Source organism: Streptomyces sp. NPDC001513 (genome assembly GCF_042894695.1).
GTDB lineage: Bacteria > Actinomycetota > Actinomycetes > Streptomycetales > Streptomycetaceae > Streptomyces.
In genome coordinates this window covers 171,475-225,024 of the sequence record NZ_JBIAVU010000012.1, presented here as the reverse complement: position 1 = coordinate 225,024, position 53,550 = coordinate 171,475, and the positions used below count along the sequence as shown (strand labels likewise).

Sequence of the window (53,550 nt, the reverse complement as noted above, 5' to 3'; positions counted from 1 at the left end):
GGCGCGCGGCTCTCCGTCCGGCTGGCCCGGCCTCCGGCCCGGCAGGTGTGGTGTGGGAGGTCATCCCCCGGTCTCTCTTCCTGTTTACGCGCACTGCGACACGCCAGTGTATCGATACATTGGCGTATCGATACGCTGGTGTACCGATACGGTCGCGTTCCCGTACACTTCCGTAGTGGAACCGCCGCCGAGGAGCCCCCGAGGAGAGCCGCACCCCATGACGTCGACGCCGCCCCCCGCGCGCCGCTCCAAGATCACCCCGGAGCGGGAGCAGGAGTTCTACGACGCCGTCCTGGAGCAGCTGCGCGAGCACGGCTACGAGGCGCTGACCATGGAGGGCATCGCCGCCCGGGCGAGCTGCGGCAAGTCCACGCTCTACCGCCAGTGGAAGACCAAGCCCCAGCTCGTCGCCGCCGCCCTGCGCGCCGGCCGGCACGGCAGCCTCGTCGCGGTGGACACCGGGACCCTGGCGGGCGACCTGCGCGAGGCGGCCCGGATCGCGGCCGGCACCTCCGGGCGTGACACCCGGCTGACGCAGGCCCTCGGGCACGCCGTGCTCAGTGACGAGGAACTCCAGGCCGCCCTGCGCGAGGCGCTGGTCGAGCCCGAACTCGTTGCGTTCGACGCGATGGTGCGGCGGGCCGTGGGCCGCGGCGAGATCGCCGCCGACCACCCGGCCGTGGAGTTCCTGCCGGCCCAGCTGATGGGCGTGCTCCGGATCCGGCCGGTGCTGGAAGGACGGTACGCGGACGCCGACTACCTGGTCCGGTTCGTCGACGCGGTCATGCTCCCGTCCCTGGGCCTCGCACCCTCCCACCCCGTCAGGCCCCCGGCCGGACGGACCCCCTGAACCGGCGGGCCGCCGTCCCGATGACCTGACGGCGACCCGCCCGCGCTGCCTCGTGGGGACGGCGGCAGCGCGCCACCCGGACCGGGCGGCGGCCACTCACTCGACGAGTGGCGGCCGCCCGGTCTGTGCGGCACCGCGAGCGCCCCGGCGGCCGTGTTCAGCGGACACCGCCCATGACCCGGGCGAACTCCTCCGGGTCGGCGTCGAAACCGCGCAGCCGCACCTCGAACGACCAGGCGCCCGAGTCGTCGCGGGTGAACTCGGCGACGGTGGCCGCGGTGGCGGAGGGCACGGAAGCGAAATCGCTCTCGGCGAGGTCGGTGTGGCCCTCGCGGATCCGGAACCCCGTGCCGGCGATGTCGGCGAAGGTCTTCGCGCGGCCCCCGGCGCCCGTGTCCGCGCCCACGCTCTGGATGACCACGCCGACCACCACCCGGCGCAGCCCGGACCCCATCCGGTCCAGCTCCAAGGTCATCACCTCGTCGAAGCCGAAGCCCTGGCCGGTATGACTGTCCCGGTTCAGGCTGATGGTCCCGTCGGGCGAGCGGCTGCCGAAGTGGACCAGCTGGACCGGCGTGCCGTGGAGGTCCGCGGCCCCGTAGACCGCGGCGACGATGTCGAGATCGCTCGCGGGCGTGCCCGCAGGGCTGGGGTCCCACCGCAGCGCGAACTCCACCTTCGCCAGACCTTTGCGTACACCAGTCACCGAACTCCCCCTTCGTTCACCAGGACTTGCCCCCGCATGATCCCACGGGCCCCCGCCCCGGTCCGGAGGACCGTACGTTCCCGGCCGGTCACCAGTCGCCGTCCTGTACGGGTTTGCCCGGCCTCGGCGCGTCCCCGAGCGGTGTGACCTGGACCGGCGGCAGCCCGGTCCGTCGCAGCCGCGGGCGGTCCCGTCCTGCCCACAGGACGGGACGCACCGGGAGCCGGGAGCGGGCGGAGCCCCCTCGCCCGATCCGGGGAGCCGCAGGGTCCGAATGAACCTGATCTGTACCCCTTCGCCCAGCCCCCACGCCCGCCCCTTTCTCCCGCAGCGGCCCGGTTCAACCGCAGGATCCGCGGCTGAACCGGATCGTTATCCTCAAGTTTCGCTCAAATCTAGTGACGCTGCGCCTACGGGCTTCCTAGCTTCCTCGTACACGCGTCTCGACGTCACCGACGTCACCGACGTTCCCGCGGTTCCATTTGCCCCGGCGATCCCGGCGGCGCATTCCGCGTTACCCCAGGAAAGAGTGCAGCATGAAGGTTCCCCAGGCCGGTGCGGTCGCCGCAGTGATCGCGATCGCCCTGACCGCCTCCGGGTGTGTCTTCGGCGAGGACGAGGACCAGGGGACCCTCTCCATCGGCATCAAGTTCGACCAGCCGGGCATCGGCATGCGGGAGACCGGCGGCATCTACTCCGGCTTCGACGTGGACGTCGCGACCTACGTGGCCAAGGAGCTCGGCTACAAGGCGGACCGGATCGAGTTCAAGCAGGTCCTCAGCAACGACCGCGAGCTGCTCCTCCAGTACAACGAGGTGGAGTTCGTCGTCGCGAGCTACTCGATCAACGAGAAGCGCAAGGAGAAGGTCGACTTCGCCGGCCCGTACTTCGTCGCGCACCAGGACCTGATGACCCGTGCCGACGACACGTCCATCAACAAGGCCGAGGACCTCAACTCCAAGACGATGTGCTCGGTGACCGGCTCCACCTCGGCCGAGAACCTCAAGAAGAACCTCGCCCCCAAGGCGGCCCTGCTGGAGCTCGGTGCCTACTCGGACTGCGTCGTCGCCCTCCAGGAGAGCCGGGTCGACGCCATGACCACGGACAACGCCATCCTGGCCGGGTACGCCGCCCGCAAGGAGAACCAGGGCAAGTTCAAGCTGACGGGCCAGAGCCTCAGCAACGAGAACTACGGCATCGGCGTCAAGAAGGGCGACAAGGAGCTCCAGCGCAAGATCAACGACGCGCTGAAGAAGATGGTCCAGGACGGTTCCTGGGAGACGGCCGTGAAGAAGAACTTCGGGCCGAACTACAAGTACGAGCCGGCGCCGGCGATCACCCAGGTCGGCTGACGCTCCCGGGGCAGGGGGCCGCTCCCCCCGCCCCGGCCCGGCCCGGGCCCCGGTGGTCAGACCACCGGGGCCTTGCTGCGCAGTACGGTCAGGAACTCCCTCATCCAGCGCGAGTGGTCCGGCCAGGCCCGGGCCGAGACCAGGGTGCCGTCGACCACGGTCTCGGAGTCCTCGAACTCGGCTCCGGCCGCCTTCATGTCGAGCTCCAGCGCCGGATACGCGGTCACGCGGCGGCCGGTCAGGCCCCCGGCCGCGGCGGTGATGAGCGGCCCGTGGCAGATCTGCGCGATCGGCTTGTCGGACTCGGCGAAGGCCGCCAGGATGCGCCGCACCTCGGGATCGTTGCGCAGGTACTCCGGCGCCCGGCCGCCCGGGACCACCAGGGCCGCGTAGTCCTCCGTGACCACGTCCACGAAGGCCAGATCGGCCGGCCAGGTGTAGCCGGGCTTCTCGGTGTAGGTGTCGAAGCCCTCCTCGAAGTCGTGGACCACGAACCGCAGTTTCTTCACCTGCGGGGCCGCGATGTGGACCTCGTAGCCCTCCTCGCGCAGGCGCTGGTACGGATACAGGACCTCCAGTGATTCGGCCGCGTCGCCGGTCACGATGAGGATCTTCACTGCCATGGGCTGCTCCCGATGGTGCTGGTCGTGGTCGGTCCGGCCCCGCCCGGGGCCACCGCTACCCTGCCCGCGGCGGACAGCCGGCACACACGAAGATCCCCCATGGTCGACACATCGTTTTCACCTGTTGGGCACATGACAATGTGACCCTCGCTGTGCCACTGACACTCCGCCAATTCCCCGGGCGGGGACGGTGCGTATGGAGAGGTACCCCCCACCCGATGAGAATCTCGCGCCTGACCCCCTGGGCGGCCGCCCTCGCCGCCGCCGCCCTGTTCGCCGTACCGGCGGCCGCGTCCGCCGGCCAGCAGCGCACGGCCACTGCGGAGGAGCCGACGGCCGCCGCCGCGGCGGACCCGTACGCGGACTACTACGCGAGCGCCCAGGGCAAGACCGGGGCCGCGCTGAAGACCGCCCTGCACAACATCATCAAGAACCAGTCCAAGGTGAGCTACGACGGGGTGTGGAACGCCCTGAAGGTCACCGACCAGGACCCGGCCAACCCCAACAACGTCATCCTCGTCTACTCGGGCCGCTCCCAGTCCAAGTCGACGAACGGCGGCGGGGTCAACGACTGGAACCGCGAGCACGTCTGGGCCAAGAGCCACGGCGACTTCGGCACCGCCACCGGCCCGGGCACGGACCTGCACCACCTCCGCCCGGAGGACGTGACCGTCAACAGCACCCGGGGCAACAAGGACTTCGACAAGGGCGGCAGCCCGGTCGCCGAGGCTCCCGGCAGCCTGACCGACGCCGACTCCTTCGAGCCGCGCGACGCGGTCAAGGGCGACGTGGCCCGGATGCTGCTCTACATGGCCGTCCGCTACGACGGCGGTGACGGCTTCGCGGACCTGGAGCTGAACGACAAGGTCAACAACGGTTCCGCGCCGCTCTTCGGCCGGCTCAGCCTGCTGAAGCAGTGGAACCAGATGGACCCGCCGGACGCCTTCGAGCAGCGCCGCAACCAGGTCATATTCGACACCTACCAGCACAACCGCAACCCGTTCATCGACCACCCGGAGTGGGTCAACTCCATCTGGTAAACCGGTGCGGCCGCCGTCACGGCGGCCGCAACGATGGCCGAAACTCGTACGTCGCCGGCCCGGTGGCTCAGAGCCGGTCGGCGAGGGCCTGGAAGCCGGACCAGGGCAGCTGGGGTGCGCGGGAGTCCCAGACCTTCTGGGAGAGAGCGGCCAGCGGCAGCCGGATGCCGTCCGCCACCTGGGCCTGGGTCTGGGCGCCGGACAGGTCGGCCCAGACGGCGAGGCGCCCGCCCAGGATCTGGTTCGCGTACGAGGCCGGGACGGCGGTGCTGCCGCGCAGGACCAGCGGGGTCCACTCCTCGTAGATCCGCCGGCCGGTGGGGTAGGTGAACTGGTTCGGCTCGCCGAGCACGTAGTACAGGTACTCGTCGTTGAGGTTCACCAGCTTGCGGCCCTCGCGCAGGTACTCCAGCGGCGGCCGGGCGCCGATCTCCTTGCCTGTCCAGTACTCGACCTGGATGTCCTTGGCCGCGCTCGTCACTCCGCCCGCGAAGAAGCCGTCGTTCCACGCCTTGAGCGCCTTGCCGGACGGGCGGACCACGTCGGCGCGGTCGTTGAGCCAGCCCGTGGCCAGGTCCTGCACGCGCGCCGAGGGGCCGTACCGCTGCTGGGCCGCGCGGGCGAGCTGCGGGAAGGACGCCTGCGGGTCCCGGTAGACCAGCGCCTGGTACTCGTCGGCGCCCAGGTGCCAGGCTCCGCCGGGGAACAGCGGCTGGTACTCGCGCAGCAGCTCGTCGACGAGCTTCGCGGCCGCCGGGTTGGATATGTCCACCGCTCCCTTGACCGCCCTGCCCTGTACGTCGCGCAGTTGCAGGTCGGGGTGGGCGCGGAGCACCGCGCCGAGGTGTCCGGGCGAGTCGATCTCGGGGACGACCGTGATGTGCAGCCGGGAGGCGAGCGCCGTGATCTCGCGGACCTGCGCCTTGGTGAGGTGCGGATTCGAGACGATCTCGGGGTGGGTGTCGGACTGGATCCGGAAGGCCTGGTCGTCGGAGAAGTGCAGGCCGAGCTGGTTCAGTTTGAGGTCGGCCATCTCGCGCAGCCGGTCCTCTATCCAGTCGGGGGTGAAGTGCTTGCGCGCTATGTCGAGGTTGAGGCCGCGCTGGGGTTTGGCCGGGGCGTCGTTCACGGTGCCCTCGGGGGCCGAACCGGCGCTCTTCACCGCCTGCTTGAGGGTGCGGGTGCCGTAGAAGACCCCGGCCTCGTCGGGGCCCTTGATCCGGACCGTGCCGTCCTTGACGGTGAGGGTGTACGACTCGGGCTTGCCCGCCCCCTCCACGGAGAGCTCCACATCGCCCGCGCGCGGCGCCGTCGAGTCGCCGTACTTGAGGCCCAGTTCCCCGGCGAGCAGCTTCGCCTCGTCCGACAGGGCGGCGGCGTCGCCCTGCGCGACGACCACGCGGGCGTCGGGGGCGGGCTTCCAACCGGGGCCGCGGGCGGGTATGTGCTCGCTTACGGCGGGGATGGTGCGCGGGGCCGTGGACAGCGGGTAGGACTGCGTCGGGGTGGGGGTGGGCGGCGCCGGGGCGGCATCGGTCGGGGCGGCCGCCGACGTGGGAGAGCCCGGGGCGGCGGGGGCGCGCGCCTCGTCCGAGGCGGCCGTGCAGCCGGGTACGGCGAGGGTGACCAGCGCGGCGGCCGTTGCCGTCGCGATGGTCCGGACCCTCGTGTGAAGCCGCTGTTTCCGCATCATGCACCTGTGTCCCCCGTACCCAACCTGGCATGGGGGACACGGGCGCGCGACCCGGGAGTCTCAGATCGGAGCTCTCGGGCCGGGGCGTCTCAGGCCAGGGCGTCGAGCGCCGCGGCGGCGAAGGCGTGTTCCTGGTCGGGGGCCGCTCCGCCGACGCCCATGGCGCCCACGAGCCGGCCGTCGCGGTGGACGGGCAGCCCGCCCGCGATGAACAGCAGGGGACGGTCGAGGGCCGTGGGCAGCGTGTGGAGGGGACCTCCGGGGCGGACCGCTTCGACGAGGTCGGCGGTGGGCGCGTTCAGCTGGAGGGCCGTGTAGGCCTTGCGGGTGCTGGTCTCGCCCGAGATCAGTACGGCCCTGTCGTCGCGGCGGAAGGCGAGCAGGTGGCCGCCGGCGTCGAGGACGGTGACGCTGACCGTGGTCCCGGCCGCTTCGGCGGCGGTCTTGGCGACGCGGACGAGCAGCTCGGCATCCTCGGTGGTCAGGGCGGCGACGGCGGTGCGGGTGGGGGTGGACATGGCGGCTTCTCCTTGCGGGGGTCGTGTACGGGGATCAGGGGGTGGGTCAGTGGTGGGCGGGTGCGGCGGCGGTCGCCTCGCGGGCCGCGGCGGCGGCGATCACCCGGCGGGGGCCGGCGGCGGCGCGCGCGGCTGTACGGCGTTCCAGTGCGCCCGAGGCGAGGGCGAGCACCAGGGCGGAGGCGGCCAGCGCCGCGCCGACCCAGTTCGGGGCGGTCCAGCCGAGTCCGGCGGCGATCACGAGCCCGCCGAGCCAGGCGGCGAGCGCGTTGCCGAGGTTGAAGGCGCCGATGTTGACGGCGGAGGCCAGGGTGGGCGCCCCGGCGGCCTGGTCCAGGACGCGCTTCTGGAGCGGCGGCACGGTCGCGAAGCCGAGGGCGCCGATCAGCACGACGGTCACGGCCGCACCGGCCTTGGTGTGGGCGGTGAGGGTGAAGACGGCGAGGGTGACGGCGAGCGCACCGAGGGACACGTACAGCATCGGCATGAGCGCGCGGTCGGCGTACCGGCCGCCGATGAGGTTGCCGGCGACCATGCCCAGGCCGAACAGGACGAGGAGCCAGGTGACGGAGGAGTCGGCGAAGCCGGCGACGTTGGTCATCATCGGGGTGATGTAGGTGATCGCGGCGAAGACGCCGCCGAAGCCGAGGACGGTCATCGCCATCGCGAGGAGCACCTGGACGTTGCGGAAGGCGGCGAGCTCGCGGCGGATCCGTACGCCGCCCTCGGGCCGGGGCAGTTCGGGCACCAGCCGGGCGATGCCGAGCAGGCCGGCGACGCCGAGCGCGGCGACGATCAGGAAGGTGACGCGCCAGCCGAGGGTCTGCCCGACGAGGGTGCCGAGCGGGACGCCGATCACGTTGGCCACGGTCAGGCCGGTGAACATCATGGCGATGGCTCCGGCCTTCTTCTCGGGGGCGACGAGCTCGGCGGCGACGACCGCACCGATGCCGAAGAAGGCGCCGTGGGCGAGGGAGGCGACGACGCGGCCGGTGAGCATGACGCCGAAGGAGGGGGCGAGCGCGGAGAGCACGTTGCCGGCGATGAAGAGGCCCATGAGCAGCATCAGCATGCGCTTGCGGGGGATGCGGGTGCCGAGGACGGTCATGAGCGGGGCGCCGAGGACGACGCCGAGGGCGTAGCCGGTGACCAGGAAGCCCGCCGTGGGGATCGAGACACCGTAGGTGCCGGCGACCTCGGGGAGCAGGCCCATGATGACGAATTCGGTGGTGCCGATCCCGAAGGCCCCGACGGCGAGGGCGAGGAGTGCGAGAGGCATGGGGGGAGGTGCCCTTCAGGGAGGTGGTGGTGCGGGGTGCGGTCCGTCCGCCAGTACGGTTGCGGTCGCTGCTTACATGCGTCCACATTAATTGCAGACGCGGGATATTTGCAAGCGCGTGCTATTGCAGGCGTGGCCTATCCTGGGGGTCACACCGCTCGCACGGCACGCTTCGACGGAGGAAGCCCATGACGGCCACGGACAGCGCGCTCACCGCCCTCTCCCAGGGCTGGTGCGCCCTCTCCCTCCTGCACGGGCGGATCGAGTCGCACATCGAACGGGCCCTGCAGGCCGGGCACGGCCTGAGCGTGCGCGAGTACTCGCTCCTCGACGTCCTCAGCCGCCAGCACAACGGACCGGGCGGGCACCTGCGGATGCACCAGGTCGCCGACTCGGTGGTGCTCAGCCAGAGCGCGACGACCCGGCTGGTCAGCAGGCTGGAGGACCGCGGCCTGCTGAACCGCTATCTCTGCGACACCGACCGCCGGGGCATCTACACCGACGTGAGCGAGGCGGGCCTGGCCCTGCTGGCCGCGGCCCGGCCCACGAACGACACCGCGCTGCGCGAGGCCCTGGACGAGGCCGCGCGCAACCCGGAGCTCGCCCCGCTGGTGTCGGCCGTGGAGAACCTCCGCCGCTGAGCCCGGCGCGTACCGGCTTTCCTAGCGCGGCCCTCCGGCGGCCGGCGGGGAGGAGGTCGCCGCCCGGCCGGGCGGGGTGGACGGGACCGTCGACGGCGACACCGACCCCGAGCCCTTCGGCGCGGCAGGCCACGAGGCGCTGGGGCTCACCGACACGGCCGGGGGCGACGACGGGGACGGCTCCCCCGGGCTCGCCGACGGATCCGTGCCCGGGCTCGGCGCGGCCGGCCCGGCGGACCGCCGAGAGGGCGACGGCGAGGACTCCGGCGACGGGCGGGACGGGCCGGGGCCCGTGACCTTCGGCGGGGTGGCCGGCGGCGTCGGTCCGGGCGCCGGGTCCGGGGCGAGCAGCAGGTATCCGATCCCGGCGGCAGCGGCCGCGGCCAGGCCCGCCAGGGGCAGCGCGAACCGCCGCAGCCTTTCCACGGGCAGCCGCCGCACCTGCGGTCCCGGCGGATCCGCGGGGCGCAGCCTGCGGACGTCGATGCTGTCCGCGCGCGCGTCGAGGGCCTGCCGCAGCCGCCGCTCGACCGGGCGTTCGGCGAGGCGTTCGCCGTCACGCGTCATATCCGTCCCTCCAGAATCCGTTCCAGCGCGTCCAGGCCGCGGCTCGCGTTGGACTTGACCGCTCCCCGGCTGATCCCGAGGGTGGCCGAGATCTCCGCCTCGCTGAGGTCGGCCCAGTACCGCAGTACCAGGACCTGCCGGCGGCGCGGAGTCAGCCGGCCGAGCGCGGCGAGCACCTCGCGGTGCGCCTCGTCCAGGACCACGTGGTCCTCGGCGGACGGTACGTCGGCGGGCGGGGGCGGGGTCCAGGCCCGTACGGTGCGCCGGCGGCGCAGGACGGAGCGCGAGGTGTTGACGACCGCGGTGCGCAGGTAGCCCAGGGCGTTGTCGACCTCGGCTATCTGCTCCCCGTGACGCCTGTAGAGGGCCGTGAAGGCGTCCTGGACCACGTCCTCGGCCGTGGCCAGGTCGTCGACGAGCAGCACCGCCAGCCGGACCATCCGCAGCCGGTGCGCGTGGTAGAGCTCCGTGACGGTGGGGGGCCGGGGCTCGCCGTGGTCCGCGCGCCCGTACGGGTGCGCGGACCCGTACGAGGGCTCGTACGGGGACCCGTGCGGGCGCGGGGAGGCCGGCGGGGCGGAACGCTCGCTGCGCAGCAACGACCACAGGCCCCGCCACGCCCGGCCGAAGCCGGGCGTGAGGGGGCCGACGGGTGGTGCGAGGTGGAGCACGGAATTCCTCAGTTCGCGCGGCGCCGCACGGCGTACAGGGCTGCCGCGCCGGCGAGGACCAGACCGGCGGCCCCCGCCCCCAGGGCCGTGGTGGTCGAAGAGGAGCCAGTATGCGCGAGCTCGGCGCCCTCGGCGGCGGGGCCCGGCTCGGACGGGGAGGCGCTGGGCTTGGGACCTGCCGTCCCCGGGCTCGACGCGGAGACGCTGGGGGCCGCGCTGGGCGCGGCGCTGGGGGACGCGCTCTTCGCGCCCGAACCCGCGCTCGGCGGGGTGCTGACCGAGGGAGACGGCTTGGCCCCGCCCTCGCTGGGCGAGGCACTGGCCGGAACGCTGACCGCCGGCGCCGGCGCGGGCGAGCTGCCGCTCGCGGCGGAGGCAGGCCCGGCGAGGGAGACGGCCACTGCGGCCGCGGCAGCGGTGACGACCGCCCGGCGGACGGCCAGAGGGACGCGCTGGACACGCTTCAGGTTCTTCAAGGTGGTTCTCCACGGTCGGGTCGAGGGCACGGAACTGCGCCCTTCACCCCCGCACGACGCGCGACCCCCCGGGAGGTTGCCTCCGATCCGGAAAAACTTTCCGGCCGGTTTCCGGCAGCCCGCCCGGGCCGCCGCGCAGGCCCTCGCCCAGGCCCTCGCGGAGTGCGGTGCCCAGAGTGGCGACGCCCTCCTCGATCTCCCCGGCCGAGCCGGCCGCGTAGCCGAGGATCAGGCCCGGCGGGCCCGGCCGGACGCGGTGCCAGGACAGTGGATGGGTCTTGACGCCCAGGGCCAGCGCCGCCGAGGCCAGGGCCGTGTCCTCGAACCCGGCGCCGTCGAAGGTGACCATCAGGTGCAGGCCGGCCGCCGCGCCGTGCACCCGGGCCCCCGGCAGGTGCTCGGCGAGCGCCCGGAGCATGGCGTCGCGGCGCCGGCGGTGGCGGCGCCGCACGTGGCGCAGGTGCCGCTCCAGCTCGCCCGAGTCCATCAGCCGGGCGAGGACCAGCTGGGCGAGGACCGGGTTGCCGAGGTCGGCGTAGCGCTTGGCGGCGGTCACCGCGTCGCGCAGCCGCGGCGGCACCAGGAGCCAGCCCAGGCGCAGGGCGGGCGCGAGGAGTTTGGAGACGCTCCCGGCGTAGCAGACGGCCTCGGGCAGCAGGGCGCGCAGCGCGGGGACGGGGGCGCGGTCGTAGCGGTGCTCGGCGTCGTAGTCGTCCTCGATGACCAGGCCCCCGGCGGCCGCCCAGCCGAGCAGGTCCCGGCGGCGCGCGCCGTCGAGGACGACCCCGGTCGGGAACTGGTGCGCCGGGGTGAGCAGTACGGCTCCGGCCCCGCTCGCGCGGAGCCCGGCGACGTCGATCCCCGCCTCGTCCACCCGTACGGGCACAGTCTCCAGCCGCCCGTACTCCAGCTGCTGCCGGGCCCCGAGCGAGCCGGGGTCCTCCACGGCGACGCGGTGCACGCCCTCCTCGCGCAGGACCTGTGCCAGCAGCCCCAGGGCCTGGGCGACGCCCGCGACGATCACCACCTCGTCGGGGTCGGCGCGGATGCCGCGGTTGCGGGCCAGCCAGCCGGCGACCGCCCCGCGCAGGGCGGGCGCGCCCTGGGGGTTGCCGTAGCCGAAGTCGGCCGGGGTCAGGCCGGCGAGCACCCGGCGCTCGGCCTGCAGCCAGGCCGTCCGGGGGAAGGCGGTGAGGTCGGGGACCCCAGGCGAGAGATCGATCCGGCAGGGCACGGCGCGCAGGGCGTCCACCAGCCCACCGCGGTCCGGGGCGGGCGTCGGCCCCGCCGCCGGGGGCGGTGCGGCGACGACCACGGTGCCGCCCCGGCCGCGGCCGCGGACCTGGCCGGTCTCCGCGAGCCGCTGGTAGGCCTCGGTGACGAGTCCGCGGGAGACGCGCAGTTCGGCGGCGAGGACGCGGCTGGCCGGGAGCCTGCTGCCGACGGGCAGCGTGCCGTCGGCGATGGCGGCGCGGAGCCGGCCGGCCAGCCAGTCGGTGCGGCCGCCCGGCGGGGCCTGGCCGAGGTCGAGCTGGAGGAAGTCCGAGCCGCTCGGGCCGGTGGACCCCTCGGTGGGGGGCCTCTCGGGTGGGGGCCTGTCGGTTTTGGACCCCTGGATCACGCCTTCATTGGACCTGCTCACGGGTCCATTGTGGGGCCACGCTGGATCTCATGCAGAGAACTCCCGCCTCGACCACCTCGACTGCCTCCGCGGCCTCCACCTCCTTCCGGGATCTGGCCCCCGGCATCACGGGGATGGCGCTGGTCGGCAGCAGCGTCACCGTCTCCCGCTCGCTCGTCGACGCCCCGCTGTTCGCCACGCAGGCCGTCCGGTACGCCGCCGCCGCGCTGCTGCTGGTCGCGCTGGCCCGGGCCGCGCGGGTGCCGGTCCTGCGGCCGCGCGGCCGGGAGTGGCTGTGGCTGGCCGGGATCGCGGCGACCGGACTGGTGCTGTTCAACGTGGCCGTCGTACGCGGGGTGGCGCACGCCGAACCGGCCGTCATCGCCGTCGCGGTGGCCTCCGTACCGATCCTGCTGGGGCTGATCGGCCCGTTCCTGGAGGGGCGGCGGCCGAGCCGGCAGGTGCTGCTGGCGGCTCCGGTGGTGGTGGCCGGGGCGGTGCTGGTCGAGGGGACGGGCCGGACGGACGCCGCCGGGGTGGGCTGGGCAGCGCTCGCGCTGGGCTGCGAGGCCGGGTTCACCCTCCTCGCCGTCCCCGTGCTGCGCCGGCACGGCGCGTGGGGGGTGTCCGTGCACGCGGTGTGGCTGGGGGCGCTGATGCTGGCAGGGCTGACGGTGGTCTTCGAGCGCCCTGCCGACCTGGGCACGCTCGGGCCGACCCAGTGGGCGGCGGCGGGGTACCTGGCCGTCATGGTGACGGCGGTGGCATTCCTGCTCTGGTACCGGACGGTCGCGGCCGTGGGCGCGGGCCGCGCCGGGCTGCTGACCGGCGTCGCGCCGGTGGCCGCGGCCGGCGCCGGGGTCCTCGCCGGCAGCGGGGTCCCGGGACCGGCGGTGTGGCTGGGCCTGTTGGTCGTGGTCGTGGGACTGGCCGTGGGTCTGCGCCCGGGCCGCGCCCCCGGACCGGCCGTGCGCACGCCCCGCGGTGACCGCGAGCCCGCGTCCCCTTGAGCGCGTCGGGCTCTCGGTGGCGAGCGGGGCGGTGACGAGGACCCGGCCTACGTCACCCGGCTGTTCAGCCGCCGCCCGGGCATGGCACCCGTACGCTTCCGCGCCCGGCCGTCGGTGCGGGGGCCGGACCGCCGACCGGTCACGTGCTCCGCCGCGCGTAGCAGAAGAGGTGCTCCTCGGGGCCGGCCAGCGGGTCGGCGGGCTGGAAGGACGCGGTGTGGTGGTGCAGCACCTCCAGGCCCCGGTCCGCGAGCCGGGCCAGGTGGTCCGCCGTGGACAGGCTGCTGACGGTCACCTCGTGGCCCATCCATTCGATGTCCAGGCCCCGGATGTCCCCGGGCACGGTGGCCATCACGAAGTACCCGCCCGGCACGACCCAGGAGGCCATGCGGTCCAGTGCCCCGGCGACCTCCGGCTGGTCCATGACCAGGAGGGGGAAGAAGGCGCACACGGCGTCGAACCCGCCCGGTTCGGGCGTGTACGTGCGCACGTCGGCCTGTTCGAAGCGCGCTCCCGGGACCCGGGCGCGGGCCAGGGCGACCATGGCCGCCGAGACGTCGATGCCGGTCACGTCGCAGCCGGCCCGGACCAGCGACTCGGCGGTGGGCCGCCCGGTGCCACTGCCCACGTCCAGCACACGGGCTCCGCCGGGCAGCCGGGCGGTGAGCCAGTCGAGTGCCGCGAGCTGGCCGGGCACCCGCCCGAACACCTCCTCGTAGCGCTCCCCCAGCGCGTCGAACACCTCTGCCGCCGACTTGCGTTGACTCATCGGTCCGCCCTTCGTCTCGGGGGCACCACCGTACCGAGTACGGGGCCGGTGCAGAGCCGCTTCTTCACGGCCGGTCGGCCTCGTTCTGGGAGTTCGCGGATCTAGGCTCGGAAGGCTCTCCGAAGGAGTTCGCCGAACTCGGCGGGGTGCGTGGTCAGGCCGGTGTGCCCGCCGGGGAAATGCCGGAGTTCCGTGCCGAGATGCTCAGCCAGAAAGGCGGCCGGCCGGTAGGGCAGCTCGCCGCGTGAATCCTGGCCGCAGGCGAGCACGAGCCGGTCCGACAGCGCCTCCAGCCGGTGGACCTCCGGGGCGTAGGACATGAAGCTCGGCACGATGCGCCCAACGAAATAGGGCAGGTTGGCCATCGTCCGCTCAACCCGCGCCGCTGCCTGCGGCGGAAGCTTGGTCTCGGCCTTCGGCTCGGTGGTGTCGCCGGCCTTCTTGAGACCCGCGGCGAACACAGCCATCGCCGGCATGAGCCCCTCTGTGTGGAGCGTCGCCTGCACCCGCGCGATGAGCACGCGATGTGCGGAGGCGTCCGGCAGGACCTCCACAACAGGCGGCTCGTGCGCTATGAGGCGTTGGACGCGTTCGGGATGGGCGGTAAGCAGGTGCAGGGCGGCGATCGCGCCCGAGCTGGAGCCGAAAACGCGCGCGGGCTCGTCGGGCGACAGCCGTTCCAGTATCCGGAAGGCGTCGTCGGCGTGTTCGGCCACGCTCTGCTCGGCTTCGGGGTCGTCCAGCGTGCTTCGTGACATGCCGCGCGGGTCGTAGGTCGCGACGGTGTATTCGGCGGCCATGTCGTCGGCGATGCCGTCGAAGGAGGCCGCGCCGCCCGCCCCTCCGGGGATCAGCAGCAGGAGCGGGCCCTGGCCGCGCACTTCGTAGTGCAGGGTCGCGCCGTTCACGTGCAGGGTGCCGATGGTCGGGTCGTTCATGCGGAGTCTCCTTCTCGGGCCGGGGGCCAGTGCTCCAGGAGGGTGTGGAGGGCGTCGAGGGCGCGGACCCAGGACCGCTGCGGCGAACGCTCGTGTGCGAACCCGCCTACGGCCTCCAAGGCGACGAAGCCGTGGAAGGTGCTGCGCAGCAACCGGACCGCGTCGGTCAGGTCGGGCTCGGTCAGTCCGTAGCCGCGCAGCATGCCGTAGGTGAGCTCGACCGCGCGCCGCGGTCCGGGCGCCTTCGCGGCCAGTTCAGGGTCGATCCGGATCGGAGTCTGCGTCGCCGTGTAGCGGCCCGGATGCGTGTGGGCGTACTCCCGCCATGCGTCGGCAAACGCGACCAGCGCGTCCTTGCCCGCCCGTCCGGAGGTCGCCTCCGCGATGCGGATGGTCTTCTCGTCCGCCGCCAACAGCGCGATCCGTCCGCGCAGATCCTCCAGGCCGCGGACATGCGTGTAGAGGCTCGCATCCTTCACGCCCAGCCGTCGCGCCACCTGCGACATGGTCACCTGGTCGAGCCCGACCTCGTCCGCCAGCTCGGCGCCCGCGATCGTCACCCGCTCTGCCGTCAGCCCTGCCCGCGCCATGCACTCTCTCCATTCCTAGGAGCTCTAGTTTTAACCTAGGAGCCCTAGGAATACCAAATGGGAGGTGCGCTCCGGCTTCCGCGTGATCACTGACCCCCTCCAGCCAGAGCCGGGCAGGCCCATGGCACAGCGGAGCGCCGTCCTGGATCAGACTGCGCGTGGAGGGTCAGGTGGAGGCGGGGACCAGGACGACGGCCGTCCCGTACGCGCACACCTCGGTCCCGACGTCGGCGGCGTCGGTGACGTCGAAGCGCATCATCAGCACGGCGTTCGCGCCGCGCGCCTTCGCCTGCTCGATGAGCCGCTCCATGGCCTGGTTGCGGGTCTGCACCAGGGTCTTGGTGAGGCCCTTCAGCTCGCCGCCGATCATCGACTTCAGGCCCGCGCCGATCTGGCTGCCCAGGTGGCGGGAGCGCACGGTGAGGCCGAAGACCTCGCCGATGACCTGCTCGACCCGGTAGCCGGGGACGTCGTTGGTCGTGACGACGAGGACGCCGGTCTCGTGCGCCCCGGCCCCGCCGCCATAGTCTTCGATACCCATGGCCCCCACTCTCGCCCCGGCCGCCGCCGCCCGCATCCGGGGAGCCGTGCGGTCAGCGCATTCGGGCGGCGAGGCCGAACTCGTGGGCCACGACCACGGCCTGGGCGCGGCTGGACAGGGCCAGCTTGCTCATGCAGCGGTGGACGTGCGTCTTGACGGTGGCGGGGCTGAGGACGAGCCGTACGGCGATTTCGGCGTTGGGCAGACCGGCACCGACCAGGGCGAGCACCTCGCGCTCGCGCGGGGTCAGCGTGTCCAGGCCGGGGTGCGGGGCGCGGGCAGCAGGGGCGGCGTAGGTGTCGATCAGTCCGCGCAGGGCCCGGGGGCTGAACAGCATCTCGCCGGCGTGCACGGTGGAGATGGCGGCGAGCAGCCGCTCGGGCGGGGTGTCCTTGACGAGGAAGCCGCTGGCGCCGACCCGGAGCGCACGGAAGACGTGCTCGTCGGAGTCGAAGGTGGTCAGCACGAGCACCTTGGGCCCGCCGTCCGCGGGGTCCTGGCGGCCGGCAAGGATCCGCTCGGTGGCGGCGATCCCGTCGGTGCCGGGCATCCGGATGTCCATGAGGACGACGTCGGGGCGGGTCTCGGCGGCGAGCCGGACCGCCTCCTCGCCGTCGCAGGCCTCGCCGACGACCTCGTAGCCCGGTGCGGCGGTCAGCAGCGCGGTCAGTCCGGACCGGATCAGGAACTGGTCGTCGACCACGAGTACGGACGGCATCCGCGTCACCCCCCTCCCGCGGTAGATCATCGCCGTGTACACCCCTGGTTGTACAGCCTCGCCATCCAAGGGAGTAGGCGGGTCTCAACCCGTGGATGGGCGCGGCCGGAAGCCGTCCGCCCGTAGGTTGAGTGCGCCGGTCAAACGGCCGGCGCCGGCCCTGCCCCCCGGGGCCCCGCTGCGCGGCCGTGCCCGTTCGGGGGCGGGCACGGCTGCCGCGCCGCGATAGGACAGATTGGTCATATCGGGCTAAAAGCCGGTGAGCCACCGGGGCTACGGCCTCCGGTCTCGTCATAGTCGTCCCTGGCAACCGCCTGGTTGCCGCCACCGCGCCGCGCGACGCGGCGGGCGGACGTCTTCGTAGAGGAGCCGGCTCATGCTGAAGCCCACCAGAACCATCCTCGCTCTCGCCACCGGAAGCCTGGTTCTCGGTCTGGTCGGAGCGGGCGCCGCCGTGGCGGACGACGGTGACAACCGGCCGCCGCGCGAGATCGTCGTCGGCGACGGCCAGCCCGGCACGTACCCGGACTACAAGCACGCCATCGGCAAGGTCGTCTCCAAGGGCCCGCTGAAGGTGCGCAGCAAGCCGACCACCCACTCGAAGTCCCTCGGCCACGTGTACCCGCACAACAAGGTCGAGATCGAGTGCAAGAAGTACGGCGAGAAGGTCGACGGGAACCGCATCTGGTACCGGCTGTACGACGAGAACAACAACGAGAACCTGGACAACGGGATGGACGCCGCCCCGAACCGCGCCGCCTACGAGAAGGAGCGCTGGGTCTCGGCCCGCTACGTCAAGAACCTCTCCGAGGTGAAGTACTGCCACTGACCCCGGGTCAGTCAGCCGGGCGTACGGTACGGGGTCCCACGCACTCCGCTCCGTACGCCCGGACCCGTTCGCGCAGTTCCCGGTCGGCCGTGACCACGACGCAGCCGCGGTCCGCGTGGGCCGCGGCCAGCTCCACGATCCGGTCGTCGCCGTTCCCGGGGGCCGCGTCCACGCGTACCCCGGGAACGGACTCGACACCGCGGGCGGCGCCTTCGACGACGAGGATGATCTCCTCGTCCCCGCCACGCCGGGCCAGCCGGTCGCGCAGCCGCTCGGCCGCGCCCCGCCGGTCCCGCCACCAGCCGTCCGGTACCGAGCCGACGACGTTCGCACCGTCCACGATCAGCACGCCCGCCATGACGGCTAGAAGTCCCCGTAGTTGACCTGCCAGGTGGGCAGGCCCATCCGGCGCCAGACCGCGACCACCCGGTCCCGGTCGTCGAGCGAGACCCGTACCGCGTACCGGTGACGCACGTGGGCGTCGAACAGCTCCGCCTTCACCACGTCGTCGCGGCGCGTGTCGCCCGCCGCCCGCATCCACAGCTCGTCGTACGGCACCTGGTGGCGCCGCAGCCAGGACTCGGTCTGCGGACGGTGCTCCTCACCGCGCCCCGACAACAGTACGATCACGTCGCCGTCGGCCCGCTTGAAGGCGTCCAGGGCGTGCCGGACCGACTCGTTGAGCAGGTCGAGCTCGCAGCGCGAGAAGTCGTACGGCCCGCGGTCGCCGATCAGGGCGAGCGTGCCGTCGATGTCGCACATCACCGCCGACGGCAGCGCCGGGTCGGGGACGTACGCGGTCACCGGCGGCACGGCCGCCGCGCCGGACGTCGTCCCGTTCAGCCACTCGGCCGTGAGCCGCCAGCCGCCCTTGCGCGCCTTCTCGTGCTTTTCGGCCAGGATCCGGATGATCTCCTCGCCGACCTGTCGTTCGCGGGCCGCGTCACGGCGCAGGCACTCCTCCAGCGGGACGTCGGTGAAGTCGTGCACGACGAAGGTCGCGAGCCCGCCGACGGCCGCCTTGAGCCGCTTCGGAATGTGCTTCGTGAGGTGCGTGTTGTCGACGACCACGTCGAAGCCACCGTCCACGGCCGCGCGGACCGCCGCGTCCTGGACCTCCAGCACGGTCTGCTCGTGCGCCCAGGACCGGCCCCGCTCGGGGTCCGGCAGGTCGAGCATGGCGCGCAGATCGTCCAGGTTGACGCGCCGCATCCGGCCGCCGGACCGCTCCTGGAGGGCGCGGGCCGCGGTGGTCTTGCCGGAGGCGGGCAGGCCGGTCATGAGGTGCACGACGGGCAGCGCGGCCTCCTCGGCCCCTGCCTCGGCCGCCTGCGGACCCGTCTCCCGCGCGACGGTGCTTCGCGCGGCGGGCTGCCGCACGGCGGGGGCCGCGTCCGCCGGACGGGCCGCGGCCGGTACGACGGCGCGCGGCGCGGCCCCGGGCGAGGGCCGGCCCGTTCCCTCCGGCTCCTCCCGGCCCTCCTCGTCGTTGGTGTACGAGTCGGCCACCTCCGGCCGTACGTGGCGCCAGGTGGTGAGCTCCGTCGGCCGGCCGTCGAGCCGCATGAACATCGCCGGGCGGACCTCCCGGTCCGGCAGTTCCTTGACGGCGCGGGCGAAGGCGCCCCGGTCTGCGGCCAGGTGCACCAGGCCCGCGTAGGCCTCGTCGATGGCGCGCTCGTGCGCCGCGGCCCGCTCCTCCAGGCGGACGATCACCTCGCGCACCCAGGTGTCGAACTCGTCGGGCACCTGCTCCAGCAGCGCGTCCAGCGGCTTGCCGCCCGAGGCCTCGACCTCGGCGACCGTGCAGTTCAGGCCCTGCGCGAGCCGGTTGACCGGCAGGCCGGCGAACCGCTGGATGCCGTGGCTGCGCCAGATGTCCCGCTCGTTGACCCCGGTGAGCACCCCGTGGAGCCGCACGTACTCGGACAGCTTGGCCTTGGCGCGCACACCGGAGGCGAAGCGCAGGACGAAGCCCTCGGCGTCGGTGCCGGTGGCCGCGGCGCCGCCGGGCATGGTGTTGGACTCGGTCAGCGCCATCAGCTCGTCGAGGGGCATGGCGGGCCACACCGTGACGACGGAGCCGATGCCCTCCCAGTGGGGCGCGGCCTCGGCGAGCGGGACCTCGGTGCCGTCGAGGCCGAAGGCCGCGAGGAGGACGAGGTCCCGGCGGTCGCCGTAGTTCACGACGATGCGGTTCTGCGGGTAGAGGATCTCCGCGAGGTACGTGACGCCCGGGCGCAGCTCGGAGGTGTCCTTGCCGTCGAGGCGCCGCTGGGCCCAGGTGGCCTGGGAGCTGATGAAGGAACCCTTGGAGGCGACCCGCCAGCGGCCCGCGTAGTGGAAGACGACCGCGAGGCTGCCGTCGACCTTGTCGTACACCTCGAACGGCTCGTCGGGGAGCGCGGGCGCGTACGGCATGCCCGCCTCGTGCTCGCCGACGTTGAAGAACTTCGGCAGCGGCAGGGCGACGATCGCGCCGGTGGTGTCGTCGGCGACGAGTCCGCGGCAGCGCGTGGTGACCTCGTCCCAGACGCGCTCGTACTGGGCCGCCCTCGTGTACGTGTAGATGGACAGCGGCAGCTCGGGGTGCGACTTGCGGGTCACGTACCCGGCGTCGATCGAGGCCGCCAGCGCCTGGGCGGGCAGCAGGTCATGCAGAGTCAGGGTCTCCTGGCTCATGGGTTCCTCCCGGGTTGAGATGGCCCATTCTCACCTGCGGGAGGGCCTGCCCGGTACTCAGTTTTGCCTGGTGGGGGCAGCGCCGAGGCGGTTGATGTCGGCGGGGCGCAGGATGTGGCCGGGCACCTCGGTGCCGGGCGTGGCGACGGCGATCATGGCACGGCCGAGGGTGTCCGAGGTGATGACGAGGTTCGGCGCGACCCGCCGCAGCAGCGGGACCAGGGGTGCGGTGACCGCGTAGAGCACGCGGTAGAGCCGGGTCTTGGAGGGCACGCCGCGCACCGGCTGGACGATGCCGGGGCGGAACATGTAGGCGCGGAAGGGAAGTTCCAGGAGGTCGTTCTCGGTCCTCCCCTTGACGCGGGCCCACATGGAACGGCCCCGCCCGGTGCTGTCCGTGCCCTCGCCGGAGACGTAGACGAAGGTCAGGCCGGGGTTGGCGGCGGCCAGTGGCCGGGCCACGGCGAGCGTCAGGTCGTGGGTGACGCGCCGGTACTCGTCCTCCTTCATGCCGACGGAGGAGACCCCCAGGCAGAAGAAGCAGGCGTCGTACGCGGCCGCGTCGACCTCCGCGGCAGCCAGGTCGGACGGGTCCGCCTGGACGCGCTCGCGCAGTTTGGGATGGCTCACGCCGAGCGGGGTGCGTCCGATGACCAGGACGCTCTCGACGAAGTCGTCGCGCAGGCACTCGCGCAGGACGCCCCGTCCGATCATGCCGGTCGCGCCGAAGAGGATGACGTTCACGTGGGGCAGCCTAGGCCCTGTCCGGGCGGTCTAGTGGGAGACGCAGAGTTCGTTGCCTTCGGGGTCGGCGAGTGTCGTCCAGGTGCTGGGGCCCTGGTTTCCCTCGTGGAGGTGGCGGGCGCCCTTGGCGATGAGGCGGTCGACGACGGCGCGCGGGTCGTCGTCGCCGGTGCGGACGTCGAGGTGGACCCGGTTCTTGACCGTCTTGGGTTCGGGGATGAACTGGAAGAGGATGCGGGGGGCGCGCTGCAACCCCTCCGGGTGGCGGATGCCCGTGCCCGCCTTCCAGACGAGGACGCCGCGGTGGGTGGTGGTGTCCGCCTCGGTCGCCTGCCCCTCTTCGACCATGCGGCGGATGAACTTCTCGTCGCTGGGCTCCACTTCCCACCCGAGGGCGTCCGCCCACCAGTCGGCGAGCTCGTGCGGGTGGGCCGAGTCGATGGTCACCTGGAATGTGTAGGCCATGCCGGGACCCTACTGAGGGGCCACCGCGGCCGCCACCGGAACGGGCTCGTAGTAGGAGGCAACGGCGGGCTGCCCGGTGTAGTTGGGCCCGGCGGCCGGGTCGGCGCCGAGGTAGCGGAAGGGCAGCCGCACGGTGCGCGGGCCGTGCAGCGCGAGCCGGTGGTGCCGCGCGCTGTAGCGGAACCCGGCCGCGCGCAACGCCGCCAGGGCGGCCCGCCCGGCCGGAGCCCCGTCGGCCCCGCGCAGCGATGCGGGGTCGAGGTGGGCGATCAGCAGGCCGTCGGCGGTCAGCCAGGAGGCGGCCCGGGCGAGGAGCCCGAGCTGGTCGCCGACGTAGTGCAGGCCGTGGACGCAGGTGATCAGGTCGTACGTCCGGGACGGGGACCAGTGCGCGACGGAGGCGGTCAGCAGCTCCAGGCCGGTCGGTGCGGGGGCGGGCCCACTGGGGCCCACGAGGTCGACGCCCGTGAGGACGGCGGCGGGCAGCCGGGACCCGGCTTCGCGCAGGGCACGGCCCTCGCCGCTGCAGAGGTCGAGCCAGGACGGGGTGGCGGAACGAGCCGTGAGGTGGGCGACGGGGTCGAGGCCCAGCTCGCGGGCGTAGCTGTTGACGCCGGTGAGCCCGCGTTCGCGGTTCATCGTGTTGTTCGCGACCACCGAGGTGCGTTCCAGATCGAGCGCGGGCAGGAGGTGAGGCGCCGTCATCGGGCCATTGTCCCCGGGCCGGGCGGGCGCCGGGAGGCCAGGTGCGCGTTGAGGTGGGAGACGAGCAGCGCGGCGAAGGTCAGCAGCCAGGCGCCCACGGCGATCCACAGCAGGACCTCGCCCAGGGGGCGCAGCCAGCCGATGCCGGCCGGGTCGGCCACCGAGAGGCAGGCCACGGAGGTCATGCCGAGCGGGAAGACGGTGGCCCAGCGCCGGATGTCGTAGCGGGGCCGCGGGTGGCGCAGTTCGGCGGTGAGGAGGACGACGTACCAGAGGAGCGACAGGGCGAGGACGGCCAGGGTGACGTCGAGGAGCACCGTGTGCGCCGAGCCCGTCCACACAGGTGACGCCGTGAGCTTGGATCCGGCCAGGGCGGAGATGGAGAGCGCCCCGCCCGCGACCCAGTGGTCGCCCGCGCCGCCCACCACTTCGCGGAGGTCGAAGCGCAGGAAGGCGGCCACATAGAGCACCAGGCCGAGGCAGAAGGCGGCCAGCGCAGCCCAGGCCAGCCAGTCGTAGCCGCGCCCGGCGGCGGCAGCGAGGGTCGCCGCGAGGACGGCCAGGCCCTGGGTGGCCACGCAGCCGAGGAACGCCGCCCCCGGCATCCGCCGCCCCCAGTGCCGTACGACGTTCAGCAGCAGCCCGGGCCAGAGCGCCGCGGCGAGCGCGAGCAGGGCGGCCGCCACGGTCTGCCATCCGAGCATGGAAAGCCGGGTGCCGATGACGGCGGTGGCGGCGATGGCCGTCAGCGCGGCCGGGGTGTCGGCCTCGGCGCGGAACCGCCCGCGGTCGCCCAGCAGCCGGGCCGTGAAGTCGGCGGCGAGCACGAGCCACAGGGCGACGGCGAGGACGAGGGCGACGAGCGAGACCGTCTCGTACCCGGTCAGGTACAGGCCGACGGAGATGATGCCCGCCGCCATGACGGCGGCTCCCGCCGCCGGCGGGAGTCCGGTCCACCAGCCGCTGCCGGGAGGGATGCTCACCCCTCCAGCGGACCGCACCGCTCCGCGCGGCGCCAGCGGGCGGGGCCGACCGGCGTGCGGCGCCGCTCCGTGCGGCTCAAACCTTTTGCACGAAAGATCAACGGAGCCTGCACGCGATGCACATCCGGGGGCGCGGCCCGGTCCTAGGCTCGAGGAAGACGAGGACCTGCCGGTCCGTCACAGGGGAACGGACCGGCAGGCCCCGCCCCGCCGGGGCTCCGCCCCGCACCCCACCGTGCTCCGCCCGGACCCTCCCCCAGACTTCGTCCGGGGGGACCCCCACTCAAACGCCGGAGGGGCTGAATGGTGCGGCCCGATGGGATGGTGCGGCTCAAAGACCGGGGCTCCGCCCCGCACCCCGCTCCTCAAACGCCGGAGGGGCTGGATAGTGCGGGCGGGACGGGATGGTGAGCGGGTTGGATGGTGCGGCCGATGGAAAGCGCTGCTCAAAGATCGGGGCTCCGCCCCGGACCCCGCGCCTCAAACGCCGGCGAGGCTGAAATGGTGCGGCGAAGCTGGGTGGTGCAACGCGGCTGAAGTGTGCGACCAGGCCGGATTGGCGCAGCCAGGGTGAAAGGCCGCCGGGGCTGGGGCCGAACCGGGCCGGTTGGGCCGGGGTCGGGTGTGTGTCGGGGTGATCCCCGCAGGGCGCCGAACACAACAAGGCTCCGCTCTCCGACCCCTCGACACGTTCGGCGCCCGAGGAGACGCCCCGGCGCGCGCCCGGCCCCGGCACAACCGGCCCACCCCGCACCCGGCTCCGATACGACCGGCCCGAGCGGCGCAGCCAACCCGCGCCCGACCCCGGCACAACCGGCCCCCACCTCGGCCCGACTGCGGCGCAGCCAGCGCCCCACACCCGGCCCGAGCGGCGCAGCCAGCCCCCGCACCCCGCTCGAGCGGCGCAGCCAACCCGCGCGCCGCCGGCCCGGCCTCGCGGCGGCGGGGTAGCGTCGGGTCCCCCTCCAGCGGGTGGCCGAAACTCGCACTTGCCACGCCACTTAGGCAAACCTAACCTTTGGCTCGCTCCGCTTCCACATATCGGCACCACTTCGGGACCCGTCCCCAACCGAAGGAGCCTCCCCCCGTGAACACACGTCTCCACCATGCCCAGCCCTACGCCGTCGGCCTGTTCCGGATCGTCATCGGACTGCTGTTCGCCTCCCACGGCGCGGCCTCGCTCTTCGGCGTCCTCGGCGGCGCCCACGGCGGCGGCACGGTCGCCACCGGCGCCTGGCCTGGGTGGTACGCCGCCGCGATCCAGCTCGTCGCCGGCGTCCTGGTCCTGCTGGGCCTCGGCACCCGCTCGGCCGCCTTCGTCGCCTCCGGTTCGATGGCGTACGCCTACTTCACCGTGCACCAGCCCGGTGCGCTCTGGCCGCTGCAGAACGGCGGCGAGGTCTCCGCGATGTTCTGCTGGGCCTTCCTCCTGCTGGTCTTCACCGGTCCCGGCGCCCTCGCCTTGGACGGGCTGTTCGTCTCCCGCCCGGCCACGGCCTCCGGACGCCGGGACGAGGCCCGCACGGACACCGTGACCGCCTGAGGAATCGTTTCCCTGTCACCCGCTCCGGCGCCCGGGCCCCTCACCGGGGCGCCGCGACCAGCCCCATCTCGTAGGCCGTGATGACGAGTTGGACCCGGTCCCGGGCGCCGAGCTTGGTGAACAGACGCGACACGTGCGATTTGGCCGTGGCGGCCGAGATGAACAGCTCCTCGGCTATCTCGCCGTTCGAGCGGCCCCGCCCCACCAGCGTGAGCACCTCCCGCTCCCGCTCGGTGATTCCGGCCACGGACCGCGGGACCGGCTCCGCCGCCGGGGGCCCCGGCCGTCGGACGAAGTCCGCGATCAGCCGGCGCGTCACGCCGGGCGCGATCAGGGCGTCTCCGGCGGCGACGACCCTGATCGCCGCGAGGATCTCCTCCAGGGCCATGTCCTTCACGGCGAACCCGCTCGCGCCGGCGCGCAGCGCCCCGTAGACGTGGTCGTCCTCGTCGAAGGTGGTCAGGACGAGGATCCTGACGGACTCGGCGCCGTCCGCTCCGGCGCCCTCGGTGATCAGCCGGGTGGCCTCGATGCCGTCCATGCCCGGCATCCGGATGTCCATCACGACCACGTCGGGGCGCAGTTCCGCGGCGAGACGCACCGCCTCCGAGCCGGTACCGGCCTCGCCGACGACCTCCAGGTCGGCGGTGTCCGCGATCAGCACGCGCAGGCCGGAGCGGACCAACGGCTGGTCGTCCACGAGCAGTACGCGGACCGCCCGCGCGGGAACCCCGGTCATCGGGCCTCGCCCTCGGGCACTGCGGCCACCGGCACCGGTACCGGCACCGGCAGGGCCGCCTCGACCCGGAAGCCACCGCCGGGACGGGCCCCGGCACTGAACCGGCCGTGCAGCAGACTCACCCGCTCGCGCATCCCGGTGATCCCGAATCCCGTACTCCCGATGCCCTCGGGCGTTCCGCGCCCGTCGTCGACGACCTCCACGGTCAGCTCCTGTTCCCCGTATCGGATGGTGACCCGGCAGTGCCCGGTACCGGCGTGGCGCACCACGTTGGTCAGTGCCTCCTGCACGATGCGGTACGCCGACAGGTCGATGTCGGAGGGGAGTCGGCGCTCCTCCCCCTCCCGCCGTACGTCGACCCGCACTCCGGCGGCGGCGGTCGTGGCGACCAGGGCGCCGAGCTCCGCAAGTCCGGGGGCGGGGCCGAGCGGTGCCTGCTCGTGAGGCCCGTCCGGCTGCGCCTGGCGGAGCGCGACCAGCGTACGCCGAAGGCCCGACAGGGTCTCGCGGCTGATGGTCTCGATGGCCCGCAGGGCGGCGCGGGCCTCGGCCGGCTGCGTCTCGATGACCCGGCTGCCCACACCGGCCTGGATGGCGATCACGCCGACGCTGTGGGCGACCATGTCGTGCAACTCGCGTGCGATGCGCAGCCGTTCCGCGGTCACCGCCTCGGAGACCTCCTTCGTCCGCAGTTCCACCGTGTGCTCCCGGCGCTCGCGGAAGCGCAGGCCGGTCATGTAGACGGCGCCCAGGGACAGGGAGCCGATCAGGCCGGTGCTCATCATGTCGTAGGGCCCGACCGACAGCAGTCCGACTGCCGGGAGCTCGATGACGACCACCATGGCGGTGGCGAGGAGCGCGTCCCGCCGGGAGCGCGTGGCCACGATGTAGCCGAGCACGAGGTCCGAGGCCATGAACACCAGGAACCGGCCCGGGCTGTGGTCCCTGGTGGCCCCCGCGACGAGCACGCCCCCGAGGAGGGTCAGGGTCAGCGCCACGAGGGGCCGGCGTCGCAGGAGGGGGACGAGCGGGGTCACGGCGAGCAGCAGCACCGCCCCGAGGAGCGGTCCGGCCGCGTACGGGACACCGCCGATCAGCAGGCCCGGGACGAGGAGGTAGAGGACGGCCCCACCCCACGCCGCGGGGGCCGACGCCGACTTCGGCCCGGGTCCTTCGACGCCCTGCACATGCTGGTCGGCGCTTTCGGCGCGCCCCGTGGTCTTCGTGTTCCTGGGTGGGATGTCCATGCCGCGACGGTAACCAGCGGGCCCGCATGCGGACATCGGCCCCCGGGCTTACACCCCCGGGTGGTGGTTCCCCCGCGCTTGCCGCCGACGGCCCGATGCCCGCGGACCGGGTCTCCCGGCAGGGTGGGGCGGGTGATCGAGGTCAAGGAACTCACCAAGATGCACGGCGGCAGGCCCGCCGTGGACCGGCTGTCCCTGACGGCCGGGCCGGGGACGGTCACGGCGGTCCTCGGCCCCGCCGGGGCCGGCAAGACCAGCGCGCTGCGCCTGATCCTGGGGCTGGACTCCCCCACCGCGGGCACGGTCACCGTGTGCGGAGTCCCGCCGCGCGGTCGCCCGCGGAGCCCGCACCAGGTCGGGGCCCTGCCCGAGCCGGCCGCCCTGCCCGGCCGGCGCACCGCGCAGGCGTACCTGCGGGCACTGGGCCGCGAGCACGGCATCGGGTCCGGCCGGGTGGCCGAAGTCCTGGCGGAGACGGGCCTGTCGCGGGAGCCGCGGCGGCGCGTGGCGACGTACTCCCCCGCGATGCGGCAGCGGCTGCGCATCGCCGCCGCGCTGCTCGGGGATCCGCCCGTGCTGCTGCTCGACGAGCCGCTGGCCGGTCTGGACGCCGAGGGGGTGCGGTGGGCCCGCCGGCTCCTGCGCGCGCTGGCCGCGGAGGGCCGTACGGTCGCGATCACCGGCGAGCGCGCCGCGGAGGCGGCGGACACCGCCGACCGGATCGTCGTCCTCGGGCGGGGCCGGGTGATCGCCGCGCAGTCCGCGGACGAGTTCACCGCGCGGGGCGCCGCGGCCCGGGTCGTGGTGGGCAGTCCGCGCTGCGCCGAGCTGGCCGCCGTACTGGCGGGCGAGGGCGCCTCGGTCGTCCGGGCCCGTCTGTCGGGGGCCGGGCGGCTCGCCGTGACCGGCATGACGGCGGAACGCGTCGGCGCGCTCGCCACCGAGCACGGCATCGTGGTGCTCGAACTCGACACCCGCAGGCCCTCATTGGAGGAGGTACTGGACGAGCTCGCGGCCGGCGCACGGGGAGACGGTCGCGCCGGTGAGGACGATCGCGGACCGGGTCGGGTCGGATCGGGTCGGGAGATAGCCTGAGCGCATGGACGAACTGGGCGGGGTGGAGATCGTCGGCTTCGCGGACGCCGAGGCGTTCGAGGGGTGGCTCGCCGAGCACCACACGCGGCACGAGGGCGTGTGGATCAAGGTGGCGAAGAAGAAGTCCGGCATCCCGTCGGTCACCGATGACGAGTTGGTCGACATCGGGCTGTGCTACGGCTGGATCTCCGGCCAGCGGCGCGCCCTCGACGAGCGCCACTACCTGCAGAAGTACGTGCCGCGCCGCCCCAAGAGCCTGTGGTCCCGGGTGAACGTGGACAAGGTGGCGGCGCTGACGGCCGCGGGGCGGATGCGCGAACCGGGGCTCGCCGAGGTGCGCCGGGCACAGGCGGACGGGCGGTGGGCGAGCGCCTACGCGTCGCAGAAGTCGGCGGCGGTGCCGCCCGATCTCGCTGCGGCCCTGGACGCGCACCCCGAAGCCCGGACGGCGTTCGAGGCGCTGGACAAGACCGGGCGCTACCAGCTGATCCTGCCGCTGCTCCAGGCCCTCACACCGGAGACCAGGAAGGCCCGGCTCGGCAAGGCCCTGCGCACCCTGACCACGGACAGCGCCTGAGTCCTGTACGGGCGGAATCCTCGACGGGAAAAGGCGTCAGGCCCGGCCTCCCGCGGGAGGCCGGGCCTGACGGAACCGGAGCCCAGGGTCAGGACTCCTGTCCGCGGGCCTTCTCGGCCCGCTCCGCGTTCTTCTCCTTGATCCGGACCGATTCCTTGCGGACCTCGGCCTGCGTGGCGCGCTCCTTCTGCAGCCACTCGGGAGATTCCTGCTTCAGGGCTTCGATCTGCTCGGTGGTGAGGGGCTCGGTGACTCCTCCGCGGGCGAGGCCGGCGATGGACACGCCCAGCTTGGCCGCGACCACCGGCCGGGGGTGCGGACCGTTGCGGCGCAGCTCCTGCAGCCACTCGGGCGGATCGGCCTGGAGCGCACTCAATTCACTGCGCGAGACGACACCCTCCTGGAACTCTGCGGGGGTGGCCTCGAGGTACACGCCCAGCTTCTTCGCCGCGGTCGCGGGCTTCATCGTCTGGGTGTTCTGGTGCGACGTCATGGTGTCAAGAGTATCGAGCGTGTGCACTACCTCCGACCACGACGGGTAACCTTGCGGGGTGACAGGCTCGGAAGTACCCCATTCGTTCCGGCTCGCTTATGTCCCCGGGGTGACACCCGGCAAGTGGGTGCGGATCTGGAACGAGCGGCTGCCGGACGTCCCGCTGACCCTGGTCGCGGTGTCCCCCGGCGAGGCGTTCGGCGTACTGCGGGAGGGCGGCGCCGACGCGGGTTTCGTCCGGCTGCCGGTCGACCGTACGGACCTCAGCGCGATCCCGCTGTACACCGAGACCACGGTGGTGGTGATCCCCAAGGACCACCTGATCGCGGCGACCGAAGAGGTGTCCACCGAGGACCTGGCCGACGAGATCGTGCTGCATCCCCTCGACGACACCCTCGTGTGGGAGCAGCTGCCGGGACAACCCGCGATCGAGCGCCCCGCGACGACGGCGGACGCGATCGAGCTGGTGGCGGCCGGGATCGGCGTACTGGTCGTGCCGCAGTCGCTGGCCCGTCTGCACCACCGCAAGGACCTCACCTACCGGCCGGTCTCGGACGCGCCCGAGTCGCGCGTCGCGCTGTCGTGGCCGCAGGAGGAGACCACCGATCTGGTGGAGGAGTTCATCGGGATCGTCCGCGGCCGGACGGTGAACAGCACGCGGGGGCGCCCTCCGACGCCGCCGCAGCCGAAGGCGAAGCGCAAGCGCCCCGAGACGGGCTCCGGCTCTGGCTCCGGCGGCCAGCGGAAGACCGCGTCCGGCAAGGCCACGGGCAAGAACCCCCGGGGTGGTTCCGGCGGTGCCAAGGCGGCGGGCAAGGGCGGCAAGAGCGGCAAGCCGCGCCGTAGGCCGTAGGCCGTAGCCCCGGCGAGGCCCCGGAACGGCCGAGGACCCGGGACGGCCGACGAGGAACCGGAGGGGCCTGCCACGACCCGTCGGCATGTCGACCCGTCCGGTCTGTCGACCCGTCCGGCCCGCCGACCCGTCCGGCCTGTCGTCCGGCCTGATCCGAACGACAGGCGTCCGGCCCCGACGGCCTGGCCTCGGGGATCCGGATCGTCTCGCGGTGTATGCAGGTGGGATGGATTTCCGGCCGGCACGCCCCCTTCACCACCGAGCCCTGCGGGTAAGCCACGCACAGCTGGCGGTCCCGTTCGCGCTGATCGCCCTCGTGACGCTGGTCGACGTCCTCGCCCCGCCGGACGTTCACCTCGGGCCGTTCCTGGTCGCCGCACCTGCGTTGACGGCCTCGTTCGCGGGACCGTGGATGACGGGCCTCGTGGGCCTGGTCGCGGTGCTGGCCCAGGTGGTCGTCGCGATGGCGCGCACCAGCCTGACCGATCTGAACCACACCTTCCAGATCATCGCGCTCGTCATGATCTCGGGGTTCGTGACCTTCTTCGCCCACCTGCGCGAGGTCCACGAGAAGGAGCTGATCCAGCTGCGCTCGGTGGCGGAGACCGCCCAGGAGGTGGTCCTGCGGCCGCTGCGCGACCGGATCGGGCCACTGAGCGTCGCGTCCGTGTACCTCGCGGCGGCGGCCGAGGCCCAGATCGGCGGCGACCTGTACGCGGCCGCCCGTACGGCCACGGGGACGCGGCTGATCATCGGTGACGTCCGCGGCAAGGGCCTGGAGGCGGTCGGGGACGCCGCGCTCGTACTCGGTGCCTTCCGGGCCGCCGCCCACCAGGAGGCCGAGCTGCCGGGCCTGGTGAACTACCTGGAGGCGGCGGTCTCCCCGGACCTGGACGGCTCGGAGGACAACGGCCGCGGCGGCGTGCCGGGCGAGGACGGCGAGAGCTTCGTGACGGCGGCCGTCTTGGACGTACCCGACGGGGAACCGTTGCTGCACCTGGTCAGCTGCGGCCATCCGCCGCCGCTCCTCCTGCCCCGTGCCGGCGGGGTGGCGCGCCTGGAGGTGTCCCAGCCCGGGCCGCCCCTGGGGCTCGCCGGTCTCGTGGCGGCGCCCGTCACCGCGCAGACCTTCGCCTTCGCGGCGGGTGACGTCCTGCTCCTCTACACGGACGGCGTTCTGGAGGCGCGTGACCGGGAGGGCGCCTTCTACCCCCTCGCGGAGCGCGTGGCCGCCTGCTCGGGCATGCACCCGCGGGCCCTGCTCGACCACCTGTGCCGGGACCTGCTCGCCCACGCGACCGGCAACACCCTGGGCGACGACGCCGCGATGGTGGCGATCGAACGCCCCCTGTAGGAGTCGGACGGCCCCTGCGGCGACGGGATCGGGGTTTGCCAGAATCGGATCATGCTGACCATCGGAACGATCGTCATGGGCGCCTCGGACGTGCGGCGCGCCACGGAATTCTGGAGCCGGGCGCTGGGCTACGTGCCGCGCGACGGCGAGGTGGACGAGGGCTGGACCGTCCTGGTCCCCGCGGACGGCGGCGGGCCCGGCCTGGCGCTGGGCCGCAGCGTCACGCCCGTACAGGAACGCCCGCGCGTCCACCTCGACCTGTACGCGGCGGACGCGGCGGAGCAGGCGGCGGAGGTGGCGCGCCTGGTGTCGCTGGGTGCCCGGCACGTCGACTGGGACTCCTATCCCGAGGACCCCGATTTCATCGTGCTGGCCGACCCCGAGGGCAACCGCTTCTGCGTGATCGACTCCACCCACGGCTGATCCACCACGGCTGACCACAGCCCGAGGCCAAGCGTGCGCCGGCGAGGCCTATGCTGCGGGGATGATCAAGCCCATCGAACTCGTCATATTCGACTGCGACGGCGTGCTGGTCGACAGTGAGCGCATCGCCGCGCGGGTCCAGGTCGCCCTCGGTGCCGAGCTGGGCTGGCCGCTCACCGAGGACGAGGTCGTGGACCGGTTCATCGGACGCTCGCACGCCGCCATCCGCGAGCAGGTCGCCGCCCGGCTCGGCCCGGACACGGCCGCGATCTGGTCGCAGAGGTTCGAGCAGCTCCACCGCGAGTCCGTGGATGCCGGGCTCGCCCCGGTCGAGGGCCTGCCGGAAGCACTCGACGCGCTCACCCTGCCGACGTGCGTCGCCTCCAGCGGCTCCCACGAGAAGATGCGGCACACCCTGGGCCGCACCGGACTCTACGAGCGCTTCGCGGGCCGCATCCACAGTGCGACCGAGGTCTCCCGCGGCAAGCCCGCCCCCGACCTGTTCCTTTACGCCGCCCGGCAGATGGGCGTCGATCCCGCGGCCTGCGTGGTGGTCGAGGACAGCCGGCCCGGCGTGCAGGCGGCACGCGCCGCCGGCATGCGTGCCTTCGGCTACGCCGGCGGACTGACCCCGGCCGAACGCCTCGCCGGCCCCGACACCGTCGTCTTCCACGACATGCGCGAACTCCCCACCCTCATCGCCGAGCAGCAGCCCCGACAGCCCGCCTCCTGATCCCCCTCTTGAGCAGCCCTCGGAACTCCACGGCCGTCCGGCTGCCTTGTGCGCCGCCTGCTGCTGATCGCACTGTCACCCGAGCCCCCGCACTGGCTACGGTGTGGGGCTCTCCCCTTGCCGCACCCGAGGAGCCCGCCTTGATCGCACGCCGTCTGCTGCTGGCCGCATCCCTCCTTGCACTGGCCGGATGCTCACTCGAGAACCATCCAAAGGGAGACCTCGCCGTACCCGACCGTCTCACCGCCCAGCCCCACGGGTTCTACCACCAGGACGAGGCCAGGGACGGCGAACTCTTCAAGACATGGGCAGCCTCCGAAAACAACTCGGACTGGTCCGTCGTGAGCCATGTGAAGGCGGTGCAGCGCGTGGTGGAGGGAGACGCGGTGTACGCCTACATCCACATCGACTTGAACCCGAAGAAGGACGACCCCGACAGGCAGGCCCAGGCGATCGGAGAGGCGTATGCACAGTGGCCCCAGCGTGCCACGGACGCGGTCCGGGTCGGCGCATTCGACGCACAGGGCAAGCGCGTGGGAAGGGCCATGATGGTGGAGCCTCAGCGAAGCTGACAACATCAGGAGCCGGAGCCCTTGGAGTGCCAGGGCTCCGCAACGGCGCTTCCTCAGCCTCTCCTTACCCCTGCCTTGAGTGGAACGTATGGATCAATTGGAGATCAGCCCTTGGTCCATGCAGGTCAAGCACACACTGGACCGCCCGGTTTGACCAAAGGGAGCCAAACCGGGAGCCACGCCGCTCTACCTGAGGCTGGCCCCCTAGGAGCTGCCCAACCGATCATGGTTGCGTTCCGGCAGGCAGGATGAGTCGGCCGGCCACGGCTGGCTGCTGTCAGCGTCTGGTGACCAGTCGGACGAAGGCGCCAGCTGTGCCCATGGCGGGGAGGAGCCACCAGCTCAGTTGCAGCAGTACCGCCAGCCAAGCGATGGAGAGCAGTGCGCAGTAGAACGCGGTTGCTGCAGACAGCACGAGCTGAAGTTTGGCAGGGCCTCCCCGGTTGAGGCGGATCAGGACGGCGATCAGTACGGATACCCACAGGAAAGGCCAGAGTTCGCCGAAGGTCAGGGTGATGGCGAGGTCACCGACGAAGTTGAACCAGCCGTAGTCCGCGAAGCGGAGATGTATGTCGGCAACGTCCTCAGCCGCTCGGCCCGACCCCAGACTGTCCAGTCGTTTGCAGAGAAACAGGAGCGTCAAGCCCGCCGCGTGTGGAATGCCGGTGGTCAGGCCGACGGCTCTGCGCCGAAGAGCCGCCTCTCCAGGGCGCACGGCCGGAACGGCCAGGGGCGGCGGCAGGAGTGCCGGTGCGGAAGGAGGCGCTGCGGGCATGGGCGGCAGAGCAGGAGGGGGAGGGACAGCCGCTTCGGACGATCCGGCAGGATCGTGCCGGTCACCAGGCTCTGCTGAATCTAAGCCCACCTCGCCAACCTCCTTATGGCTAAGTGAACTTCAAGGATGCGTGCAGCGTATGCGCGGGCCATCGAACGGACCAGCGAAGAGGCCGGTACCCAGATGGCCCCAGCGACAAACTGCCTGGACCACCAATGCCTTGATCGCCGGACAGGTCCTAGTCTTTGCTGAAGATTTCATCCATTGCTTCCGCGCCGGCCTCGATCACAGGACGCAACTGCTTTCGGTAGACCCGCTCCGTGGTGCTGCTTCCGCTGTGTCCGACGAGGCGAGCGATGTCCTCGATACGCAGACCGTGATCGGACAGCAGCGAGACGAAGCTGGTTCGCAGCTCTCGCGTGGTCCAGCTCTCGGGGTTCGGGAGCCCCGCCCCCCTGAGGAGTCCGCGGAAGTTCCGGCGAACGTCCTGCGCCGTCCGGAGCTTCCCGCTCGGGTGCGGAAAGACAAGGCCCTCGGGGAGCAACGACCGCCCGGATTCCTCCAACGCTGCCTGCTGCTGGTCACGGTGGGCCTTCATGACCGTGACCACATACCTGGGCATAGCCAGGGAGCGGCGACTCTTGTAGGTCTTCATTTCTCCATGACGGCGTACTGAACGCCAGACCTGCACGTGGGGCTTCTCTTCTCCGTCGGGGTCCAGCTGCACGTGCTGCCAAGTCAACGGTCGTGTTTCCTCTGGCCGTGTGCCCACTAGCAGTGCCAGCACGACGTAGGCATGGATCCATGTGCCCTCTTCCGCGCAAAGGATGCTCTCCGCCTGGCTGAGCGAAAGCGACTTGCTGGGGCGCCCTGGCCGTCCTTCCGGTACCACTACGTAGTCGGCGACGTTCCGTACGACTCTCCCCCGGCGCTGGGCGTGCGCAATGGAACGGCGCAGGACCGAAAAGAGCAGCTTGAGTGACGCGGTGGCGATGAGTTCTGCCCGCCCGTCGAGCCAGATGTCCACATCGTCGGCCTCAAGCGACTTGAGCTTGGTCCTTCCGAGCTCGGGGGTGATGTGGGTTCGTGCGAGGCTCCGGTAGGTGTAGACACTCCCGTCAGCCCTGCCTCGCAGCCCTTGCTGGCATACGTTCATTCTGTATACGCGCGACTACGCAGCGTTCTGTGAGCGCGTGGCCGGGCGTTGCATTCACCACGACCCGAAGGACGAGGAGGACGTCGACTACGGAGTCAGCAGCACGTCTAAGACCGTCAAGGCCATGAAGGCCAAGGGAATCGCTGTGCACGATGATCTGTGGAACGCCACCACGTTCGACACCTGCGGCTCCGGTGGCTGCTGAGCACACGAGGTGGTACCGCGATGGGTCGGCTCGGCGAGTCTGCCGGACCGGAAGGAGCGCGCCCTCCCGGGCCGTCTTGGGGCCGTGGGAAGGCGCTCGGAGGTGACCACCGTTGACAGTGGCAGTTGACAACCGGTGGCGGCTCAGCCGCAGGTCAGCGGGTCGGTGAGTTGCTCAGCAGCGGACTGGGGCGGCGGAGCGTCAGTTGTAGCTGACCTGATCACGGCGACTAAGCCGCTCGCGTGGCATCCGGCGGGAGAAGGGGCTCGTGGTGGTGCCAGATGAGGTAGCGGTCCTCGCGGCGGAGCTCCGCTGAGCCCCACTCGACCCGCATGACGCCATGCTCCATCGAGCAGGCGTACGCCACGATGATCAGCCGCAGCTCTGGCGGGAGTAGAGCCAAATCCGGGTGCACGTGCTCCGCTTCCAGCTCTTCGAGGCCGAGGTCGAAGGCCTGTTGCATCGGCTCCGGGCCGTGGCGCCGTATGAGGTCGGCCCTGAAGCCGGCGGCCTTACGAAGCCGTGCCGCGGTGACGGGCACGTCCTTCTTTGCGTACCGGATCGGGTAGATCACGTTGTTGCCGACGATCATCACCGTTCGGCCTTGAAGTCGTCGAGCTACCGCTCCGTCGAAGGAAGTCAGCCTGGCTTCCAGTGCCTCGTACTGCGCTGCGTGCAGGCCGTGGCCGTACGCCTCTAAGGTCTGAGTGTGGACGCCTTCATGTCCGTGTCGGGCTCGGTTGTGAGCCTCGACGAGGCTGGCCGGGATCGCCACGGTCAGTTCTCGTGCCAAGGCTCCGAACGTTTCCTTCGCCCAAGGTGTCGCTGAGCTCACCCGTGTTCGCCCTCCCCCTGCGTCGTCAGAACGCTGAGCCACATCCTGACCACGGTGCGAGCACCGGGCGAGAACCACAAGGGGGCATGGGGGCACAGACCGCGCACGAGCACGATGAGCGGCGCCTACACCGTGCCGGAGTGCCAGGGTTGCGGCTTGGCGTCAGCTGGTCTCACCGCGCTGCGGGACAAGTGTGGCGACGTGTCCTGGCACACGCTTGGCGGCCACCTGAGAGACGCAAAGGCGTTCTGGACCGCCGTGGGCTCCGGCGTGCCGGGTGGGTACCAGAAGCATGAGCTTTGCCCGCCCGTCGACCCGGGCTGAGGGCGGGGTTCCGTGGGCTGGGGCCTATTCGCGGACGGCGAACGGGGGCCGACCATACGTTGAGGGCTTGACCTGCTGGGACGCCCTGGGCGTACAGGGCCTCCGGAGGCGTGTGCGCATCGCCTGGTCCACCAGCGGCCACGGTCCCCGAACCGGCCGCGACTTGGTGTGGATCCCCGCACGCGCCGTGGGCCGGACAGCGTACTCGGCGTGCTGGACTGGCGCTGGCACGGCAGGCTGGGGGCGTGTCGGACCAGACGGAAATCATCGTCCATCCGGTGTCCCCGAAGGGCGGCCGGAAGGTCACCGTTCATGCGCTCGGCGTGGACGCGGACCTCGGGCGCGCGCACACGCCGAGGGACGTTGCCGAGTTCCTGCGTCGCGCCGGCCTGGAGGACGTGGACCTGAGCGAGGACGGGCCGATCACCTGGGAAGGCGGCGGCCCCGAAGTATGGAAGCGCCGCGACGCCTGAGGGGCAGCGGCGGCACTCGGGGAGCCAATCGGGGAGCCACCGATGGCAGCGCAAGCCGGATCCGCCTGGACTGCCATGGACAGTGGGGAGCCAGAACCCTTGGGGTGGAAGGGCTCCACAACGCCGCTTCCTGATGCCCCGCTTTCCCCTGCCTTAAGTGGAACCTAAGACTCATGGGGGGCGTGCCGAAACGAACGAATGTCCGTTTCGGTGCGGCTAGCGTGCTGCCGCATCCCCCAACTCCCCAGTAACACAGAGGCAGGCACGCGATGGGCAGCACAGTCGGGCACCGGCGCAGGACGAGCCGCAAGGCGAAGATCACGGGAGCGATCGTGGCGGCGGCCGTGATCGGAGGCGCGGCCTTCGCCTTCACCGGAACCGCCCAGGCGGCCTCCGTCGGCGCCGTGTACACGAAGTCCAGCTCCTGGAGCGGCGGTTACACCGGCCAGTACGTCATCACCAACCACACCGGCCAGGTGCAGTCGGACTGGACGCTCCAGTTCGACCTGCCGGCGGGCACGAAGATCGACTCCCTCTGGAACGGCACCCACACCGTCTCCGGCCGCCGGGTCACCGTGAAGCCCGCGAGCTGGAACCGGGAGCTCGCCGCCGGGGCCTCCGTCACCGTCGGCTTCGTCACCAGCGGGTCCGGCGCCCCGGGCGACCCGACCGGGTGCCTGATCAACGGGGTGAAGTGCTCCGTGGACCAGGGCGCGACGGCCCAGCCGAGCGGGCGCCCCACCGCCCGTCCCACCGTCACCGCGTCCTCGTCCGCGTCCGCGACGCCCACCGCGCCCGCCACTTCCGCCGCGCCGACGAAGACCACGGGGCCCTCCCCCACGCCGACCCCCACCGCCCCCGTCCCCGCACCCGGCGGCAGCGGCGCGCGCTTCGCCCCGTACGTGGACACCTCCCTGTACCCCGCCTACGACCTGGTCGACACCGCGGCCAAGACCGGCGTCAAGGAGTTCCACCTCGCCTTCATCACCTCCGGCGGCGGCTGCGCACCCCTGTGGGGCGGTGTCACGGACCTCGCAAGCGACAAGGTCGCCGCGCAGATCGGTGCGCTGCGTGCCAAGGGCGGCGACGTACGGGTGTCGTTCGGCGGGGCCGCCGGGCACGAACTGGCCCTGAACTGTGCCACCGTGGACGAGCTGGCGGCCGCGTACGGGAAGGTCGTCGACCAGTACCGGCTCACCAAGGTGGACTTCGACATCGAGGGCGCGGCCCTGCCGGACACCGCGGCCAACGCGCGCCGCGCCCAGGCCATCGCCCGGCTGCAGAAGTCCCACCCCGGCCTGGACGTCGCCTTCACCCTGCCCGTGATGCCCGAGGGGCTGACCCAGCCGGGTGTGGCGCTGCTGGCCGACGCCAAGAAGAACGGCGTGCGGGTGGACGCCGTCAACATCATGGCGATGGACTACGGGCCTGCGTACAGCGGGGACATGGGGCAGTACGCGATCCAGGCCGCGACGGCCACCCAGGCCCAGCTCAAGGGGGTGCTCGGGCTCTCCGACGCGGCGGCGTGGAAGGCCGTGGCCGTCACGCCGATGATCGGCGTGAACGACGTCACGAGTGAGATCTTCACCGTCGCGGACGCGACCCAGCTGGTGGAGTTCGCGGCGTCGAAGGGCATCGGCCGGCTGGCCATGTGGTCCTCGACGCGCGACAAGCAGTGTGCGGCCGGCGCCGTCAACTACGCGGATGCCACGTGCAGTTCGATCCTCCAGCAGCCGCTGGCCTTCACCAAGGCGTTCGCCGCGCTCAAGTAGCCGCGCCGAACGGCCCACGGGCCCGCCGCACATGACGTGCGGCGGGCCCGTCACGTGTTACGCCAGGATGCCCGCGCGGGTGGCGAGGTCGAGCGCCACCTCCGGCCGCGGCGCGGGGCGGCCTTCGGCGTGGCCCGGGGCCAGCAGCGCCGCCACGGCGTCCGCGTCGGCCTTGCGTTCCCGCGCCAGCGCCTCGAACCGGGCGACGGCCTCGGTCAGGCTCCGCTCGCGGTCGTACGGGGCGTCGTACGCGGACACGGCGAGCTCGAGGAACTCCTCCTGCGAGCCGACCCAGGGGGCGGCCCCGTCCAGCCCGTCCTCCCTCAGCTCGTCCGGGTACGCGATCCGGTGCCAGGCGCCGTCCTCCCACCAGTACACGAAGCCGAAGAGGTTCCCGTCGGCGTCGTCCCGCAGGAGCTCCCAGGGCAGCCATGCGGGGCCGCCCGCCAGGAAGTCGATCTGTTCGCCGGCGGCATGGGTGTGGCTGCCGTCGGGGTCCTGGCCGCAGAACACGGCGCGTTCCCCGTCGAACACGGTCAGTCGCCACCAGCCGCCCGCGCCCGTGGAGTGGCACCACAGGCCGTCGTCGTCGAGGGAGAATTCGGTGCTGGTCGAGCAAGCGGCGTCGACCATGGCCAAGGTCACCGCCCTCGCCCACAACTGCTCGGGGTGGTCGAGGTCTTCGGGCCGGCTCGGCGTGTGCATGGTGTGGTCTCCTCCCTGTGCCGGACACAGCCTCGCATGCCGGGGCCGCGGCGCCGAGCGCGGGCGCGGCCCGGTCGGCCATCGGCCCATCAGTCCTCGTTCATCAGCCGAAATGCCGATGGTCGGGCGGGCCCGGGGGCTGGGACTCTGGTTCAAGGCCGTTCGGCCCACATCCAACATCCGGCCATTCCCTCCCGAACAGGAGCGCTTGTCATGCTGGTCCTCGACTCTTCCCGTGCGGACACCGCGCTGGCGCGCCGCGCCGCCGTGCGCTACCTGCAGGCCAGGTGCCCGTGGGCCGATGTGAACGACGTGCTGCTCGTGGTCAGCGAGCTGCTGGGCAACGCCGTCCGCCACACGGAGGGCGGATGGCTGCTGCGGATGGCCTGCCGGCGGGACGCACTCGTCGTCGAGGTGCACGACAGCAGCACCGACCGCCCGGCTCCGCGGCCCGGGGACCCCGAGAACGGCGGTGGCTTCGGCTGGGGCATCGTGCAGGAGCTGACGTCGTCCCTGACGGTCCGGCCCCATACGGCCGGCAAGGCCGTGGAGGCCGTCTGGCACCGGGGCAGGTCCGGCTGCGGATCGGGACGCTTAACGGGGTGCTGGACCGGCTGACGGCCGAGGGGCTCGTCGAGCCCGACCGCGAGGAGGTGCACCGGGGCCGCCTGCGCAGGTACCACCGCCTCACCGACAGCGGCGAGGCCTCCCTCGCCGCGGAAGCCCGTCGGATGGCCTCGGGCGCACAGACCGTCGCCCGCCGGATCGCCGCCCGCCGGGCCGGCCACGCCCCCTTGCCGGCACCGCCCGAATCCCCCCGGCACACCCCGTAGGGACACCGAGTGGATCCCGCCACCACCCCTGCGGCCCCAACTCCCCTCCTCCTACGCCGGGTTACCGTCCGGCCATGTCTTCGAACACACGGACCCCCGCCGCCGTTCCGCGCAGTCGCCGCGCCCTGCTGCGCACCGCCGTGGCGGGCACGGCCGCCGCCGGAGCGGGCCTGGCCCTCGGCGCGGCCCTTCCGGCCTCCGCCGCCCCGCGGGACGCGGACACGGAGAGCGCCGGCCGCGTCACCACTCCCGCGCAGGCGCTGCGCCGGCTGGCGGCCGGCAACCAGCGCTGGCGCACGCAGCGCCAGGAGCACCCGCACGAGTCCGCGTACCTGCGGCGCCGGCTCGTCGAGGGGCAGCAGCCGTTCGCGGTCGTGCTGGGCTGCGTGGATTCACGGGTGCCGCCGGAGCTGGTGTTCGACCAGGGGCTGGGCAATCTGCTGACCGTTCGGTCGGCGGGCGAGGTGCTCGACGAGGCGGTGCTGGGGAGCATCGCGTACGGGGTTCTGGAGCTGCGCGTACCTCTGGTGCTCGTCCTGGCCCACCAGTCGTGCGGGGCGGTGGCCGCGGCGGTTCACGCCGACGAGACGGGCGAGCCGCTCCCCGCCCACATCCGGTACCTGGCCGATCAGATACGGCCGTCCATCGATCACGGTCAGCAGGGTGACGCCCGCGTCGACGCGACGATCAACGCACACGTGCGGGAGGTCCGTCGCCGGCTGGCGGCCGAGCCCGACCTCGCCGGGAAGGTCGCGGCGGGCGAACTGGCCGTGGTCGCCGCCCGCTACGAACTGCGCGACCAGCAGGTGCGCACCCTCTCGTGACGGGCGGCGGCGCGTACGGCTCATCCCGGCGCTGTCCGCGACCGGGATGAGTCGGGCTTCACAACCGTCAGGCGTTGACGCAGACGTTGCCGGCGGCCGGGTTGAGCGCACCGATCACGTTGACGCTGTTGCCACACAGGTTGATCGGAACGTGGACCGGGATCTGGATCAGGTTGCCCGAGAGGACACCGGGCGAGCCGATCGCGGCACCCTCGGCCTTGGCGTCCGCCGACGCCGAGGACGCACCGCCGATGACCGCCAGGCCCAGCACCAGGGCAAGACCTGCACTCTTCAGAACACGCGACACGTGACATCTCCTTGTTACCGCACAGCGGTGCCGGAAGCACCGCGCGGCCCCGAGGGGGACCGCCCCCTTTCATTCGGCAGCTGACCGCCGCCCGACCTGGTTCAGGAGCCCGGTTCCCTCGAAGGGGTACCCCGACGGCCCCCGTTTGGGGGCATCGGAGCCCGGCGGCCGCGGGACCGTTCGACGGAGCCCTGTTCGAGAGGGGCGGCACAACGCGCCTCCGGCAACCGCACCTTCACGCACCTTCACGCGCGTTCACCACCTGCTTCCCCGGCCGTGGGGTGAAAACCGACCACGGGGAGGTGATCCGGTCCCACGCGCCGCGCGGGGGCGGCGCCCTAGCGTCGGGGAGCGGCGGAGGCGAGCCGCGCCATCCCCTCGACGAGGACGTGAACGCATGCCGATGCAGCCCTGGTTCCGTGATGCCAAGCTGGGCATCTTCGTCCACTACGGCATCTACGCGGTGGAAGGCGTCCCGGAATCCTGGTCGTTCTACTCCGGCAGCTCGCGCGCGAGGCGTACATGGCGCAGCTCGACGGGTTCACGGCCGCCGCCTACGACCCGGAGGGCTGGGCCGCCCTGTTCGCCCGGGCCGGAGCGCGGTACGCCGTGCTGACCGCCCGCCACCACGACGGGGTCGCGCTGTGGGACACCGCGTACGGGAACCTCGACGTGGTACGGAACACGCCCGCAGGGCGGGAGCTGCTGGGCGGGTACGCCGATGCGCTGCGCGGGCGCGGGCTGCGGGTGGGGCTGTACTACTCGCACTCCGACTGGAGCCACCCGGACTACGCGAGCGTGGTGCACCCGGAGCCGCCGAACGAGGACGTGGCCACGCATCCGCTGGTCGTGCCGGAGGGCGGCGTCGAGGATCCCGCCGCCTGGGCGCGCTACCTCGCGTACCGCGACGGCCAGGTCGGTGAGCTGGTCGACCGCTTCCGGCCGGACCTGCTGTGGTTCGACGGCGAGTGGGAGCGCGCCGAGGAGCAGTGGGGCCTGGGGGCGCTCGCCGCGAGGATCCTGGAGAGCAACCCGGACACCGTGCTCAACGCGCGGATGCTGAGCCACGGCGACTACGCCACGCCCGAGCAGGGGGTGCCGCTGCTGCCGCCGGACGGGCCGAGCACGCTGTCGGCGGACCGCCGCACCCTCTACCTCGTCTGCTTCGACCCGCCCCGGGAGGCCGTGTCGGTACGCGGACTGCGCACGGCGGTCAAGCGGGTACGGGTGGTCGGCACGGGCGCGGAGCCGGCCCACCGGATCACCGGCGGGCTGCACGACGTACCGGGTGTGCTGTGGATCGACGCGCCCGCGCCGGCCGACACCGATCCCCGGGCGACCGTACTGGCCGTGGAACTGGACGGGGAGCTGGAGCTCTACCGCGGCACGGGCCGGTCGTAGGCCGGCACCTGGTCCGCGTCCGGGACCGGGACCGGGACCTGGCCGGTGCGGATGGCACAGATGGCCCGGACGGCCCGGGGGGACGCGCCGAGTTCGCGCCGGCAGGCCTTGTTGAAGGCCTGGAGGTCGGGCATGCCGACGGCCGCCGCGATCGCGGGGATCGCCAGGGTGGACTCGCGCAGCAGGTGCCGGGCCCGCTCCATCCGGCGGCGCCGGATGTACGCCACGACCGTGCCTCCGGTCTCCCTGCGGAACAGCCGGATGAGGTGGTTCTGGGAGATCCCGGCGGCCCGCGCCACCTCGGGCACCCGCAGCGGCCGGGCCAGGTGGGACTCGATGAAGGCGATGGCGGCCGCCGCCGAGGCGTGCGGCCGGGTGCCCGAGCCGGCCGCCGGCCCGGCGAGTTCCGCGACCCGCCACAGCGCCGCCCACACCTCGGCGTCCGCGCGGCGCGGGGTGCCCGGGACGGAGGCGATGGCTCGCAGCAGGAGGTCGGAGAGCGCGGGGGTGCCTGCCCCGGCGTCCTGGACCACGGGAACGGGCCGCGGCTCGCCGGCGCTCGGCGCACCCGGCCGCGGCGCGCCGGCTCCCGGCAGCCGCAGGTGCGCGTACAGGTGCTCGGAGCGGCCCCGGTAGCGGTAGCGGACCACCGCGCCCGGCGGTACGAGGCAGCCGGAAGACGTCGAGGGCGCTGGTGACCCCGTGCAGCCCCACCCCGATGCTCACGACGGCGGGCGGTTCGTCGAGGGGTACGGCGGCCACGGTCCCGGGCCGGACCCAGTAGCGGTCATCCGTCATGGGTGCAGGAGTACCAGACCATCCGAGCCCGCGACTCCGTTTCGACGGAACGCTCGATACGATCGGTTCATACGCATCTCTTGAGCGTCTTTTCGCATGCGTGCTAGAAACGGTCGGCAGGGCATCCCCCAGCTCTGGAGGCTCCATGTCCGCTCCATGGTCCCGCCGTTCCTTCCTGCGCCTCTCCGGAAACGCCGCCCTGGTGACCGGAATCCCCTCGGCCGTCACCCTCTCCGCAGCCGGCGCCGCGTCCACCGCGGACGACGAGTTCGATCAACTCCGCCTCAGATGGCGCGAGATGGTGCTGGGCAGCGGATTCGAACCGGCGTCCGCGCCGTTCGCCGGAAAGCTGGCCCTGCTGGGCGGTCAGGCCGCCGAGCAGCGCGCGGCCATGGCGGCCGCCGCCGGATCGCTCTGGCCCGACCTGCCCCTGACCCTGTCCGCCTCGATCACCGCCAGCTACGCCCGGCTGGGGACGATGGCCCAGGCGTACGCGCAGCCCGGCACGGGCCTCACCGGCGACAGCGGGCTGGCCGCCGACATCAGGACGGGGCTCGACCACCTCCACGAGCAGGTCTACCACCCGGCGAAGAGCCCGTTCGGCAACTGGTGGGACTTCCGGATCGGTTCACCGCAGCTGCTGCTCGACATCAGCACGATCCTGTACGCGCAGCTCTCTCCGGCGCAGCTCGCCGGCTACCTCGCGGCGGTCGACCGTTTCGTCCCCGACTCCGCGGTCGCCCAGTACACCGGCACCAGCACCGGCGCCAACCGGGTGGACCTGTGCCGCTCACTTGCGCTGCGCGGCATCCTCGGCCGGAACCCGGCCAAGGTCGCGCTCGCCCGCGACGCCCTCTCCCCCGTCTTCCCCGTCGTCACCGACGGGGACGGCTTCTACGCCGACGGGTCCTTCGTGCAGCACACCTACCTCTCCTACACCGGCTCCTACGGTGCGGTGCTGCTCGGCGGCCTGGCCGGGCTCTTCGCCCTGCTCAGCGGTTCGACCTGGGCGGTCACCGATCCCGGCCGGCAGCTGGTCCTCGACTCGGTGGAGAAGTCCTTCGCCCCTTTCCTCTTCAACGGCCTGATGATGGACGCGGTGTCGGGGCGCGCCACCAGCCGGGGCAATCCGAGGACCAACTCCTACGGGTTCCAGGGCGGCGACCACGGCCGGGGCCACGGCGTCCTCGCCTCCGTGGCCCTGCTGGGGAGCGCCGCGAGCAGCGCGGAGCGGCAGCGCTGGCGCGGGCTGGTGAAGGGCTGGATGCAACGGGACTACTACAGCCCGGTGCTGACGGACACCGACCTGGGCGTCGCGGCACTGGCCCGGCTGGGGGCCGTACTGGACGACGGCGCCGTCACGGCGATCGCCGAGCCGACCGGGCACCGCCTGTTCCCCGGCATGGACCGGGCCGTCCACCGCCGGCCCGGCTGGGCGGCCTCGATCAGCATGGCCTCCAAACGGATGGGTCTCTACGAGACGGGCAACGGGGAGAACCTCCGCGGCTGGCACGCCGGCGCGGGCATGCTCCAGTGGTGGGGGGACACGTACGGCAACGGCCAGTACACGGACGCCTTCTGGCCCACCGTCGACCCGTACCGGCTGCCGGGGACCACCGTATCGAGGAAGCCGCTCGCCGACGCGGAGGGCGGTGCGTGGGGGCTGCCGCGGCCGGACGTGAACTGGGTCGGCGGCGCGACGGACGGGGAGTACGCCGCCGTCGGGCAGTTCGTGCGCGGACTGTCGAGCACGCTGTACGCCAAGAAGTCCTGGTTCTGTCTGGCCGACGCGATCGTCTGCCTGACGGGGTCGGTGCGGGCCACCGACGGCACCGCGGTCGAGACAGTGGTCGAGAACCGCAATCTGGGTGCCGGCGGCTCCCAGGCCCTCACCGTGAACGGCGCCGCGCAGTCCACCGCCCTGGGCTGGTCGGCCGCTCTCCCCGGCACCCGCTGGGCGCAGATCGCCGGCCACGGCGGGTACGTGTTCCCCGGCGGGGCCACGGTCAGGGCGCTGCGCGAGGCCCGGACGGGCTCCTGGCACGACATCCACACCGGCGGCACCACCGACCCGGTCACCCGCCGCTATCTGACCCTGTGGTTCGACCACGGTGTGGACCCGGTCGATGCCGCCTGCTCCCACATCCTGCTGCCGGGCGCCACCGCCGCCACCACCGCGGCCCGGGCCGCCGACGCCGGGTGGCTCGCGGTCCTCGCCAACGACAACGCCCAGCAGGGTGTCCGGGTCGCCTCGCTGGGGGTCACCGCCGTGAACTTCTGGTTCGCCGGGTCGGTCGGCGCCCTCACCGCCGACGGCCCCGCGTGTGTCCTCGTACGGGAGCACGGCGACGGCCGGGCCACGCTGTGCGTCTCCGATCCGATGCGGATGCGGACCGCGCTCACGCTCACGTGGCACCGGCCGGTGGCGTCCGTTCTGTCCCAGCCGGCCACGGTCGTCTCCGCCACGACCGGCTCGGCCCTCACCCTCGTCTTCGGGGATCTCACCGCCCTGGCCGGAGCGACCCAGCGGATCGAGGTCGCGCTGGGCTGAGCCGGCGGGCTACTTCACCGCGCCCGTCGTCAGCCCGGAGCGCCAGAAGCGCTGGAGGCAGAGGAAGGCGATCACCAGCGGGACCACGGCGACGAGCGAGCCGGTGATCGCCAGTGAGTACATCTCCGGGCTCTCCGTCGTCGAGATGTTCCACATGTGGAGGCCGAGGCCGACGGGGTACAGGTCCTTGTCGTTCAGCATCACGAGGGCGCCGTAGAAGTTGTTCCAGCTCGCGGTGAAGGAGAACAGGAAGAGCGTCGTGAACCCGGGGGCGAGCATCGGCAGGGCGATCGTGCGGAAGGTCCGCACCTCGCCCGCGCCGTCGACCCGGGCGGCCTCGATGACCTCGTACGGGACGTAGCCCTCGGAGAAGACCCGGGCGAGGTAGACGCCGAACGGGTTGACCAGGGAGGGGATCAGCAGGGCCCAGTAGGTGTTGGTGAGCCCGGCCTCGGAGGCCAGCAGGTACGTGGGGAGGGTCAGGACCGCTCCCGGTACGAGCACGCCCGCGAGGACCACGCCGAAGAGCTTCTCCTTGCCTGCGAAGGCGTACTTGTCGAAGGCGTACCCCGCCGCGACGGATATGAGGGAGGAGAGGGCGGAGCCGACGACGGCGTACAGGACGGTGTTGAGCAGCCAGCGTCCGTAGATGCCGTCGTCGTGGGTGAAGACGTCGTGGATGTTGGAGAGGAGGTTGAACTCCCCGAAGGCGAAGCCGCTGGTGGCGAAGAGGTCGCGGCGGTTCTTGGTCGCGGCGATCAGCAGCCAGCTGATCGGCATCAGCGTGTAGAGCGTCAGCATGATCAGCACGGTGTTGACGGCGGCCTTGGAGGCCCAGGCGCGGGGGGCGCCGGGCCCGGACCGGCGAGGGCGGCGGCGCGGCGCCGTGGGACGGTCGGGCGGCGGGGCGCCGTGCTCGGCGGCGGAGCGGGGGTGGACGGTCTCCGTGGTCATGCTTCCTGCCACCGCTTCCCGATCCGGGTCACCGCGTAGGACAGCGCTCCGGCCACCAGGGCCAGCAGCAGCGACGCGGCGGCCGCGCTCGCGTAGTCCTGGTCGATGAACGCCTTGCTGACGATGTACATGGTGGGCGACCAGTCGTTGCCGAGGGCCTGCGCCTTGTCGGAGAGCAGCTTGGGCTCGGTGAAGAGCTGGACCCCTCCGACACAGGTGAACAGGACGGTCATGACCACCGAGGAGCGGATGATCGGGACCTTGATGCGCAGGGCGATGCGAAAGGCGCCGGCGCCGTCGACCGTGGCGGCCTCGATGACCTCGCGGGGCACTGCCTGGAGCGCGGCGAAGAAGATCACCATGTTGTAGCCGACCCACTGCCAGACGGCGATGTTGACCATCGACGAGAGGGAGTTGCCGGGTGAGAAGAAGTTCCAGCTGCCGCCCGCGCCGTCGATCCACTCGATCACCGGGCTGAGTCCGGGGGTGTAGAGGTAGATCCAGATGATCGCGGCGATCAGTCCCGGCACGGCGTGCGGCAGGAAGAAGGCGAGCTGGAAGAAGCGCTTGGCCCGGGCGTGGGCGGAGTCGACGAGGAGGGCCAGGGCCAGTGCGCCGCCGATCATCACCGGGATGTAGGCGAGGCAGTACGCGGCGACGTTGAGGAAGGACGTGCGGAACGCCGGATCGGCCAGCACCGCCGAGTAGTTCGCCAGGCCGGAGAAGGTCCGCTCGACGCCGCCGAACCCGAGCCCCGAGGACTGTTCCCGGTACAGGCTCATCCATCCCGCGTAGAGGACCGGCGCCACCGTGACGACGGCGAAGAGCGTGAAGAAGGGGGTGAGGAAGAGGGCGACGGCGCCGTGTCGGCTGCGGCGGAGCGGGCGTGCGGGGCGTACCCGCGTGGGGGGCGGCGTACGCGGCGGGGTGCCGGGGGGTGAGGCCACGGGAGGCTCCTTGGCGGTGCGGTGGTTCCGGGTGCGGGTTCCGGGGCCGGGGTCGGGTTCCGGGGCCGGGGAGGGGGTGGCCGGCGGATCGGGCGGGCCACCCCCGGCCGGTTCACTTGGCGAGCTTGAGACCGCGGCTCTCGATCGCCGTACGGGCCGACTCCTGGGCCTTCACCAGTCCGCAGGCCAGGCCGTTCCTGGCCGCCTCGTCCTTGAAGTCGGCGTTGACCTTGCCCCAGACCGGGCCCCAGGTCCATCCGGGGACGATCGTGGCGACCTGCCGGCCGGTCAGCCCGTAGAAGTCCTGGCCGCCGAAGTAGGAGGTGTCGAAGGCCTTCGCGGCCACCGCCGCCATGGCCGGGTTCGCGGGCAGGGCGCTGCTCGGGTTCTTCAGCGCGCCGATCCGGGCCTCCATCGAGGCCGGGTCCGTGGTCACCCACTTGATGAACTCGGCGGCGGCCTTGGCGTGCTCGCTGCCCTTGGTCACGGCGAAGCTCGTGCCGCCGTACATGCCGCTGGCCGGGGTGCCCCAGTGGGGGATGGGGGCGACGCCCCACTTCTCCTTGAGGTCGGGCATCGTGGAGACCATGCCGCCCGCGCTCCACGAGGCGCCCAGGGCGCTGACGGTCGTGCCGTCGGCCTTGGACTTGTTCTCCTCGGGGGTGCCGGCGCCGTACTTGAAGACCAGGTCGTCGTCGAGCATGCCCTGCCAGAACGCGGCGACCTTCTGCGAAGGCGCGTCGTTGATCTCGGGCTTCCAGGCGCCGTCGGCGATCCGGAACCACTTCGCGCCGGCCTGCCAGGACAGGGCCGCCTGCAGCGGGGCGTCGGTCGGGAAGGAGCCGATGCGCGCCTCGGGGTCGGCGGCCTTGATCCGCTCGGCGGCGGCGCGGTACTCGTCCCAGGTCTTCGGCACGGTCACGCCGTACTTCTCGAAGAGGTCCTTGCGGTAGAAGTACACCTGCGGGGTGGCGTCGAAGGGGACCGACCAGGTCTTGCCGCCGAAGGTCACCAGGTTCTGCACGCCCGCCGGGAAGCTCTTCTCGACGAGTTCGCCGGAGGAGGCGGTGAGGTCCTCCAGATAGCCCTGGCTCGCGAACTCGGGGACCATGCTGTACTCGATGGTCGCCACGTCCGGCGCGTCGCCCGCCTTGATCGCGTTGCTGATCTTGCTGTAGCCGTCGGCGCCGCTGGGTATCTGGGAGAACCGCACCTGAATGTCGGTGTGCGTCTTGTTGAACGCGGCGGCCGCGGCCTCGGCTCCGCCGGTCCAGGTCCAGTACGTGAGGGTGACGGGCTTTCCGTCGTCCGCGGCGGCAGGCGAGTTGGTGGAACCGGCACCGCAGGCGGAGGTCAGCAGGGCGAGGGACACCGCTGCGGCCACCGCGCCGCAGGCACGCAAGGACCGAACCTTCATGTCAACTGCTCCTTGGCGAGTGGGCTGAACGGGGTGAATCATTCGCTCAGGCTTCTTGAACGTCAAGACCATCTGAACTATTGATCAATACGATCAGTTCGGCGGCGACGGCCGATGCCGATCAGGCGGTCCGGTGGAGGTCCGCGCGGTGCACCGGGTGCGCGAACGGGAGCCCGGCGGCGTAGCGGGCGATCTCGTCGATCGCGGAATCCGCCATCCTGTGCAGTTCGTTGCCGAGGGAACCGGCGATGTGCGGGGTGAGCAGGACGTTCGGCAGGTCGTACAGCGGGGACTCGGCCGACAGGACCTCCGGCTCGGTGACGTCGATGACCCCGTGCAGTCGGCCGGAGGTCAACTCGTCGGTGAGCGCGGCCCCGTCGACCAGGGAACCGCGTGCCGTGTTGATGAGGGTGGCGCCGTCGCGCATCAGCGCCAGCCGCCGTCGGTCGATCATCGACCGTGTCTCCGGCAGGGCGGGCGCGTGCAGGCTGACCACGTCGGAGGTCCGGCAGAGTTCGTCGAGCCCTACGCCGCGGGCACCGAGCGACCGCGCCTGATCATCGCTCAGATAGGGGTCGTGGAGGAGGAGTCGGAGATCGTACGGGCGCAGGAGCTCGATCACCCGGCGGCCGATCCGGGAGGCGCCGACGATGCCGACGGTCCGGCGGTAGTTGCCCACGTCGCCGTAGCGCAGGTGCCAGTCGTGGTGGGTCCCGCGGACGCGGCGGTACTCCTCCCGCAGGTGGAGCACGCGTTTGTTGGAGAGGAGGACCATGGCGACGGTGTACTCGGCCACCGGGAGGGAGTTGGCCAGGGCGGCGGAGGAGACCACGACGCCCCGGTCCCAGCAGGCTTCGGTGACCAGCTGTTTGACGGAGCCGGCCGCGTGCACGACGGCTTTGAGGCGGGGCGCGGCCGCCAGCGCCCGGGCGTCGACGGTGGGGGCGCCCCAGAAGGTGAGCAGCACCTCCGCCTCCGCCAGCGCCCGCGCGGCCTCGGGTGTGCCGAAGTCGTCGGCGACGAAGTCCGTTTCGAGAGTGGCCACTTCGGCGAGCCGTCGGGCGGTGGCGCCGTCCAGCAGGCGGGACCGGAGCTCGGGGGCCATCGCGAGCAGGGTCCGCGGGCGGCGAACAGGCATGTGGGACTCCTTGCGGCTGGGTGAGGCCGCGCCGACTCTATGAATCCAGATTCCGAGCGTCAAGATCTATCAATCGAATAGCTCTATACGCTCACAACGATCGCCGAGAATCGACGTACCCGTTCGGCGCGCATTCGTCGTCCGGCAGCGGGGCAGGATGTCGCCCGTAGCGGGCCCGGATGCGAGGCACGAGGAGGAGACCACCATGTCGTCCACCCCTTCCGGCGAACCACGCGGTACGGCCGCCCTGTTGGTCAATCCGCGCGGCCAGTACCTGCTCCACCTGCGCGACGCCAACAAGCCCCACATCTGTGACCCGGGGACGTGGAGCATCCCGGGCGGCGGCCTCGAGGGGAACGAGACCGCACAGGAGGCGATCGCGCGGGAGCTGAAGGAGGAGACCGGGCTGACGGTCCCGCTGGAACCGTTCACCGTCGTCGACTGCCACGGACCCGGCGGCACCACCGGCCGGATCCAGGTCTATCTCGGCGCCTGGGACGGCGATGCCGACGCCCTCCCGCTCAGCGAGGGGATCATGCTGCGCTGGTTCGACGCCCGTACGACCGCGCACTTGACGATGTGCCCGTGGACGCAGCAGGTCATCGACCAGCACCGGGCGCAGGTGCTCCGGGCGGAACCGGGCCCGCGTACGTCGGCCCCGGCGCCCGCCGCGGAACCGGGCAGCGGGGCCCTCCTCAACATCGTCGGGGCCCACCTCCACCTGGAGCGCGACGGCCGCGTCCTGCTCGGACTGCGCCACCCCGACTCGGCCTTCGGCGCCTCGCACCACCATTACCTCGCCGGCCACTGCGAGCAGGAGTCCGCGGTCGCCTGCCTGATCCGCGAGGCGCGGGAGGAAGCCGGACTGTTGCTGCGGGCCGGGGACATCGAGCTCGCGCACGTCGTGCACCTGGTCGACCCGCCGGGCTCGCGGCCGCGCCTGCAGCTGGTCTTCCGCGCGCACCGGTGGGAGGGGACGGAGGAGGTCCGCGAGCCGGCGAAGTGCGTCAGCTGGGGCTGGTGGCCGGCGGACGCGCTGCCGGAGCCGATGGTGCCGTACGCCCGGGCGGCCATCGACGGCATCCGGGCGGGGCACCTCTACACCGAGATGGGCTGGCTGTGACCGCCGGCGCGCACCCGGGGGCAGTGGGCCGGTACACCCTCCCGGTGGACGTGCACCTGATCCTGCGCCGCGACGGCGAGCGGGGGCCGGAAGTCCTGCTGTCCCGGCGGGCGGGCCCGGTCTACGCGGCCGGGATGTGGCACCTGCCCTCCGGGCACCTCGACGGCCCGCACGAGGACGTGGTCGAGGCCGTGGTCCGCGAAGCCCGGGAGGAGACGGGCGTCCTCATCGCCCTCGGGGACGTGGCCTCTGCGGTGACCGTCCATCACCGCGGCCCCCGGGGCCATGCCCGGCTCGGCATGTTCTTCGAGGTCAGGCGCTGGACGGGCGCGCCGGGGGTGCGGGAGCCGGACGTGTGCGACGCGATGGGCTGGTACCGGCTCGACGCCCTGCCCGAGCCGATCATCGCGTACTGCCGGGCCGGGCTCGACGCGTACGCGGCCGGGCGGCCGGCGGCCGTCCACTTCCAGCACCTCGGCGATCCGATCCCCTACCGGCCCGACGGCCCACGGCGCACCCGGCTCCTGGACGGAGCGGGCCCCGAGGGCCCCTGACCCGTCACCGCAGGTCGGCGGGTACCTGTCGCTGGGACAGGGACACCGTGCGTCGCACGCGGTCGGCCCCGCTCAGTTGGATCGCCCCGCCGCACCACCTGCTCGCTCTGGTCATGGATGGCCTCGCGCACCCCGGCTCGGGCGTCACGGATCCCCCGCGTTGGACCCGTGTGCCGGCCGTCAGACGGGCGGGGCGTCCGGGTCGGCCACGAGGAAGACGTCGGACACCGGGGCCGTGTCGGCGCCGGCGCTCACCAGCAGGTCGTACGTACCGGGGGGCAGGAGGCCGAGTTCGAAGCGCTGCCGCTCCCGGGGCACGGTGATCGGGCGGTCGACCACCGTCCGGCCCGTGGACCGCAGGGTCACCGAGAGCCGGGCCGGGACCTCGGGCAGTTCGCTCGCACCGAGGGCGCTGTTGGCTCCGATCTCGCAGACGACGGGCTCGTCGGCGAGGTAGAGGTCGTCGCCGAGGTAGCTGAACCAGGACGTCACGGCGGCGCGCAGGTCGTCGATGCGTACGTCGTGCAGGGACTGGAGGATGCCCTTGACGTGGTCGAGCATCGCGTCCTGGTTCTGCAGGCTGCCGTGCTTCTGCGGGACGAAGGTGCGGGCGTCCTCCGTACCGGACAGCGCGGCGGAGAGCTTGGGCACGGTCCCGTCACCGCCCTCGTCGAGGTCTCCGCGGGACAGCAGGGTCTCCACCTTGTGGTCGACGATCCGGGCGGACTGCCTGGTGGGCTGGTCCATGCCGACGATGGGGTGGTAGACCACCTGGTTCGACTCCCAGGCGGGGTTCTGCCGGTTGGCGGTCGCCGCCTCCTGCATCTGGTTGAAGAACTCCTTGACGTGGCTGCTCCACTGCGGCTGCCAGCCGGGCAGCCCGGCCTCCGCCGGGGCGACGGCGTCCTGGCCGTTGGCTCCGTACACGCACTTGTAGACGGGCACGAGCTGGTGCAGGCCGGTGAGGGAGCGCAGGAGCCGTGTGAGGTCGTGCTCGAAGGGGCCGATCCGCTTGTTGAAGCCGTTGCACAGGAACTCGACGGCGTTGAGGGAGCCGTAGTAGGGGGTTCCGAAGGTCACGACGGCCCGGGTGTCCTTCCAGCCGTCCAGCACCTCGACGTAGTAGCGGGAGACGAGTCCGCCCATCGAGTGTCCGATCAGGACGAGCTGGGCCGCCGCGTTGCCGCTGGACGCGCGCCAGTTCCGCAGCCAGACGGCGCTCTGCTCGGCGAGCTTGCGGGCCGCGGCCCGGTTGTCGCGCCGCCAGTCGTACGGGAACGGGAAGTAGTTCTCGCCCCGTTTGAGGTCGAACTGCGCCAGCAGGAAGCTCTCGATCGCCGTGTAGCCGTCGATCTTCCACAGGCCGGGCAGGGTGTGCAGGTCGGGCACCAGCCTGTCGGCGACGACGCCGTCGCCGAGATCGTCCACGCGCCAGTCGTCCTCGCCCAGTTCGAGGGAGTCCAGCGAGCCGCCCAGGCTCGCCAGCGCCCCCAGTACCGCCGAGGGCGAGGGCGCCCACACGTCCTTGCCGTTCCTCTTCAGCACGCTCCCGGTGATGCCGGGGAGCAGTACGACGACGTCGGCCATCGGGATCCTGGCCATGCGGGACCTCCTAGCTGCCCCCTGGTCGGTCGGACGGGTCGGGGCGGTCGAACGGGTCGGCCGCGTCCCCGTAGTGCTGGTACGCGGCCCAGGCACTCCAGCGCTGCCCGTTCGGCGCGGTGTCCGGCGGCCGCTGCCCCGTGGCGCGCTGCTCGTAGAGCCGCTTGCGGGCCGCCCGGACGGCGTCGCCCACCGTCGGCGGGGCATCCTCGGAAC

The 53,550-nt window shown here is 72.4% G+C and carries 57 protein-coding genes and 2 pseudogenes (2 of these 59 cut by a window edge); 23 read left to right on the top strand and 36 right to left on the bottom strand.

Annotated elements, in window-relative coordinates; all coding sequences use genetic code 11:
• On the bottom strand, positions 1–64 hold the beginning of the coding sequence (locus ACFYZ4_RS26715) for a phosphatase PAP2 family protein (protein ID WP_390785017.1). It extends 857 nt beyond the left edge of the window; only the first 64 of its 921 coding nucleotides appear in the window; it begins with the start codon at positions 62–64; its stop codon lies beyond the left edge, outside the window.
• Positions 65–217: 153 nt separating this feature from the next.
• Between ACFYZ4_RS26715 and ACFYZ4_RS26710 the strand changes: the two genes are divergently transcribed.
• Positions 218–850 (top strand): TetR/AcrR family transcriptional regulator, encoded by a 633-nt coding sequence (locus tag ACFYZ4_RS26710; protein ID WP_351300409.1) that lies wholly within the window; start codon positions 218–220, stop codon positions 848–850.
• A 157-nt stretch (positions 851–1,007) separates the two neighbouring features.
• Here the strand turns inward: ACFYZ4_RS26710 and ACFYZ4_RS26705 are convergent, their stop codons facing one another.
• A complete protein-coding gene (locus ACFYZ4_RS26705; protein ID WP_390785016.1) occupies positions 1,008–1,556 on the bottom strand; it encodes a TerD family protein in 549 nt (182 codons plus the stop codon).
• A 536-nt stretch (positions 1,557–2,092) separates the two neighbouring features.
• Between ACFYZ4_RS26705 and ACFYZ4_RS26700 the strand changes: the two genes are divergently transcribed.
• On the top strand, positions 2,093–2,908 hold the full coding sequence (locus ACFYZ4_RS26700) for a glutamate ABC transporter substrate-binding protein (protein ID WP_390785015.1): 816 nt from the start codon (positions 2,093–2,095) through the stop codon (positions 2,906–2,908).
• Between the two features lie 56 nt (positions 2,909–2,964).
• Here ACFYZ4_RS26700 and ACFYZ4_RS26695 read toward each other — a convergent pair whose 3' ends face one another.
• Complete coding sequence (locus ACFYZ4_RS26695; RefSeq protein ID WP_351300400.1) at positions 2,965–3,531, bottom strand: DJ-1/PfpI family protein; 567 nt, start codon at positions 3,529–3,531, stop codon at positions 2,965–2,967.
• 218 nt (positions 3,532–3,749) lie between these two features.
• Here ACFYZ4_RS26695 and ACFYZ4_RS26690 point away from each other — a divergent pair, with 218 nt between their 5' ends.
• Positions 3,750–4,571: an endonuclease I family protein gene (locus tag ACFYZ4_RS26690; protein WP_384353453.1), complete on the top strand. Its 822-nt coding sequence runs from the start codon at positions 3,750–3,752 to the stop codon at positions 4,569–4,571.
• A 67-nt stretch (positions 4,572–4,638) separates the two neighbouring features.
• On the opposite strand, the gene ACFYZ4_RS26685 is transcribed toward ACFYZ4_RS26690, so the two are convergent.
• The 3 genes from ACFYZ4_RS26685 to ACFYZ4_RS26675 form a co-directional block, all read right to left on the bottom strand.
• Entirely contained in the window at positions 4,639–6,261 is a 1,623-nt protein-coding gene (locus ACFYZ4_RS26685) for a glycoside hydrolase family 20 protein (RefSeq protein WP_390785068.1), read from the bottom strand.
• Positions 6,262–6,353: 92 nt separating this feature from the next.
• A complete protein-coding gene (locus ACFYZ4_RS26680) occupies positions 6,354–6,782 on the bottom strand; it encodes a heme-binding protein (RefSeq protein WP_390785014.1) in 429 nt (142 codons plus the stop codon).
• Between the two features lie 46 nt (positions 6,783–6,828).
• Positions 6,829–8,061, bottom strand: coding sequence for an MFS transporter (locus ACFYZ4_RS26675; protein WP_390785013.1), 1,233 nt, complete (start codon positions 8,059–8,061; stop codon positions 6,829–6,831).
• 188 nt (positions 8,062–8,249) lie between these two features.
• On the opposite strand from ACFYZ4_RS26675, the gene ACFYZ4_RS26670 reads away from it, so the two are divergent.
• On the top strand, positions 8,250–8,702 hold the full coding sequence (locus tag ACFYZ4_RS26670) for a MarR family transcriptional regulator (protein WP_351300388.1): 453 nt from the start codon (positions 8,250–8,252) through the stop codon (positions 8,700–8,702).
• 21 nt (positions 8,703–8,723) lie between these two features.
• On the opposite strand, the gene ACFYZ4_RS26665 is transcribed toward ACFYZ4_RS26670, so the two are convergent.
• The 4 genes from ACFYZ4_RS26665 to ACFYZ4_RS26650 are packed head-to-tail and all read right to left on the bottom strand — an operon-like array spanning position 8,724 to position 12,058.
• Positions 8,724–9,269 (bottom strand): hypothetical protein, encoded by a 546-nt coding sequence (locus tag ACFYZ4_RS26665; RefSeq protein ID WP_384353245.1) that lies wholly within the window; start codon positions 9,267–9,269, stop codon positions 8,724–8,726.
• Positions 9,266–9,940, bottom strand: coding sequence for an RNA polymerase sigma factor (locus ACFYZ4_RS26660; RefSeq protein WP_390785012.1), 675 nt, complete (start codon positions 9,938–9,940; stop codon positions 9,266–9,268). The genes ACFYZ4_RS26665 and ACFYZ4_RS26660 overlap by 4 nt, the downstream gene beginning before the upstream one ends.
• Before the next feature lie 8 nt (positions 9,941–9,948).
• The gene (locus ACFYZ4_RS26655; protein WP_351302768.1) at positions 9,949–10,416 is read right to left on the bottom strand and encodes an LAETG motif-containing sortase-dependent surface protein; all 468 of its coding nucleotides are present in this window, start codon (positions 10,414–10,416) and stop codon (positions 9,949–9,951) included.
• Between the two features lie 43 nt (positions 10,417–10,459).
• Positions 10,460–12,058 (bottom strand): PLP-dependent aminotransferase family protein, encoded by a 1,599-nt coding sequence (locus tag ACFYZ4_RS26650; protein ID WP_351302771.1) that lies wholly within the window; start codon positions 12,056–12,058, stop codon positions 10,460–10,462.
• Positions 12,059–12,087: 29 nt separating this feature from the next.
• Here ACFYZ4_RS26650 and ACFYZ4_RS26645 point away from each other — a divergent pair, with 29 nt between their 5' ends.
• The gene (locus ACFYZ4_RS26645) at positions 12,088–13,047 is read left to right on the top strand and encodes a DMT family transporter (protein WP_351302774.1); all 960 of its coding nucleotides are present in this window, start codon (positions 12,088–12,090) and stop codon (positions 13,045–13,047) included.
• A 139-nt stretch (positions 13,048–13,186) separates the two neighbouring features.
• On the opposite strand, the gene ACFYZ4_RS26640 is transcribed toward ACFYZ4_RS26645, so the two are convergent.
• The 5 genes from ACFYZ4_RS26640 to ACFYZ4_RS26620 form a co-directional block, all read right to left on the bottom strand.
• The gene (locus ACFYZ4_RS26640; protein WP_351302777.1) at positions 13,187–13,816 is read right to left on the bottom strand and encodes a class I SAM-dependent methyltransferase; all 630 of its coding nucleotides are present in this window, start codon (positions 13,814–13,816) and stop codon (positions 13,187–13,189) included.
• Between the two features lie 101 nt (positions 13,817–13,917).
• Complete coding sequence (locus ACFYZ4_RS26635; RefSeq protein ID WP_390785011.1) at positions 13,918–14,754, bottom strand: alpha/beta fold hydrolase; 837 nt, start codon at positions 14,752–14,754, stop codon at positions 13,918–13,920.
• Complete coding sequence (locus ACFYZ4_RS26630) at positions 14,751–15,344, bottom strand: WHG domain-containing protein (protein ID WP_351302783.1); 594 nt, start codon at positions 15,342–15,344, stop codon at positions 14,751–14,753. The genes ACFYZ4_RS26635 and ACFYZ4_RS26630 overlap by 4 nt, the downstream gene beginning before the upstream one ends.
• A 166-nt stretch (positions 15,345–15,510) precedes the next feature.
• Positions 15,511–15,885 (bottom strand): YbjQ family protein, encoded by a 375-nt coding sequence (locus tag ACFYZ4_RS26625; protein WP_351302786.1) that lies wholly within the window; start codon positions 15,883–15,885, stop codon positions 15,511–15,513.
• Positions 15,886–15,937: 52 nt separating this feature from the next.
• Entirely contained in the window at positions 15,938–16,603 is a 666-nt protein-coding gene (locus ACFYZ4_RS26620) for a response regulator transcription factor (RefSeq protein ID WP_351302789.1), read from the bottom strand.
• A 376-nt stretch (positions 16,604–16,979) separates the two neighbouring features.
• Here ACFYZ4_RS26620 and ACFYZ4_RS26615 point away from each other — a divergent pair, with 376 nt between their 5' ends.
• Positions 16,980–17,432: a hypothetical protein gene (locus ACFYZ4_RS26615; protein WP_351302791.1), complete on the top strand. Its 453-nt coding sequence runs from the start codon at positions 16,980–16,982 to the stop codon at positions 17,430–17,432.
• A gap of 7 nt (positions 17,433–17,439) precedes the next feature.
• Here ACFYZ4_RS26615 and ACFYZ4_RS26610 read toward each other — a convergent pair whose 3' ends face one another.
• The 6 genes from ACFYZ4_RS26610 to ACFYZ4_RS26585 are packed head-to-tail and all read right to left on the bottom strand — an operon-like array spanning position 17,440 to position 23,011.
• Complete coding sequence (locus ACFYZ4_RS26610) at positions 17,440–17,790, bottom strand: NTP pyrophosphohydrolase (RefSeq protein WP_351302793.1); 351 nt, start codon at positions 17,788–17,790, stop codon at positions 17,440–17,442.
• Positions 17,791–17,795: 5 nt separating this feature from the next.
• On the bottom strand, positions 17,796–20,114 hold the full coding sequence (locus tag ACFYZ4_RS26605; protein ID WP_351302795.1) for an AAA family ATPase: 2,319 nt from the start codon (positions 20,112–20,114) through the stop codon (positions 17,796–17,798).
• Positions 20,115–20,171: 57 nt separating this feature from the next.
• Complete coding sequence (locus ACFYZ4_RS26600; RefSeq protein WP_351302798.1) at positions 20,172–20,858, bottom strand: epimerase; 687 nt, start codon at positions 20,856–20,858, stop codon at positions 20,172–20,174.
• A 30-nt stretch (positions 20,859–20,888) separates the two neighbouring features.
• The gene (locus ACFYZ4_RS26595; protein WP_351302801.1) at positions 20,889–21,323 is read right to left on the bottom strand and encodes a VOC family protein; all 435 of its coding nucleotides are present in this window, start codon (positions 21,321–21,323) and stop codon (positions 20,889–20,891) included.
• A gap of 9 nt (positions 21,324–21,332) precedes the next feature.
• Positions 21,333–22,028, bottom strand: coding sequence for a class I SAM-dependent methyltransferase (locus ACFYZ4_RS26590; RefSeq protein WP_390785010.1), 696 nt, complete (start codon positions 22,026–22,028; stop codon positions 21,333–21,335).
• Complete coding sequence (locus ACFYZ4_RS26585; RefSeq protein WP_390785009.1) at positions 22,025–23,011, bottom strand: hypothetical protein; 987 nt, start codon at positions 23,009–23,011, stop codon at positions 22,025–22,027. The genes ACFYZ4_RS26590 and ACFYZ4_RS26585 overlap by 4 nt, the downstream gene beginning before the upstream one ends.
• A gap of 1,087 nt (positions 23,012–24,098) precedes the next feature.
• Between ACFYZ4_RS26585 and ACFYZ4_RS26580 the strand changes: the two genes are divergently transcribed.
• Positions 24,099–24,554, top strand: a complete 456-nt coding sequence (locus tag ACFYZ4_RS26580) for a DoxX family protein (RefSeq protein WP_390785008.1) — start codon at positions 24,099–24,101, stop codon at positions 24,552–24,554.
• A gap of 40 nt (positions 24,555–24,594) precedes the next feature.
• On the opposite strand, the gene ACFYZ4_RS26575 is transcribed toward ACFYZ4_RS26580, so the two are convergent.
• Both ACFYZ4_RS26575 and ACFYZ4_RS26570 read right to left on the bottom strand, forming a co-directional pair.
• Positions 24,595–25,293, bottom strand: a complete 699-nt coding sequence (locus ACFYZ4_RS26575) for a response regulator (RefSeq protein WP_390785007.1) — start codon at positions 25,291–25,293, stop codon at positions 24,595–24,597.
• Positions 25,290–26,540: a sensor histidine kinase gene (locus tag ACFYZ4_RS26570; RefSeq protein ID WP_390785006.1), complete on the bottom strand. Its 1,251-nt coding sequence runs from the start codon at positions 26,538–26,540 to the stop codon at positions 25,290–25,292. The genes ACFYZ4_RS26575 and ACFYZ4_RS26570 overlap by 4 nt, the downstream gene beginning before the upstream one ends.
• 132 nt (positions 26,541–26,672) lie before the next feature.
• On the opposite strand from ACFYZ4_RS26570, the gene ACFYZ4_RS26565 reads away from it, so the two are divergent.
• Both ACFYZ4_RS26565 and ACFYZ4_RS26560 read left to right on the top strand, forming a co-directional pair.
• Positions 26,673–27,635, top strand: a complete 963-nt coding sequence (locus tag ACFYZ4_RS26565; protein WP_390785005.1) for an ABC transporter ATP-binding protein — start codon at positions 26,673–26,675, stop codon at positions 27,633–27,635.
• Positions 27,636–27,639: 4 nt separating this feature from the next.
• The gene (locus ACFYZ4_RS26560; protein WP_390785004.1) at positions 27,640–28,212 is read left to right on the top strand and encodes a YdeI family protein; all 573 of its coding nucleotides are present in this window, start codon (positions 27,640–27,642) and stop codon (positions 28,210–28,212) included.
• Between the two features lie 88 nt (positions 28,213–28,300).
• On the opposite strand, the gene ACFYZ4_RS26555 is transcribed toward ACFYZ4_RS26560, so the two are convergent.
• Positions 28,301–28,705 carry a DUF5997 family protein gene (locus ACFYZ4_RS26555; RefSeq protein ID WP_351585271.1) on the bottom strand — a complete coding sequence of 135 codons (405 nt, stop codon included), beginning with the start codon at positions 28,703–28,705 and terminating at the stop codon, positions 28,301–28,303.
• Between the two features lie 58 nt (positions 28,706–28,763).
• Between ACFYZ4_RS26555 and ACFYZ4_RS26550 the strand changes: the two genes are divergently transcribed.
• The 5 genes from ACFYZ4_RS26550 to ACFYZ4_RS26530 all read left to right on the top strand — a co-directional run bounded on the left by ACFYZ4_RS26550 (position 28,764) and on the right by ACFYZ4_RS26530 (position 32,640).
• Positions 28,764–29,558, top strand: coding sequence for a LysR family substrate-binding domain-containing protein (locus tag ACFYZ4_RS26550; protein ID WP_384346898.1), 795 nt, complete (start codon positions 28,764–28,766; stop codon positions 29,556–29,558).
• A 226-nt stretch (positions 29,559–29,784) separates the two neighbouring features.
• Entirely contained in the window at positions 29,785–30,912 is a 1,128-nt protein-coding gene (locus tag ACFYZ4_RS26545) for a PP2C family protein-serine/threonine phosphatase (protein WP_351303452.1), read from the top strand.
• Between the two features lie 51 nt (positions 30,913–30,963).
• Complete coding sequence (locus ACFYZ4_RS26540) at positions 30,964–31,335, top strand: VOC family protein (protein WP_351585274.1); 372 nt, start codon at positions 30,964–30,966, stop codon at positions 31,333–31,335.
• A 61-nt stretch (positions 31,336–31,396) separates the two neighbouring features.
• Entirely contained in the window at positions 31,397–32,068 is a 672-nt protein-coding gene (locus ACFYZ4_RS26535) for an HAD family hydrolase (protein WP_390785003.1), read from the top strand.
• 140 nt (positions 32,069–32,208) lie between these two features.
• Entirely contained in the window at positions 32,209–32,640 is a 432-nt protein-coding gene (locus tag ACFYZ4_RS26530; RefSeq protein ID WP_390785002.1) for a hypothetical protein, read from the top strand.
• Positions 32,641–32,917: 277 nt separating this feature from the next.
• On the opposite strand, the gene ACFYZ4_RS26525 is transcribed toward ACFYZ4_RS26530, so the two are convergent.
• The 3 genes from ACFYZ4_RS26525 to ACFYZ4_RS26515 all read right to left on the bottom strand — a co-directional run bounded on the left by ACFYZ4_RS26525 (position 32,918) and on the right by ACFYZ4_RS26515 (position 35,569).
• On the bottom strand, positions 32,918–33,415 hold the full coding sequence (locus tag ACFYZ4_RS26525) for a hypothetical protein (protein ID WP_390785001.1): 498 nt from the start codon (positions 33,413–33,415) through the stop codon (positions 32,918–32,920).
• 238 nt (positions 33,416–33,653) lie between these two features.
• Positions 33,654–34,442, bottom strand: coding sequence for a tyrosine recombinase XerC (gene xerC, locus ACFYZ4_RS26520; RefSeq protein ID WP_390785000.1), 789 nt, complete (start codon positions 34,440–34,442; stop codon positions 33,654–33,656).
• Positions 34,443–35,005: 563 nt separating this feature from the next.
• On the bottom strand, positions 35,006–35,569 hold the full coding sequence (locus tag ACFYZ4_RS26515; protein WP_390784999.1) for a hypothetical protein: 564 nt from the start codon (positions 35,567–35,569) through the stop codon (positions 35,006–35,008).
• Positions 35,570–36,180: 611 nt separating this feature from the next.
• On the opposite strand from ACFYZ4_RS26515, the gene ACFYZ4_RS26510 reads away from it, so the two are divergent.
• Both ACFYZ4_RS26510 and ACFYZ4_RS26505 read left to right on the top strand, forming a co-directional pair.
• A complete protein-coding gene (locus tag ACFYZ4_RS26510; RefSeq protein ID WP_390784998.1) occupies positions 36,181–36,408 on the top strand; it encodes a hypothetical protein in 228 nt (75 codons plus the stop codon).
• Positions 36,409–36,677: 269 nt separating this feature from the next.
• Positions 36,678–38,180, top strand: a complete 1,503-nt coding sequence (locus ACFYZ4_RS26505; RefSeq protein ID WP_390784997.1) for a cellulose binding domain-containing protein — start codon at positions 36,678–36,680, stop codon at positions 38,178–38,180.
• Positions 38,181–38,237: 57 nt separating this feature from the next.
• Here ACFYZ4_RS26505 and ACFYZ4_RS26500 read toward each other — a convergent pair whose 3' ends face one another.
• Positions 38,238–38,885, bottom strand: a complete 648-nt coding sequence (locus ACFYZ4_RS26500) for a hypothetical protein (protein WP_390784996.1) — start codon at positions 38,883–38,885, stop codon at positions 38,238–38,240.
• Between the two features lie 213 nt (positions 38,886–39,098).
• Between ACFYZ4_RS26500 and ACFYZ4_RS26495 the strand changes: the two genes are divergently transcribed.
• From ACFYZ4_RS26495 to ACFYZ4_RS26485, 3 genes are all read left to right on the top strand, one after another.
• On the top strand, positions 39,099–39,503 hold the full coding sequence (locus ACFYZ4_RS26495) for an ATP-binding protein (protein ID WP_390784995.1): 405 nt from the start codon (positions 39,099–39,101) through the stop codon (positions 39,501–39,503).
• Positions 39,488–39,718, top strand: a complete 231-nt coding sequence (locus tag ACFYZ4_RS26490) for a PadR family transcriptional regulator (protein WP_390784994.1) — start codon at positions 39,488–39,490, stop codon at positions 39,716–39,718. The genes ACFYZ4_RS26495 and ACFYZ4_RS26490 overlap by 16 nt, the downstream gene beginning before the upstream one ends.
• 74 nt (positions 39,719–39,792) lie before the next feature.
• A complete protein-coding gene (locus ACFYZ4_RS26485) occupies positions 39,793–40,542 on the top strand; it encodes a carbonic anhydrase (RefSeq protein WP_390784993.1) in 750 nt (249 codons plus the stop codon).
• A 67-nt stretch (positions 40,543–40,609) separates the two neighbouring features.
• On the opposite strand, the gene ACFYZ4_RS26480 is transcribed toward ACFYZ4_RS26485, so the two are convergent.
• Positions 40,610–40,849 (bottom strand): chaplin, encoded by a 240-nt coding sequence (locus tag ACFYZ4_RS26480; protein ID WP_351585280.1) that lies wholly within the window; start codon positions 40,847–40,849, stop codon positions 40,610–40,612.
• A gap of 397 nt (positions 40,850–41,246) precedes the next feature.
• Between ACFYZ4_RS26480 and ACFYZ4_RS26475 the strand changes: the two are divergent.
• Positions 41,247–42,250, top strand: a pseudogene (locus ACFYZ4_RS26475) (alpha-L-fucosidase).
• Here ACFYZ4_RS26475 and ACFYZ4_RS26470 read toward each other — a convergent pair.
• Positions 42,226–43,048 (bottom strand): annotated as a pseudogene (locus ACFYZ4_RS26470) (helix-turn-helix transcriptional regulator). The pseudogenes ACFYZ4_RS26475 and ACFYZ4_RS26470 overlap by 25 nt on opposite strands.
• 145 nt (positions 43,049–43,193) lie before the next feature.
• On the opposite strand from ACFYZ4_RS26470, the gene ACFYZ4_RS26465 reads away from it, so the two are divergent.
• Positions 43,194–45,599 (top strand): polysaccharide lyase 8 family protein, encoded by a 2,406-nt coding sequence (locus ACFYZ4_RS26465; RefSeq protein WP_390784992.1) that lies wholly within the window; start codon positions 43,194–43,196, stop codon positions 45,597–45,599.
• A 9-nt stretch (positions 45,600–45,608) separates the two neighbouring features.
• On the opposite strand, the gene ACFYZ4_RS26460 is transcribed toward ACFYZ4_RS26465, so the two are convergent.
• The 4 genes from ACFYZ4_RS26460 to ACFYZ4_RS26445 all read right to left on the bottom strand — a co-directional run bounded on the left by ACFYZ4_RS26460 (position 45,609) and on the right by ACFYZ4_RS26445 (position 50,055).
• Positions 45,609–46,553 (bottom strand): carbohydrate ABC transporter permease, encoded by a 945-nt coding sequence (locus tag ACFYZ4_RS26460; protein ID WP_390784991.1) that lies wholly within the window; start codon positions 46,551–46,553, stop codon positions 45,609–45,611.
• A complete protein-coding gene (locus ACFYZ4_RS26455; protein ID WP_390784990.1) occupies positions 46,550–47,500 on the bottom strand; it encodes a carbohydrate ABC transporter permease in 951 nt (316 codons plus the stop codon). The genes ACFYZ4_RS26460 and ACFYZ4_RS26455 overlap by 4 nt, the downstream gene beginning before the upstream one ends.
• A gap of 112 nt (positions 47,501–47,612) precedes the next feature.
• Positions 47,613–48,917 carry an ABC transporter substrate-binding protein gene (locus tag ACFYZ4_RS26450; protein WP_390784989.1) on the bottom strand — a complete coding sequence of 435 codons (1,305 nt, stop codon included), beginning with the start codon at positions 48,915–48,917 and terminating at the stop codon, positions 47,613–47,615.
• A 121-nt stretch (positions 48,918–49,038) separates the two neighbouring features.
• Positions 49,039–50,055: a hydroxyacid dehydrogenase gene (locus tag ACFYZ4_RS26445; RefSeq protein WP_390784988.1), complete on the bottom strand. Its 1,017-nt coding sequence runs from the start codon at positions 50,053–50,055 to the stop codon at positions 49,039–49,041.
• 205 nt (positions 50,056–50,260) lie between these two features.
• On the opposite strand from ACFYZ4_RS26445, the gene ACFYZ4_RS26440 reads away from it, so the two are divergent.
• A complete protein-coding gene (locus tag ACFYZ4_RS26440; RefSeq protein ID WP_390784987.1) occupies positions 50,261–51,178 on the top strand; it encodes an NUDIX domain-containing protein in 918 nt (305 codons plus the stop codon).
• A gap of 44 nt (positions 51,179–51,222) precedes the next feature.
• Entirely contained in the window at positions 51,223–51,732 is a 510-nt protein-coding gene (locus tag ACFYZ4_RS26435) for an NUDIX domain-containing protein (protein WP_390784986.1), read from the top strand.
• A gap of 180 nt (positions 51,733–51,912) precedes the next feature.
• Here the strand turns inward: ACFYZ4_RS26435 and ACFYZ4_RS26430 are convergent, their stop codons facing one another.
• Positions 51,913–53,334 carry a hypothetical protein gene (locus ACFYZ4_RS26430; RefSeq protein WP_390784985.1) on the bottom strand — a complete coding sequence of 474 codons (1,422 nt, stop codon included), beginning with the start codon at positions 53,332–53,334 and terminating at the stop codon, positions 51,913–51,915.
• A gap of 10 nt (positions 53,335–53,344) precedes the next feature.
• On the bottom strand, positions 53,345–53,550 hold the final stretch of the coding sequence (locus ACFYZ4_RS26425; protein ID WP_390784984.1) for a CHAT domain-containing protein. It continues 2,083 nt past the right edge of the window; 206 of the gene's 2,289 nt are visible here — the last part of the coding sequence; its start codon lies beyond the right edge, outside the window; its stop codon occupies positions 53,345–53,347.

Excerpts from the sequence above, each read along its gene's own strand:
- ACFYZ4_RS26690 (WP_384353453.1), top strand. The coding sequence starts at position 3,750 with ATGAGAATCTCGCGCCTGACCCCCTGGGCGGCCGCCCTCGCCGCCGCC.
- ACFYZ4_RS26500 (WP_390784996.1), bottom strand. The coding sequence starts at position 38,885 with ATGCACACGCCGAGCCGGCCCGAAGACCTCGACCACCCCGAGCAGTTG.
- ACFYZ4_RS26535 (WP_390785003.1), top strand. The coding sequence starts at position 31,397 with ATGATCAAGCCCATCGAACTCGTCATATTCGACTGCGACGGCGTGCTG.
- ACFYZ4_RS26495 (WP_390784995.1), top strand. The coding sequence starts at position 39,099 with ATGCTGGTCCTCGACTCTTCCCGTGCGGACACCGCGCTGGCGCGCCGC.
- ACFYZ4_RS26430 (WP_390784985.1), bottom strand. The coding sequence starts at position 53,334 with ATGGCCAGGATCCCGATGGCCGACGTCGTCGTACTGCTCCCCGGCATC.
- ACFYZ4_RS26640 (WP_351302777.1), bottom strand. The coding sequence starts at position 13,816 with ATGAGTCAACGCAAGTCGGCGGCAGAGGTGTTCGACGCGCTGGGGGAG.
- ACFYZ4_RS26610 (WP_351302793.1), bottom strand. The coding sequence starts at position 17,790 with ATGGCGGGCGTGCTGATCGTGGACGGTGCGAACGTCGTCGGCTCGGTA.
- ACFYZ4_RS26710 (WP_351300409.1), top strand. The coding sequence starts at position 218 with ATGACGTCGACGCCGCCCCCCGCGCGCCGCTCCAAGATCACCCCGGAG.
- ACFYZ4_RS26570 (WP_390785006.1), bottom strand. The coding sequence starts at position 26,540 with ATGGACATCCCACCCAGGAACACGAAGACCACGGGGCGCGCCGAAAGC.
- ACFYZ4_RS26670 (WP_351300388.1), top strand. The coding sequence starts at position 8,250 with ATGACGGCCACGGACAGCGCGCTCACCGCCCTCTCCCAGGGCTGGTGC.
- ACFYZ4_RS26545 (WP_351303452.1), top strand. The coding sequence starts at position 29,785 with ATGGATTTCCGGCCGGCACGCCCCCTTCACCACCGAGCCCTGCGGGTA.
- ACFYZ4_RS26505 (WP_390784997.1), top strand. The coding sequence starts at position 36,678 with ATGGGCAGCACAGTCGGGCACCGGCGCAGGACGAGCCGCAAGGCGAAG.
- ACFYZ4_RS26680 (WP_390785014.1), bottom strand. The coding sequence starts at position 6,782 with ATGTCCACCCCCACCCGCACCGCCGTCGCCGCCCTGACCACCGAGGAT.
- ACFYZ4_RS26590 (WP_390785010.1), bottom strand. The coding sequence starts at position 22,028 with ATGACGGCGCCTCACCTCCTGCCCGCGCTCGATCTGGAACGCACCTCG.
- ACFYZ4_RS26605 (WP_351302795.1), bottom strand. The coding sequence starts at position 20,114 with ATGAGCCAGGAGACCCTGACTCTGCATGACCTGCTGCCCGCCCAGGCG.
- ACFYZ4_RS26450 (WP_390784989.1), bottom strand. The coding sequence starts at position 48,917 with ATGAAGGTTCGGTCCTTGCGTGCCTGCGGCGCGGTGGCCGCAGCGGTG.
- ACFYZ4_RS26625 (WP_351302786.1), bottom strand. The coding sequence starts at position 15,885 with ATGGGTATCGAAGACTATGGCGGCGGGGCCGGGGCGCACGAGACCGGC.
- ACFYZ4_RS26540 (WP_351585274.1), top strand. The coding sequence starts at position 30,964 with ATGCTGACCATCGGAACGATCGTCATGGGCGCCTCGGACGTGCGGCGC.
- ACFYZ4_RS26615 (WP_351302791.1), top strand. The coding sequence starts at position 16,980 with ATGCTGAAGCCCACCAGAACCATCCTCGCTCTCGCCACCGGAAGCCTG.
- ACFYZ4_RS26555 (WP_351585271.1), bottom strand. The coding sequence starts at position 28,705 with ATGACGTCGCACCAGAACACCCAGACGATGAAGCCCGCGACCGCGGCG.
- ACFYZ4_RS26700 (WP_390785015.1), top strand. The coding sequence starts at position 2,093 with ATGAAGGTTCCCCAGGCCGGTGCGGTCGCCGCAGTGATCGCGATCGCC.
- ACFYZ4_RS26440 (WP_390784987.1), top strand. The coding sequence starts at position 50,261 with ATGTCGTCCACCCCTTCCGGCGAACCACGCGGTACGGCCGCCCTGTTG.
- ACFYZ4_RS26675 (WP_390785013.1), bottom strand. The coding sequence starts at position 8,061 with ATGCCTCTCGCACTCCTCGCCCTCGCCGTCGGGGCCTTCGGGATCGGC.
- ACFYZ4_RS26560 (WP_390785004.1), top strand. The coding sequence starts at position 27,640 with ATGGACGAACTGGGCGGGGTGGAGATCGTCGGCTTCGCGGACGCCGAG.
- ACFYZ4_RS26620 (WP_351302789.1), bottom strand. The coding sequence starts at position 16,603 with ATGCCGTCCGTACTCGTGGTCGACGACCAGTTCCTGATCCGGTCCGGA.
- ACFYZ4_RS26595 (WP_351302801.1), bottom strand. The coding sequence starts at position 21,323 with ATGGCCTACACATTCCAGGTGACCATCGACTCGGCCCACCCGCACGAG.
- ACFYZ4_RS26630 (WP_351302783.1), bottom strand. The coding sequence starts at position 15,344 with ATGGCGCGGGCAGGGCTGACGGCAGAGCGGGTGACGATCGCGGGCGCC.
- ACFYZ4_RS26635 (WP_390785011.1), bottom strand. The coding sequence starts at position 14,754 with ATGAACGACCCGACCATCGGCACCCTGCACGTGAACGGCGCGACCCTG.
- ACFYZ4_RS26485 (WP_390784993.1), top strand. The coding sequence starts at position 39,793 with ATGTCTTCGAACACACGGACCCCCGCCGCCGTTCCGCGCAGTCGCCGC.
- ACFYZ4_RS26645 (WP_351302774.1), top strand. The coding sequence starts at position 12,088 with ATGCAGAGAACTCCCGCCTCGACCACCTCGACTGCCTCCGCGGCCTCC.
- ACFYZ4_RS26460 (WP_390784991.1), bottom strand. The coding sequence starts at position 46,553 with ATGACCACGGAGACCGTCCACCCCCGCTCCGCCGCCGAGCACGGCGCC.
- ACFYZ4_RS26525 (WP_390785001.1), bottom strand. The coding sequence starts at position 33,415 with ATGCCCGCAGCGCCTCCTTCCGCACCGGCACTCCTGCCGCCGCCCCTG.
- ACFYZ4_RS26665 (WP_384353245.1), bottom strand. The coding sequence starts at position 9,269 with ATGACGCGTGACGGCGAACGCCTCGCCGAACGCCCGGTCGAGCGGCGG.
- ACFYZ4_RS26445 (WP_390784988.1), bottom strand. The coding sequence starts at position 50,055 with ATGCCTGTTCGCCGCCCGCGGACCCTGCTCGCGATGGCCCCCGAGCTC.
- ACFYZ4_RS26695 (WP_351300400.1), bottom strand. The coding sequence starts at position 3,531 with ATGGCAGTGAAGATCCTCATCGTGACCGGCGACGCGGCCGAATCACTG.
- ACFYZ4_RS26575 (WP_390785007.1), bottom strand. The coding sequence starts at position 25,293 with ATGACCGGGGTTCCCGCGCGGGCGGTCCGCGTACTGCTCGTGGACGAC.
- ACFYZ4_RS26685 (WP_390785068.1), bottom strand. The coding sequence starts at position 6,261 with ATGCGGAAACAGCGGCTTCACACGAGGGTCCGGACCATCGCGACGGCA.
- ACFYZ4_RS26465 (WP_390784992.1), top strand. The coding sequence starts at position 43,194 with ATGTCCGCTCCATGGTCCCGCCGTTCCTTCCTGCGCCTCTCCGGAAAC.